The organism is Streptomyces lucensis JCM 4490 (assembly GCF_014650035.1).
Classification (GTDB): domain Bacteria; phylum Actinomycetota; class Actinomycetes; order Streptomycetales; family Streptomycetaceae; genus Streptomyces; species Streptomyces lucensis.
The window spans coordinates 1-57,671 of record NZ_BMUE01000008.1 but is presented as its reverse complement, the minus strand read 5'-3'; the positions used below and the strand labels follow the sequence as shown (position 1 = coordinate 57,671).

The following is a 57,671-nucleotide window of genomic DNA, read 5'->3' as shown; positions in this document are numbered from 1 at the left end:
CTGATGGTCTGCGTCAGGGTGCCGCCGGCGAGGAGGCCCATCGAGCCGCCGGCGGATCAGAGCCAGGCCGAAATCGAGCCGGATCACCGGCCGAGGCCTTGCTGCTGGCTGTGGGCGTGGACGGCGTCCTATACGGTGCAATGCAGGCCCTCGCAGCGTTCCTCGGGCCGCGTGATAGGCGAAACCGGAAAGATCAATCTCGCCGGGGTTTCCTGTATCTCCACGACTCGCACCAGATGCTGAGGCAGACCGCTCCGGCCCAGGACCCAGGAGAGGACGGCACACCCATGCCTGACCTTCCCGCTCCGCACCCGCTGGCGGCCGACGACCACCAAGCCACCCCGCACGACCTGAGGCGGCCAGTACCCGTGCCGCGCGTTCGCCCTGGCACAAGGGAGGACACGCCACCCGTCTTCGTGATCAATCTCGACCGGGACCGCCAACGCCTCGCCGCCATGGCGGCTCACCTGAGCGCTTGGGGAGTGGAGTTCACCCGATGGCCGGCCACGGACGGAAACGCCCTTGCGGACGGGCCGCACCAGCCCGCTACGGCCGAGCACGACGGGGTCGTGCTGAGCGGCTTCGACCACTTCGCACTGCCGGAGGCCGCATGCGGGATCAGCCATATCCGGCTGTGGCGCACGATCGTCGAGCACCGGATTCCGTGGGCACTCGTCTTGGAGGATGACGCGAGACTGACCCGCCGACCACCGTCCGGAATCGGGGAATGGCGACTTCCGCGGGACGCGGACATCGTGCTGCTCAACAAGCGCGCCACCCCGGGCGCCACGCGGCACGAGGCATCTTCCGTGATGTCCTATGCCGACGTTGTCGGAGGAGCGGGCACCGAAGGCTACCTCCTCTCATGGGAAGGAGCGCGGAAACTGCTCGCCGTGACGCGACCACTGCTGAACCCGCTCGACTTCCAGATGTACGCGCACTTCGCGTCCGTACAGCGCGCAGACATCTTCCCCTTTCTCTGGTCGCTGCCTCGTAACGAGGCCGCCGACGAGGTCGCGCTGAACGCCTACCGCCTCGCCCCACCGCTGGTCGACCACGCGAACACCCGGTCGAGCATTGGCAACGGCCGACACCGCAGGGCGCGCTTCCTGTGCCGGGCGCTCTTAGGCTTGAACTTCGACATTGAGGGCTACTACCCGTACCAGCCGACAGCCGCGACCGCCCTACCCGCCCGGGTTGCGGCGGCCCCTCCCTTATCCGCTCCCGTACCGGGCGGCATCGCGGAAGCCGACTTCGTCACCGGCGCCGATCTGTCTCATTGCCCTGTCGGGACCGCGGCCCACGTGGCCAGGACGCTCGCCGAACACGGCGTCACCACGGCCAGGATCAGCCTCTGGGTCTCCGACGAGAGCACCATGAACCTTGCCCGGACACTGCGGCTGGCCACCGCGGCGACCGACGCCGGTCTGGGAGTCCATCTCGCCCTGCACTACTCCGATACCTGGGCCGACCCGGGACGACAGAAGAAGCCAGCAGCGTGGCACGACCTCGGCATCGGCGCCCTTCGGACCAATGTCCGGACCTACACCTCGGCGGTCCTCACGGAACTCGCGGACAACGGCACCCCACCCACGATCGTGCAACTCGGCAACGAGATCACCAACGGCCTGCTCTGGGCCGGGAAGGACCAAGACGAGCGCGCCGGTGGACGGCTGCACCCGCCTGAATCCGGTCCCCACCCGTACTGGGAGAGCGACGACCAATGGGTGATCGTCGCCGAACTACTGAACGCGGGCGCAGCCGGTGTCCGCGCGGTACTGCCTCGAGAGTGCCGCACCATGGTCCACCTCGACCGTGGAGCCGACATCGGCGGAGCACGCTGGTGGCTGGAACACGCGACACGGCACGAGATCGACTTCGACCTTATCGGCCTCTCGTTCCATGCGCTCTGGCACGGCGACGCGACACTCGCCCGACTCGGCCGGATCGCCGACCTGTACACCGCGTTCCCCGGTAAACCAGTCGTCATCACCGAGACATCCCATCCATACCGGAAGTTCCGCCATGAAGGCACCACCCGACATGCAGGCCCGGAATTCCCCTTCACCCCTGACGGGCAGGCCGCGTTCCTCGCCGGAGCACTCCGCACCGTCCGCGACGCGCCCAACGGAGGCGGAGTCATGTGGTGGGGCACCTGCTTCACCGACGACCAAGTCGAGGACGGGGTCGATGCCTTCTACGCCCAGGCCCTTTTCGACGAAGCAGGCACCCCACTGCCCGCCCTCGCTGCCTTCGGCTCAGCCCACCAACGCGGCGCGAGCTGGCGACACAGCGGATAGCGGTAGCAAGCGTTCCGCTTCTCCGTGAACCGGGCCTCCATCTCTAGAGACGCTGAACGAACTATCGCCGAAGCCGAGGGCCAGCTCGCACCACTCAGGGAGGGCCGTCAGGAGCTGCTGGGCGCACGATCTGCGAGTCGAGCGGGGGCTGGAACTGCATGCGCAGGTTGCGGAACTTGAGGACAAGCGCTCTCGCCTCGACGGGGAGGGAGCGGTGCCCGCTACCCGGCCTGCGCAGTACATCGCCGCCCGGGTCGTGAACGACTTCGACTCGGTCCTCCAACACACTTCTGGAAAACTGGGAAGTACGGCAGTCGACAACTCCGGCTACGACCAATACAACGCCGAGATCCGGGCCGTGGGCTGTCCCCGCGCCGGCCGTGGCAATGGCGTGCGATCCGTACTGCATTCTGCCTTCACTACCTCCCTAAGGCCTGTCCGGTGGATCATGTTCGGAGCCAGAGGTGGATGGCTGCGAGGGTGACTGTTCCGTGGAAGACGTAGGCGCGTTTGTCGTAGCGGGTGGCCACGGCACGGAAGGCCTTCAGCCGGTTGATCGTCCGCTCGACCTCGTTGCGGCGTTTGTATAACTCCTTGTCGAATCCTGCGGGCCGACCGCCCCTGCTGCCCCGGCGTCGGCGGTTGGTCCTCTGATCCTTCGGTTCCGGGATGGTGTGCTTGATGTGGCGTCTGCGCAGGTAGCTGCGGATTCTGCGGGACGAGTACGCCTTGTCCGCGCTGGGGTGGCCGGGCCGGGTGCGAGGGCGCCCCTCACCCTGCCGGGCCACCCGGATGCGTTCGAGGACTGGGATCAGTTGCGGTGCGTCTCCCCACTGGCCCGGAGTGACGAGGAGTGCAAGGGGCTTGCGCCCGCCCTCACTGGCGAGATGGATCTTGCTGGTCAGTCCGCCCCGGGACCGTCCGAGTCCCTCGTCGGGGCGGTGCTGCCGGGGCGTTGATCTTTTTTCGGAACGCGTGGTGCCTTCCGGCGGGCGCCGGCGGCGTGCTGGTGAGCGCGGCAGGAGGTCGAGTCGACCCCGACCATGCTCCAGTCGATCCGGCCTTCCGCGTCGGCATCGGCCTGGACGGCCTGGAGTATCCGTTCCCAGGTTCCGTCCGCGGACCAGCGTCTGTGGCGTTCGTAGACCGTCTTCCATTTGCCGAACCGCCTCGGCAGGTCCCGCCACGGAATCCCCGTGCGCTCGCGGAAAAGGATTCCGTTGATCACCTTCCGATGACTGGCCCACCTTCCGCCGCGCAGTCCGGCCAGCGGCAGATGCGGTTCCAGCCGATGCCACTGCTCGTTCGTCAGGTCACCACGGCCCATGCCCAACTACACGGCTCTGAGCGCAACATCACTCATGATCCGCCGGACAGGCCTTAGTCGGCGCTCAGGATCATGTCTGCGCCGGTGCAAGCCTGCCGACCGCGCTCTCGCTTGCCCACAGAGCCGGGAGGAGAGCGAGGCTGTACGACTCGTTTAGTACTGGGCCGACACGCACATCGGTGGCGAGACTGCGGTGGTGACCTTGCGGATCCATTTCACGGCCGAGGATCTGGGCCGTACCCATTTGGCATCAGGTGTTCGACCCCTATTGGAACTCGACATCGGCATTCGGCTCCTCCAGGAGCGAAGCCATCCGGTCAGGTTCGACGCGTGGCGGCGTCAAGTAGCAGCGCGGCTGCAGCCACGTCCCACACCGCTGTTCGACTTCATCCCCGCACTCGGGCCGTCTGCGGACTTCCTGGACCTGAGCCGAGCCGAGCAGCCGGACGACTTCCTGGAAAGACTGTCCTCCACTCCGAAACAACGCGTTACCGCAGACGTGGACCAATGGACAGCCGGTCTTCGGCACGTGCCCCGAGCGGCCCGGCAGCTACGGGAAAATCCCTCGCTTGTGGTCCGCTTGGCCGAGGCGGTGCATCAGGCCCATGAGTCGTGCATCGCTCCATACTGGCCTCGCATCGAGCAACTCGCCAGCGTGGACCGGGCCTGGCGCCTGCGACAACTGGCTGAGCACGGCGTCGAACGCCTGCTGAGCGAACTCAACCCGCGCTACATCACCTGGGCCTCTCCAGTACTGCACCTGACCACGGCCTCCAAACGCGATGGAGACGTTCACCTTGCGGGACGGGGGCTCCTCCTCATCCCCACCGTGTTCGGCGCCCACTACCCCGCTTTTGATTACCCGGACGACGGCCAGCCCTGGATCACCTTCCCGGTCCGGGACAGTGCCCACGCCACTACAGCTCCCGCCGTCGTCACAGCCGGCATCTTGAGTGAGGCCCCGGCCTCCCTACGCGCACTGCTCGGCCGAACCCGCGCTACCGTCTTGTGGGTCATAGCCGAGCATGCCGAATGCACCACCACACAACTCGCAGCCCATGCCGGCATCTCCCTCGCGAGTGCCAGTCAACATGCGCACGTGCTGCGCAATGCCGGGCTCACCGTCCTCACCCGTGACGGGCAAAGCGTCCGCCACACCATCAGTCCCGCAGGTCAAGCCCTCCTCAACTCCACAACCGGATAGGGCCGAGCGAGGCCGCGGCGAGAGGGACACAACCTCGAGTCTTACCACTGCCGTCGTGGCAGACGACTGCTGCAATTCGTGGGTCTGTCAAATGAACGGTGTAATCAGGGTGGTTGGTTAGTGGCGGGCTGCTGAGAGTCGGCCGTCGAAGGTGATGTCGAAGGCGTTCAGTGCGGTCTTCCAGCGCATGGTCCAGCGGGCCTGGCCCTTGCCCGTGGGATCGAGCGACATGATCGCCCTGTGGGACGCACTTCAACGGGGCCTGCTCGTTGGGGAAGTGTCCGCGAACCTTGACCGCTCGCCGGATCCGCGCGTTCACCGACTCGATCGCGTTCGTCGTGCAGACGATGCGGCGGATCTCGGTGTCGAACCGCAGGAACGGAGTGAACTCCTCCCAGGCGTTCTCCCAGAGTTTCACGATCGCCGGATACTTCCTGCCCCAGGCGTCGGCGAACTCGGCGAACCGCTCTAGGGCGGCCTCCTCGGTCGGCGCGGTGTAGACGGGCTTGAGGAGGCGGGCGATCTTGTCCCAGTCCTGGCGGGCGGCATAGCGGAAGGAGTTCCGCAGCAGGTGGACGACGCAGGTCTGCACGATCGTCCTCGGCCAGACCGTCTCTACTGCCTCGGGCAGGCCCTTGAGGCCGTCGCAGACGAGCATGAGCACATCGTTCACGCCCAAGACCGCGGAGTTACGCCTCGGCCGCATCCGTCAACTCGTGCTTCTCCAGGAGTCGGCAAGCATGTAGGTGCCGTAGGAGATCTTCTGGAGGAGGCCCTCGGCTGCCCATTGGCTCATCTGGGTGGCGAAGCTCGCGGTGTTGTGGATGCCCAGTGCCGTGGCGACCTCGCGGGGGCGCCACGATCGCTCTGGGTCGGCGGCCATGAGGTGGAAGGTTCTGTTCCTGTTGCCCGCACCCATCGGCCGGAGCCCGGCCGCCGCCTTGCGGAGGTCAGCGTGCGGATCCGTCGGCAGCGGTGGTGGGGAAACGGGTGCCGCCCGCAGACGGACGTGCAGGTCGGTGATCGAGCGGCTCTGCCGGGGGCGGGACTCGGCCGGGCGGGAGGGATAACGCGAGCGTCCGGCCTTGACGATGCGGGGGCTGGTCCGGGGTCGTCGCGATGGCAACAGCCCGGCCAGGACCGCCCGTCCGATGGCACCGACCAGTACGCCGGAATCTCCCGTCCCGGTGACAGCGTGTGCGAGCACGACCTGCTCGCGGGCGGTTTCCAAGGCGATCGTGAAGCTGGCCCGGTCCGGATCGGTGCCCGGCTGCGACTCCACGGCATCGACCCTGGCCGTCCGCAGAAGCTGGTAGACCGTCAGCTGAGCCCACATCTGCTGTTCCAGGCCGACGCGGTCCTTCGAGCGCAGCACCAGGCCGTCCTGGAGCGTGTGGCGCAGGGCGTAATAGGCGGATTCGATCTCCCACCGTTCCCGGTAGAGCTTCACCAGCACCTCGGCGGGGTCACGGCGGTGGTCGAGGAGAGTGGTGGCGATGCGGTAGTGCTCGCGGGTCTCCTCCCCGCTGTCGACCTTCATGGTGACGGTCGCGTCGATGACCCGGGCCTTCAGCGTGCCGAGCCTGGTCAGGTAGGAGCCGTCCGGCAGAACGGCGAGCACGGCCGGACGGCGCCGGGCGGTGATGCGGATGACGAACTGCGCCCCGGTGCCGGCTACGTCGGCCAGAAACTCGTTGGCGTCGTAGCCCCGGTCGGCCAGCAGGAGCATGCTCCCGTCCAGCAGTGGCAGCAACTGCCGTGCGTATGTGGTCTCGTATTCGCTGGTCGGCCCGAACACGGCGCCCAGCAGTCCGCGGGTTCCCGTCTCGCACAGGGTGGTCAGTCGCAGCAGCGGATAGCCGGCCCATCCCAGGCGGGCCTGGATCCTGCCGAGCCAGGCCCGGTTCCTCTCCGAGTCAGGCACCTTGATCGCGCTGCACGCGTCGAAGGCCACAGTGCGCCAGCGCCGATAGCGCACTCCGGGCGTAGACGGTTGGGCGAGGGGACCAGCGACCACCGAGAACAGCGCCTGGAACGGACCGGGACCCAAGCGCCTGCGCAGACACCTCAGCGCCTTTTCGCTGGGCTCGACGGAGCACAGGCGCCCCAGGCCACAGACCAGCTTGCTCCAGACGCGCCGGTAGCCGAGGGCAGGAAACAGGCAGAGTGCGAAAACGAAGTACACCCCGATCCGGGACGGCAACAGACGCCGACGCTGTTCCACAGCCCGATGTTCTTCCACGACGGCGTCCACAAGCTCGACTGGAAGGTAGCGGGACAGCTCACCGAGATGACCGGGAGCGAGCAGGGCATCGTCAACATCCTCGGGACACAGCAGCGCAGCGGTGGCAGACTTGTCGGCCAACGGGACCTCTCATGCATTCAGATCTTGGTCGATCTCCTGCATACCGGGGTCCCGCCCTCATGGGAGCACGAGTTGACGGATGCGGCGGAGGCGTAACTCCGCGGTCTTGCGCTGACACCGCGGTTCTTGATCTCGGTGAGGATGTGCAGCCAGTGCTTGGCGCCTTCACCGCCGTCGCCGGCCCACAGGCCCAGGACCTCGCGCCGGCCTTCGGTGGTGACGGCCAGGGCCACATAGATGGGCCGGTTGGCGACGGCGCCGTCGCGGATCTTCACGTGGATGGCGTCGATGAAGACCACCGGATAGACGGCGTCGAGGGGGCGGCTTTGCCATTCGGCCATGCCCTCGAGGACCCTGTCGGTGATGGTGGAGATGGTCTGGCGGGAGACCTCGGCGCCATACACCTCGGCCAGGTGGGCCTGGACTTCACCGGTGGTCAGGCCCTTCGCGGCCAGCGAGATGACCATCTCGTCGACGCCGGTCAAGCGCTTCTGCCGTTTCTTGACGATCTTCGGTTCGAAGCAGCCGTCCCGGTCGCGGGGCACGGCAATCTCCACCGGCCCGACGTCGGTCAGGACGGTCTTGGAGCGTTTGCCGTTGCGGGAGTTGCCGCCGTCCTTGCCGGCCGGATCGTGCCTTTCATAGCCGAGGTGGTCGGTGATCTCGCCCTCCAGGGCGGATTCGAGCAGCCGCTTGGTCAGCTGCTGCAGCAGTCCGCCCTCACCGGTCAGCTGCAGGCCCTCGGCCTGGGCCCGGCTCACCAGCTCGTCGATCAGCTGGTCGTCCACGGCCTTCGCCGACACCGCCGCTGCCGACTCGACAGTCTCCTGCTCGGCCACGTTCTCACTGGTCATCGATGCATCTTCCATGATCGGGAGTTACACCGAACGATTTACAGTCCCCAATTCGCATGCAACGGAGGAGGAAACCGGTGAGCAGGGCACGATGCGCTGCAATCGCCGGTTGGTTGTTCACGGACGGCTGTACAGATGGGCTGAGCATGACCGGTGTGGAACAGCGCTCGCTGGCCTGGGTATCTGTACCGTAGCCCGTGTTGGCTGCCCCCCAGCACGTTGTCGGAGGCGGCTGAATCGTGTGCCACTGCCGACGGTTGGCTTCCGACGCTTGTCGCCACACTCCTTGATCACTGTGGAGTGTTGATGGCTAGGTGGGGACGTAAGCGCAGGCTGGAGCTTGAGGCCCAGTACTGGCGCCTTCCAATGACCGGGGTGGGCAGCGTCGAGGCGTGCAGGCGCCTCGGGGGCGCGAGACTCCAACTGGACTATCTGCCGGAGACTACGCGTTCGGGCCGGTGCTCGTCACTGGTGGAGCGCCGCAGAACCGCCTCGTTGGTGATCGCGGCCTAACGATCCGGGAGGTAGCCGGCCTACTCGGACGGGCACCGTCGGCGGCCAGCCGGGAGTTGCGACGCACCAGCCGCCCCCACGACTACGGCAGGTACGACACCGAAGTGGATGCGCAGCACGAGGGCGATCGTCTATCCGTCCGACCCTTTTAGCCAGCGCTGAAAGGCATGGTGACCGAAATCCTCGAAGGGCAGTCTCTTACTCACCGGCCTCTACCGCTGTCCCGCGGGAAGTGATCGCGGCTGGTGTTGTGAGCCTCGAGCAGCCGTCTTTGCGAAGTGCTCCGGGACAGTCACGGGGTTTCCCACCGGGTTGTACATGGCTCGGTGTCCCACATCAGCAGAACCACGAAGCTGCAGCCGAGTACCACCACGTTGTGACGGTTCGATCGACCCCGGCGCCGGCCGGACGTCGCGTAACGAACACAGGGGGAACGCATGGGACCGGTATCGGATAAACCACGCCTTGGTGCACACACCATCACTCTGCTCCAGCGAGCGGAGCACGCCCGCGTCGAGGGCCTCGACAGAATCAGTGAGACGAGGCTCGCCTACCGCAGGCAGCGGCACGGGGTGCAGGTGCACGCCGTGTGGACGCAGGATCTGAGTGAGGAACAGTTGCGGGTGCTCGTCGAGTTCCGGATCGTGCAGTACCTGCGGGTCGGGTTCGTCGAGCCGCAACGCCTTGAGCAGGTGCTCATGCAGGGGCAGGAACTGAGTTCGTCGTCACCCGACGACATCCATGTCGTTGCCGCCACGGACGACGGGCTCCCGCTCTGCTCGGGGCTGCTGCGTGCCCCCGGGACCACCGACGTGTCGCTGCGCATGGTCGACCGGGACCGGCCGCGGTTCCCCGTCGAGGAGGTTCACGGCACTGGCGTTTTCGATCGGCTGCGACTGCTGCCCCAGCTGCCCGTGGTGCGGGTGCGGGAGCTGGGCGGGTTCGTGAAACGGAAGGTGTGCGAGCCACTGTCGCAGGTGTCGCTGAGAGCTCCGGTCGAGGTGGGCATTGGCCTGTTCCGTGTGGCCACGGGGCCGCTCGCACTGCCCATGGATGCCCTCATCGGGGACCTGGAACCGACGGTCGCGAAGCTAAACGTCGACTTCTTCGGCGTACGGCCCGTGATGCTGCGCGGCACGTCACCGCGAGTGCCCGAGGGCTCGTTCCTCGGGCCGCGGTACTCCGGCCGCCAGGTGCACCCCTTCGCCGTCTTCACCAGCGATCTCACCACGGCGCTGCCCCGCCTCCACGAGGTCGACGCCGCCCTGGACGAGCCCGGTCTGGTTAACCTCCTCAAGCTGCGCAGCAGCCTTGTACCGGGTGAGCCAAGCACCCTGTCGTGGGACGGCGCGGACGATCTGTTGGCCGCCCAGAGCGATGCCGGCACGCTCGCCGACACCGAACTCCACGAACGCGCTATGCATTGCTGCGCGTACCGCTCGTGAACTGCCTTGCGCACGCCGAGGTCTTTGTCTCGCCAGCTGTGTGGAGGAGGTCCACACGAGCTCGGGGATGTCGTCATCGAGCGCGACACCCCCGAGGCCGTCCCGCACGTGGTGAGGTCGGGCAGCACGGTGCTAGTCCAAGGACACCGGGGCGGCGGAGGGTAGGCCGAGCGGTCGGTTCATCGCGGGTGAGCATTTCGGTGAGACGCCGTGCCGTTCGGCGGGGTATGCGCCGCCTCTGTGGTGGCCGAGGCCCCGCTGTGTCTGTGGCGACTGAGCGGGGCGGACTACCGCCCGCTACCTAGAGGGGGACACCGACCGAGGTCGGCCGCCGGCTCACGCTACCGGTGAACCAGTGGACCCCGGGACTCTCGTAAGCCGATGCACATGGACATTATTCGACAACGCGTCAGAAAGGGAATTAGCGTGATGGCTGCTGAGCACGACGTCGACTACGACGTGGTCGTGATCGGCTCCGGGATGGGTGGTCTGTCGGCCGCCACCCGGCTGGCTCAGGCCGGGCGTTCGGTCGCCCTGGTCGAGAAGAACACCTGGGTGGGTGGGTACGCGCACGGGTTCGGGCAGGACGGCTTCCACTGGGACCACGGTGGGCACATCTTCCTCGCATACCGGCTCGGCGCGCAGGCCCGCGAGGTCTTCCAGCGCCTCAAGTTGGACGAGCACGTGGAGATGCGGCCCATCAACCAGAGCTTCAGGTGCGTGTTCCCGGCCGACGCGCTGACCATCCCGGGCGATATAACCGCCGCCGCAGACGCGTTCGGGCAGCGTTTCCCGCACGAGCGAGACGGTATCCGGCGGATCTTTTTGACCATGGAGGCGCTGATCGACCAGGTCAACCAGTTCGTGCCCGCTTTCCGCGTGGGCAACGGCAGACGGCACCCCCTCGACCCGGTCTTCGAGCAGTTCCAGCGCCGGAACGTGGGCCGCGCCCTTGCCGTGCTGCCGGGCGTGCGGAGGATTCCTGGTGGGGACCTGCTGCGCTACCAGCGGAAGACGTTCGCCGAGCTGCTCGACGACAACATCTCCGACCCGCATTTGAAAGCGTACTTCTCGATGCTCTCGGCGGGGATCGGGGCCGGTCCCGAGACGCTGTCGGCGGTGATCGCCGGGGTGTTCTTCATCCACGCGCTGCGCACGATGTGGCTGCCGCTGGGCGGGTTCGGGAAGCTCGCGCAGAAGACTGCAGCGCTGTTCGAGGAGCGAGGCGGCACGTTGTACCTGGGTGACGCCGTCACCCGGATAGTAGTCGACCAGGGGCGCGCGGTCGGGGTGGAGACTGCGAGCGGGCGGCTGTTGAGGGCGCGGGCCGTGATCAGCGCAGCCGACGGGCGCACCACGCTCCTGAAGATGATCGACCCGGCGCTGCTGCCGCCGAAGCTGCGTGCCGAGCTGCCGTTGATGCCGCTGACCCCATCGATCTTCCAGGTACACCTAGGTGTCGACATGGACCTGACGCCGTACCGGGACAAAGTGGAGCGTCTCAACTTCGTCTACCCTCACGACGACATCGAGCGGGCCATGCAGCACTTCCCGAACGGCGAATACGAGAAGGCCGCCTACTTCGCGTACATCGCGACGCTCCACCAGAGCGAGATGGCACCCACAGGCCGGCACTCCATGAAGCTGGAGTCGTACACGACGCTGCGTACGAAGGGCATCGACTGGCAGCGCGACGCCGACACGATTGCGCGCAGCTTTGTCCAGCGCACCAATGCGCTGATACCGGGTCTGTCCGAGCACATCGTCACGCAGGCCGTGCGCACCCCGCTAGACCTCGCGGCCGACACCGGCAACAGCGAGGGCGCCTTCGCGGGCTGGGCATTCACCCCCGAACTGCTCAGCAAGGAGCGCCCGCAGCAGCGCACCCCTGTGCCCGGCCTCTACCTGGCGGGGCACTGGACGACGCCCGCAGCGGGCGTGCCGTGGGTGATGCTGTCCGGCTTCAACACCGCGAACACCGTCCTCAACGACTTGTCACGCCGTACCCGTTGACCGCTAAAGCCCTCACGTCCTCCAAGACAGGAGCATGCAGCATGTCTGACAGAAAGGGCGATCGCTTCTCACGGCTCGGCGCGTTCGTCACCCGCCGCGGCTGGTGGGTGGTGGTGCTCTGGCTGATCGCGGCCGGTGGCTTCGGCGCGTTCGCGGGCAAGGCACAGACTAGTCTGCAGGGCGCGGGCTTCGACGTGTCCGGCAGCGAGTCGCAGGTCGTGGAGCGAATCCTCGATGAGGCGTTCCACGACTCGGCGACGACAAACGCCGTCATCGTCTACTCCGCCGACGGAAAGGCTACCTCCGCGTCGTTCGCGAAGAAGGCGTCGGCTGTCGACGACAAGCTGCGCAAGGTGCCCGGTGTGGCGAAGGTGCGCAGCTACTACACCGACGGCGACCAGATGCTGCTGAGCAAGGACGAGCACACCGCCATCACGGTGGTATCGCTGTCCGGCGGGCAGAGCGAGGCCCAGAACAAGGTCCCGGACCTGCGCAAGCAGACCGAGGGAGCGGGCATCGACGTCAAGGTCACCGGGTTCCCGGCTGTCCAGTACGACACGTACAAACTGAGCCAGGACGACCTGGCGAAAACCGAGATGATCACGTTCCCGGTCGTCGCGATCTTCCTGCTGATCTTCTTCCGTACGGTCGTGGCGGCACTGGTGCCTCTCGCCCTCGGCGGGCTCTCCGTGACGATCGCGACTGGTGCGCTCAGGCTGCTGGCCACCCAGACGTCGATCTCCGTGTTCGCCGTGAACATCGGCTCGCTCGTCGGGCTCGGCATCGCCATCGACTTCTGTCTGGTGATGGTGCGCCGGATGCGCGAGGAGCGGGCGGCGGGCGCCAGTTCCGAGCAGGCCGTGTACACGATGATGGCCACCTCGGGGCGTTCGGTGATGTTCAGCGGTCTGACGCTGCTGCTCTCCATGGGCCTGGTCACCGCCATCTTCCACGACATGATGATCGTGCGATCGATCACCTTCGGCGTCGTGCTCGTCGCGGGCCTCGGCCTGATCGGCGCGCTGACGTTGGTGCCGGCGCTGCTGCGCATCCTCGGCGACCGCGTCGAGCGCCTTCGCGTGATGCCGAAGCCGAAGCCGAAGCCGCAGGAGCCGGGCACCGGGGTCTGGTACCGGCTGAGCATGTCGGTCACCCGCCGTCCGGTCGCCTGGCTGGCCGTGTCCGTGATCTTCCTCGGAGTGCTGTCGCTGCCACTCGGCCACGTGAAACTGATCGGCGCCAACACAGCCGCGTTGCCCGCCGAGACCGAGTCCGCCGAGGGCACCAGGACCGTCGAGGCCGCGTTCAGCGAAAATGCCCTCAACCCGATCAGGATCACCGTCCGCACCAAGGACAAGGACGGCGTGTTCACATCGGAGTTCCTTCGGACGCTGCGCAGGACCACCAACACCTTGGCCATGGACCCGCGGACCGAGCAGATCGGCTCGCTCTCGGCGATGCTGCAAAAGCTGAGGGACGACCAGTTCGCGACGGTGAGCGCCGACTACTTCAACAAGCTCCCCAACCTGGAGGCCGGCGAGGTGGGCGCGACACCCGGCGTGGACGTGAAGCCGGTCATGTACGCCCCGGTCAACGGCAAGGTCTTCGACACCGCGCGCATCCCCGCGTACATGGGGGTCGGCGAGTTCTCCTTCCCAGCGGGCTTCGAGCAGTCGAAGCGGTCCACCACGGCCCTGAACGCGCTGCAGGTCGAGTCCGGCGGCCTGAAGGTGACCGCTGACGACGGCGCGTACACCGTGCCCTCGGCCGACCCGACCCACCGGACCGCGCTGCCTGCGGGCAAGAGCGTCGACGTGCGTCCTGGCACCCAGCTCGTCGTGCCTCCGGACGTCGCCGCCAGCTTCTCCACCGGCAGGGCGACGAAGTTTGTCGGCGTCACGGTGTACACGATCCGTAGCAGCGCCACCGACCAGCAGAGCAGCTGGACGGACGGCAAGCCTTCCACTGACCTGTTCGCCGGCGCCAAGCGCCTCGTCCTGTCGGGCGGCGTCGTCACCGGGTTGCCGAAGGGCGACGCGATCATCGAGCTGGACCGGGTCACCGTCGCCCCGCACGCCGTCATTCCCCGGCACACCCACCCGGGCCCGGAGATCATGGCCGGCGTAAAGGGCACCCTCACCATCTACTCCGCGCCGCCCGACGAAATGACCGCGACGACCGCCGACGGCAAGCCGCGCGAGTCCCACTACAACATGCCGCTGACCGTCAAGTCCGGTGACCACGCCCTCGTCCAGATGGAACGCATCCACCGGGCGCAGAACCTCACCGACTCGCCCGCCACCGTCTTCTCGGCCCGCATCTGGAAGTCCGGCGGCCTCGGCACCGTGCCGGCCGCGCCGGAGAAGATCGCCGGGCAGTTCGTCAACCTCGACGGCCGTGCTGACACCGCGACGATCACCGTGGTGCCCAAGGCCGGGATGTACGGCCAGGAGCACCTGAACTACGTCACCGACCTGCGCGACCGGCTGTTGCCGCAGATCGACGGGCTCGACGCGTACGAGGTGAAGGTGGGCGGCGACGCGGCCTCGTTCATCGACTTCAAGGGCAGCCTGTACGGGCGCTTCCCGGTGGTGGCCCTGGTTATCGCCATGGTGAATCTCCTGCTGCTCCTGCTGTTCTTCCGCTCCGTGCTGCTGCCGGTCAAGGCCGCGATCAGCAGTGCGCTGCCGCTCGTTGCGACGTACGGCGTCCTGGTCTGGCTCTTCCAGGACGGGCACGGTGAGGGGCTGCTCCGCTTCGAGTCGCAGGGCATGCTGAACGTGGTCACGCCGATGATCGTCTTCGCGGTGCTGTTCGCGCTCTCCACCGACTACGAAGTGTTCTTGCTGTCGAGGGTGGGCGAGAACCTGGAGCGGACCGGCAGTACCGAACGCTCGGTGGCGCTCGGGCTGCAGCAGACTGCCGGCCTGATCACGGCGGCTGCGCTGATCCTCATCGCCACCTTCGGCTCGCTAGCCGCCTCCTCCGTGGAGACCCTCAAGGAGATCGGCATCGGGCTCGCGGTGGGTGTGCTGCTCGACGCGACCGTGGTCCGACTAGTCATCGTTCCGGCCACGATGCAGCTTGCCAAGGGCGCCAACTGGTGGCTGCCCGCCTGGCTGCGGCCGATCCTCCCGGAGACCAAACACAAGGGGCCTGCACGGTCCATGACCGTGCCGGAGCCCGCCAAGGACACCCCGAGCGAGAGTGCGGAGGCCAAGGAATGACCAAAAGCCCCACACAGGACCAAGAGTTAACTGCAGAGGAACTCGCCAATCTCACCGCCGTCAGCGACGTACTGCCCCACTGGAACGCGCACAACATCAAGGGCGTGCTCGGCTTCTACCAGCCGGACATCACCTGGCACAACGTCGCAATGGAAGCCACCTACCACAACCGACGCGAAGTGGGTGCATTCCTTAATAACTTGTTTGCCGCCTTCCCTGATCTGACCTTCGAGGTCGGTGAGCGCATCGCGCGCGGCGACCGGGTCGCGGAGAAGTGGACCATGGCCGGCACCCACCTGGGCACCTATCTCGGGGTGCCCGCTACCGGGCGCAGGGTGGAGATTCACGGCATGAGCATGGTCCGGATGCGCGAGGGCCGCTTCCTGACCGACGACTTCTACTACGACGCGTCCGGGGTGATGCGCCAGCTCGGCCTGCTGCCGTCGCTTCAGGCGACGACCGGCCGGGCGGGTCGCGCCATCCTCACCCTCGCCGTCATCACAAGGAAGGTGGCGGTCCGCGCCGCATCCGTCTTCCCCAAGCGCAAGGGAGGCACGCCATGATTCAACCCTCCGTGTCGATCAGCCGGTCCGAGGGCGAGGAAGGGCCCGACCGCGATCTGACCCACGACGCCTACTACGCCGAACTCATCTCTCGCAACCGGGGGTTGATATCGCCACAGGAACAAGAGCTGTTGCGTAACGCCCGCATTCTCGTCGCGGGCTGCGGCTCGGTGGGCGGCGCGGCGATCGAGCCGCTGGTCCGCCTCGGCGTCCAACACCTGGTGCTCGCCGAACCGGGCTCGTACGACCTGGCGAACCTAAATCGGCAACGCGCCTGGTTCAGCGACGTCGGCCGGAGCAAGGCCACGGTGCAGGCGGAGCGGGCGCGTGACATCAACCCGTTCTGCCGGGTGCGAGTCGAGCAGAGCGGCATCACCGGCGCTAACATCGACACACTGACCGCGGGCGCGGACCTGATCATCGACGCGGTCGACGTGACGACCCCGGACCCGATCCGCGAGAAGATCGCGCTACACACGCACGCCGCCCGCCACCGCACGCCTGTCATCAGCGGCTACGACGTCGCTGGCACTCAGGCGCTGCTCGTCTACAATTACCGCGACCCGCGCGTGAAGCCGCTACGCGGCAGGATCGACCCGTCGCAGGCGCACAGCACGGGGCCATTGGGGTTCCTCGCGAACGTCGTGCCGCGCTCCGCAATCCCGCTGGAGATCGTCCAGGAGCTGCTGCGGATGGTCCGACGCCAGGACGACGGATTCCCCCAACTCGTCTACACCGCCGATCTGTTCGGTGTTCTCGCGGCTCGCGCCACGGTCGAGTTGCTCGCTGGCCGCCCGGTGCGCCGCAACACCGTCCTCGACGTGCACCAACTGCTGCGGCCGACGCGCAGCCGGCTACGGTACAGCGTGGCGCGCGCGGTGAGCCTGCTGGGGCTGCACCGAGACATCCAGCTGGCCAAGCGGCACCAGCACGACCGCCCGGCGGACGGGTGGACCACCGTATGACGCGCCTCCCCGACGCAGGCCTCGCCTCCGACCACTGGCATGCGTACTACACGCCCGACGAGGTCCAGGAAGTCAGGGCGGCGAGCACCACCACCATGGTCGTCTCCGGGCACCACCCACTGCACGTCCGCATGTACCGGCAACCGGACACCGCGCCGACCGTGGTGATGGCGCATGGCATGCTGGTCTATGGCCTCGCCCTTATCCGCCTCCAACTGCCGTTCTACCGCGCTGGGTTCAACGTCGTACAGTTCGACATCCCCGGCATGGGCCAGAGCGGCGGCCCCCGGGCAGGCTGCACCACTCAGGACATCTTCGCCGCCTGGGACACCATGCTGTCCTTCGCCGCCGCCGAGTTCGGTGCACCGCTGCACGCGATGGGCGTCGCCGAAGACGGGGTGACCTGCTACTACGTTGCCGCTAACCGCCCGCAAATCGCAACGATCAGCGTGCACACCCTGTTCGAGTACGGGGACCTCGGCGGGGTGCACTGGCTCGGCAAACCGTGGAAGATTCGGATGAAGGCGCTAGGCCTGCGCCTGGGCCGCGCGTTCGCGCCGAGCATGACGATGCCGGCCACCAAGGGCATCCCCTACGAGTGGGTGTTCTCGGGGCCAGACGACGACAAGTTCATCGAGCGTCTGCAGGCCGACCCTCTCGGCTTGCACGGCGTACAGATGCGCTTCAACCACTCGCTGATCAAACGGCAGCGCGCCCCCGTCCCATTCGAGGAGTGCCGCACGCCGGTCCAGATCATCGGTTCCGAAGCCAACAGAATCTGGCCGATCGAAATGCTGCGCCGCAACCACGCGCGCCTCGGCGGCCCCAAACAGCTTGTTGAACTGCCCGGAATGCCGCAGTGGGAGTCCAATCGCGCCTTCCACGAGACGTACGCGGCCCATGTCATCGACTGGTTTCACAGGCACCCGGCACCGCTCGCCATGGAGGGGACGACATGACGTACTTCACATCCAAGGAACAGGCCGTCGACGTGTTCAAGCGGCTGTTCACTATCCTCCTCGAGGACGAGGAGTTCACCTCGCGCATGCGCGCGGCGGACCTGACCCTGCGCCTCATCCAGACCAAGCCCGATCTGGAGCTGTACATCGACCCGGAGGGCATCAAGGTCGACGCGGACACCGGCAGCGCCATCATCAACATCAAGATGTCCTGCGACACGGCGCACGCTCTGTGGTCGGGGAAGCTGCTAATGCCCGTCGCGCTGGCCACCGGCCGGGTCCGCGTGCGCGGCAGCGTGGCCAAGGTTCTGGAGTTCGTGCCACTGCTCCAGCCCGCCTTCGACCGCTACCCGAAGATCGCCGAACAGGCCGGGGTCGCGGCTGCCTGAGGCCCACCCGCACACGTCGCCTTGACCATTCCTGCCGTACGAGAAGGAAACGCCATGACCACCACGCCCGCCGTCCTCGACCCCGTCGCCCCCGGCACGCTCACCCCGGAACTGGAGAAGCTGCGCCTAGAGGTGCGTGCCTTCGCCCAGGACTACGTCCGCCCGCGGGTGGCGCGCAACGACCACGCCGAGGCCGATGACTTCGATTGGGAGTTAGTGCGTCAGGGACATGATTTGGGCCTGCTCCGGCTCGTCGTGCCGAAGCAGTACGGGGGCCTCGGTTACGGGGTGCTCGGCGTCGCCGTCGCCCTGGAGGAGCTGGCCGCCGTCTGCGCCGGCACCGCGCTGATCTTCGGCGCAACGCTGCTTGGACAGGCACCGGTGCTGCTCTCCGGCGACCCGAAGCTCCAGCAGCAGTACCTGCCACTGTTCAACGCGGCCGACCCGGTGCTCGCCTGCAACGCGGTGACCGAGGACCTGGCCGGCTGCGATTTGCTGATACCAGAAAACGCCCCGTACGCGGCGGACGTGCTCAGCGCCCGTCGGGTCGGCGACAACTACGTACTCAACGGCCGCAAGCGATTCATCACCAACGGAAAGGTCGCCCACTTCGCCAGCGTCTACGGCAACGTCGAGGGCTTCCCTGGCGCCACCGGCCTGACCTGCTTCATGGTGTCACTGGACGCCGAAGGCGTCACCCGCGGCGCCGTCGCCGACAAGATGGGCTACCGGGCCTGCCTGGGCTCGGAGTTGGCCTTCACCGATCTCGTCGTCTCAGCGGACCAGGTGGTCGGCGGCGAGGGCAACGGCCTGATCGTTAACCTCCAGCAGATGAACATGGCCCGGGCCACCGTCGCCGCGATCTCTACGGGCATCGCCCGCGGCGCCTTCGACCTCGCGAAGGGCTTCGCTGCCGAGCGCATCCAGGGCGGAGCGCCGCTGCACCGCCACCAGTTCACCGCTCGCAAGCTCGCCGAAATGACGACGAAGATTGACGCGTCCCGGCTGATGTACCTGCGCGCCGCGCACCTCGCCGACAACGAGATCCCGGCACCCAGTTACGAGCCGGCGGCAGCCAAGCTGTTCGCCGACCGGATTGCCATCGAGGTGGCCCAGGAGGCCATGTCGATCATGGGGGCGCGTGGCTATCTGCGGGAGCATGGCATCGAGAAGTTCGTCCGGGAGTCGTTCGGCGCCCGCATCTACGAGGGCACGCCGGAGGTGCTCGCGATCGCCATCACGGAGGCGTTGTACGCGCAGGAGGACGACGACTGACACTGAGGATCAGCCATGGCATCGCCTGGGGCCCGACTCTTCGACTGACTGACGTTCCGCTGTCCTTAGCGTGAATCGTGGCCTGCCAGGCGATGCCTCTTGATGAGTGGCCGGCTGGGTGACTGTGACCTCAGAGGAGTCGGGCGCGCCGCGGCGCGCCCGGCCCCGCCTGCCGCCCGGCACCGCCCCAGACCCTACGCGCCCGGACCGATACCCGCTCCCGGACCCGTATCCGGGTCACCTTTAGGTCTTCAACTGTTCCCTCGGTCGGATGCGCAGGTTCGGACAGCAGGCGCAGCCTCTCTCACCTCCACCAGCCCAAAGTGGTCAGGGGCCCCGGCCGACGGCGCCGCTGACAAGCCGGCGTGGGTGGGGGAAGGAAGCACTGCATCTGGTGCTGCCGAAGAAGCTGCGGTCAGCGAAGCAGCTCGACTGGTCGCGGGCGCTGATCAACTCCTCTCATGCGCGGGTGGCCCGGCGGGGCCCAAATGCGGGCCCACCTCGGTCGACTGTGCACGGCCGGGCAGCAAGCACCACGTCGTTGTCGACGGGAGGGCCGCCCCGCTCACGGTGTCGCTGACCGGCGGAAGCCGTCACCCAGCTCCTGCCCTTGTTGAACAAAGTCCCCGAGGCGGCCGGCGTCGTCGGGCGGCTATGCATACGGCCGGACACGCTTTCTCACCGATCTTGGGTTACGACCACGACGAGTACCGGCGTCTGCTGTGGAAGCGCGGCATGGCCCGCGATCGCCGAGCGCGGGCAGCCCCACGGTTCCGTCCTGGGCATCTTCCGCTGGGGGCGTAGAGCGGACGATCTCCTGGCTGCATGGCTTTCGTAACCTGCGGACCCGCTGGGAAAGACCCGACGACATGCACGAAGCCTTCCTCGGCCTCGCCACCTGCCCCATCACCTATCGCCACGTTCAACGCCTTTGTTAGGACTTCTAAGCACGATGACCAGCTCCCTGTCCAGGTCTGTGCGCACCGATCTTCCAGGCGGATCCGCTTCAGGTCAGCCGGTCGTTACTTGGTGGTGTCGCTTTGGAGGAGGGCTGTTCCGAGGGGGGTGAGGGTGTGGAGGACGGCGGTGCCGGTGCGGGTGGTGGTGATGAGGCCGGCGTTGCGCAGGACGGTGGTGTGTTGGCTGGCCGAGGGCAGGGAGATGCCGATGCGGTCGGCTGTCTCGGTGGTGGTGGCGGGGTGGCGAAGGCTGGACAGGACGGCGGCGCGGGTGCGTCCGAGCAGGGGGCCGAGGGTGTCGGCGGGGTGGGTGGGGTGCTCTTCGGTGTGTAGGGGGTAGGTCAGGGTCCAGGGCTGGCCGGGGCGGCGCAGGTACATCGGGTCCAGGGCGAAGTAGGACGGGACGAGAGTCAGGCCGTGGCCGCCCAGGCGTACGTCGGTGAGGGCGCACGACGAGGGGACGTGCCAGGTCGGTGACTTCCAGTGCCAGCCGGGGACGAGTGTGGCGAGCAGGGCATCGACGCCGCCGCGCAGCAGTGCTTCGGCGCGCAGGGAGCGGTCGGCGATAGCGGTGGACTGCATCTGTGGCCACAGGGGGGCGAGGGTGGAGTCGAAGTAGCGCAGCGTGTCATGTGCCAGGATCCGCCGGCCGTGGTCCGTGCCTTGGGACAGCTCCTGCAACGGGGCCCTGTCGCGGACGCGGTTGTCGAGGAAGGCGATCTCAGCCGCCAGCTCCTGGACCGGTGTGGTCGCAGCGAGTTCGACGCCGGCGCGCAGCTCGGGGGCTGAGGGGTGGATGAAGAAGTCGAGCAGGCCACCCTGGCGAGGATCCAGGTCCAGCAGAACCCCGGCCCGAGGTGCCACGCTCCGGACGATCGTCTTCCGCCATTGTGCGAGACCGGGACGCGGCCGGGCTGTGCCGGTCGCTCCCGTGCGTAAGTAGCGCACGCTGAGAGCGGCTTCCAGCAGAGCGTTGGGGACCGAGGCGACGGTGACCTGCCGCAGGTCGGCCTCAGTGAAATGGATACGCAGCATGAGTTCGATGCTGCCCATCCCCAACCCTTTTGGCTACAGCTGAAGGCCTGGTGGCTGTTGCCCGGTCGACGGCAGCATCTTCAGCGCGGCACGAACCGAGGGAGCTCGGCGGACCCGGCTCGCCACCTGACAGGCAACGCGTCCGGCAGTTTCCCGCACCGAACGCCGCAGGAGCGCACTACAAGCCCACATCACCTGGAAGGGGCCAACGTGAAACGCAATGCTCGAGGGACTTCGCGTGGAGCGGCACTGGCTGCGGCCAGTGGGCTACTGGCAATGGCGGGACTGTTCGCATCTGCGGGCTCCGCGCAGGCAGCCACCACGTGGAACGCTACGGATACTCGGGCCGACGTTGTCGGGGCCTGGGCGCACGGTGCGTTCTCGTACTCCGATAGTGCAGACGGCCAAATCGCCCATGCAACGGTGACCATCACCGACTCGAAAGCGGACGGCGCCAGCGCTCGCGTCTACTTCCGCTGGCGCTATGCCTGGGGCGAGACCAGCGGGACCTTCACCCCACTCACCGCCTCCGGATATTAGAACGAGAAGACGTACACGTACGACAAGGACCGCTCCTCCCTGGACACGTGGCAACCCTTCGAAGTGAAGGAACGCCGAGTCGACAACGGTCAGGAAGTCGACTGCGGCGACTGGGACGTTCCGCACCCCTACAACTGACGAACGCCGACTCAAGCCCGTGGCAGCAGCAGAGCATCACTGTGCGCCGTTTCACTCAGAGTCCCCGTTTCGTTTGAACCTTGATGGACCCGCTGTGACTGGAATGTCGCAAGTGGTGATCACATCACGGCTCGGATGTGCAGCACAGGCAGCTCTGAGACGAACTAGCCTTCCATATTGGTCAGTTGGAGGCCGCTTCCAACGGCAGACCGTCGGCCGACCGAAACCGGTGGTCCGGCCGAAGCGCTGCTCGGTACGGTAACTCGGTGTGTCTCTACGCCATGACCTGCTACAAGCTGCCGTGTGTGTCGCGTGCCGTGTCAGTTTCAAGCAGCATGCCGATTCGCAGCGGCAGCATGTGTGCCCCAACTGCGCTCGCCCCCTCATATGCGCCGGCCGTGACTTCGCCGCGCCACCCAGGAGTGATGTCCGCAGATGGTCTGTGGTGGCTGCGGTGTTGGGGGAGGGGCTGCGCTACGAAGGGCGATCGGTGTGCGGGTGTGGCAAGGAGCCCAAGTACCGTCCGCGGACACGAGCCGAACTGCGCGTGCGCCGGATCATTGCTGCAAGGGACGGGCTGCCGCTGTCACAAGTGCTGGCCCGGCCGGATCCTCTCACTGCGGCGGGTGGCTCAGCGTTCTCGGAGTAGCCACCGGTCGACGTGGGTGGCGTCCCGCAACGCACGAGGCTCCCGTGCGTTTGAGAGAGGTGTTCGGCGTCTCAACTCATCGGCGCAGGAGCACCGTTGGTTGCCTAATCCGTACGTGGCCCTGGGTGCGGCGTCCCGCGCGCCGGCGGACTGACCGGGGTGTACCAAGCACCGCCTGGTGGCGGAAGCCGACGACGACCAAGCGGGGCCAGCGGCCGGGCTGTGTGATCGGTGGCGTCGTGGAAGTGTGAGGCACGGCACACAGCCGTGCAGCTTCCGATCAAATCAGTCGGAGGCGTACGTTCCGTTTACCTCGCGTCGGCGCCCCCGAAGCGCCGGGTCCGCCGGTCCTAGCTAGGCGGCGGGTCCCGCGGGGGCCAAACGCGGGTGGCCCGGGGCCACCTCGTCTGCCGCTCCGTTGCAGGAACCCACCCCGTCACCCGTCCGGCAGTACCCCTGAAAGAGCGCACTCATTTCGCACCTCGGCACGTCAGGCGGCGTCGGCTGATGAGGGCGGCTGTGACCCCGACCAAGACCGGGAAGTGTCCGGGCTTGCGCCCGTAGCGGCGGCGCAGGCGTCGACAGCGGCCAGGCAGGACCTGGCCCTCGGTGCGGCCCAGTGGTGACGGGTGGCGCGCGTGCGGGGCGCTGATGGCGTTCATAACCTGGTGGTGCTCGGGGCGACTGCGAGAGGTGTGCCATGCCCCGAACCATTTGGTCCGGCGCCATCAGCTTCGGCCTGGTCACGGTGCCGATCAACGTGGTCAGTGCCACCGAGGACCACTCCATCCACTTCCACCAGTACCACCTGCCCGACCAGGGCAGGGTCCGCTACCGCAGGGTGTGCGAACTGGAGGACCGCGAGGTCTCCCAGGACGAGATCGGCAAGGGGTACGAGCTCACCAAGACCCAGGTCATCCCGATCACCGACGAAGACCTGAGCAACCTGCCCCTGCCCACCGCGAAGGCGATCGAGATCGACGCCTTCGTGCCGCTGGAGTCCGTCGACCCGATCCGGATCGCCGAGGGCTACTACCTCCAGCCCGCCGGCAAGGTCGCCGCCAAACCGTACAAACTGCTGGTCAAAGCCCTGTCTCGGTCGTCAAAGGTGGCGGTCGCGAAGTACGCCTGGTCCGGCCGAGAGCGCCTTGGCCTACTGCGGGTCCGCGAGGACGTCCTGGTCCTGCACGCCATGCGCTGGCCGGACGAGATCCGCGACCCCGCCGAGCTGCTGCCGCCACCGACCGAGGTGTCGGAGGGAGAGGTCGAAGGCGCGCTGGCTCTGATGGACACGATGACCATCGACACCCTGGAGGGCCCCGAGTTCACCGATCGCTACACCGAGGCGATCGCGCAGATCATCGAGGCGAAACGCGAGGAGAAGCCCTTGCCGCAGGCTCCGGAGCCTGAGCAGCCGGCGCAGGTGCTGGACCTGATGGCCGCACTGCAGGAGTCGGTGCAGAAGGCGAAAGCCTCTCGCACCGAGGGCACGTCTGACGCCGAGGTGCACGAGCTGCCGGCACCGAAGAAGAAGGCGGCCGCGAAGAAGCAGCCGGCCAAGAAGACCGCGGCGAAGAAGACGACCGCGAAGAAGACGACGGGCCGCAGGCCCCGTACCGCGTAGGCAGACCGCCCTCGTATGAGACGCCCTCTCAGGTGAGTCTGCGTTCTCCGCTCCGCTGGCGGGGCTACCCGCAAGAAGGGCCGATTAACGTCCAGCAGGCCGCCTCTGTCCGCCGCGGAGGTGACCGCTCTTCACTACCGCATCCATACGGGTTCGGCCCCATGCCGGGGTCTCGCTCATGTCCGGGCCTCCACATTTGTGACCGGTACGCAGTACGGGGGGTTCCACGGTGTCGGTGAAGGCTGTGCGATGTCGTCGTAGACACCGGAATCGGTCCTGCGCGGCGGGTGGCTGAATCCCATTCCTGCAGGTGAGGCGCTATACGCCCTCCGCATGTGAGCAGCTTCACAGATTGTTGACTGCGTACTGTCATCGAGCGTTTACTTTTCGGGACCTTTACAAGATCCACATGCGGGGGAATTCGGTGAAGCCTGCGAGAGCCGGCGCGTTACTGGCCTGGAGAGCAAGAAAAGCCGGCACCTGCCTCCTGGGCACTGCCGCGGCCTCGTTGGTGCTGTCGATAGTACCGGCGGCGCCTGCTGCGGCAGCACCAGCGTCATCAGCAGCGCATACGGCAACAGTGGACAAGACCTCGGCCTCTGCCAGGGCTCAGGCATCGGGAGAGCCGGTGGAGGTGACGGCGGACCGCACCGAGTACACCACGACCGAGGCGAACCCGGACGGATCGTTCACGCTGACGCAGTCCACCACGCCCCAGCGGGTGAAGAAGGAGGACGGCGGGTGGGGGACCGTCGATCCGGTGCTGGAGCGCCGCGCGGACGGACGGATCGCCCCCAAAGGCGCGGTCGTCGACCTGTCCTTCTCCGACGGAGGGCCGGGAGCCAGCATGATCCGACTGGGCAGGGACGGACGATTAATCACCCTGGGCTGGTCGGGTGATCTCCCGAAGCCGACGCTGGACGGCGCCACGGCGACTTACGCCAACGTGCTCGAGGGGGTCGACCTGCAGCTGACGGCCACGGCCGAGAGCTACCGCGAGGTCCTCGTCGTCAAAACACCTGAGGCTGCGCAGAACCCGGCGCTGGAACAGGTCAGGCTCGCTGCGTCAGGCGACGGGCTGACCGTGGTGCCGGGCGCCGGCGGCGGCCTGCGGGCCATCGACGACAACGGCAACGCCGTCTTCCGCGGCCCGGCCGGCCAGATGTGGGACTCCGCCGGCGACAGCACCTCGGGACCGCAGACACAGTCGCTACATGCCGCAGGCCCGGGGAACGCACACGATCAGAAGGATCCGTCGCAGCCCGGCGACGGCGACACCACGGCAGTGCTCCCGGTGAAAGTCGATGACGAATCGGTCGCCGTGAAACCGGACTTGGGCCTGCTGCGCGGCAAGCAAACGGTCTACCCCGTCTACATCGATCCCGCGTTCGGCTTGGGCGTGTCGGAGCGCACGAAACTGTCCTCCGACGGCGACAAGTTCTGGATGTTCGACGGCGACAAAGGCGTCGGCAAGTGCGGAAACGCCGACGGCTACTACTGCGGCGGCGGCTACGTCGACCGCATGTACTTCGAGTTCGCACCCACGAAGCTGTCGGGCAAGTACATCCTGGATGCCACCTTCCGGGCGAAGGAGACCTGGTCGTTCAACTGCGACCCGCACTGGGTGGACCTGGTGCGCACCGACAACATCTCCGAGGGCACCCGGTGGCCCGGCCCCAAGCAACTCGACCTGATGGGCGACCGCGACGTAGCGGCGGGACGCGGTGACCTGTGCAGTCCTGACCAGCCCGACAAGTGGATCGAATTCAACGACAGCACGAAGGAATCGGACGAGAACCTCACCAGCACGGTCCGGTCCTTCGCGGACGGCAAGATCAGCCGGCTCACCCTGATGCTGCGCGCCAAGGACGAGGGCGACCCGCGGGCCTGGAAGCGGTTCGACGACAGCGCCGAACTCCAGGTGGTCTTCGCCTACCGGCCGGGTGTGCCCACGGACGTCGGGGTCGTCCCGAACGATCAGGCGTCTGCCTCCTGCCATAAGTCGAGCGATCCGCTCGTGGTGACAGACGACAAGCCGATGGTCCGGGCGAGAGTCCAGACGAAGGTCGAGGCCCATAAGGGCGATGAGGAAGGCGCGTTGCAGGCCGAGTTCGTGGTCGAGCGTGGCGACGACGCGGCGTGGCACCAGGTCTGGAGCGGGCACCGGCCGGACACCGGCTGGGACCCGGACGACACGCTGGAAGACATGCGCACGAGTGAGCGTGCAGACCAGGGCCTGTACCGGTACAGGGCACGGACACAGTCACACTGGTCGTACGGCGGCAGAAGCGGTGATCTTTGGTCACCCTACGGCTCTTGGTGCTACTTCAAGATCGATTCGAAGGCTCCCAAGGCTCCTCGTATCACGGCGCTCGCCCCCTACACACAGTGCGGCCAGATCTGTGAGGGCCACGGCGGACCAGGCGTGCCTGGCTCCTTCACTTTCCAACCCAACACAGCGGACATCACCAACGGACGTACGGACGTCACCGCCTATGAATGGAAGCTGCTGTCCACGCCGGCCCGCAAGGTCACCGGTGGGCTCAAGGCCGACGTCAAGGACGTGAAGCCTCCGCTGTCCGGCACGCAGGTGCTGTCGGTGCGGGCCAAGGACGTCTACAACCGGTGGGGCACGCCCGCAGAGTTCAGTTTCAAGGTGGCTCCGGCGCCCGGCGCGGTGGGGCGCTGGCACTTCGACGACGCCGCTCCCGGCTCGGGAGCGACGGTGGCCAAGGACACCGCCACGGAAGGCACCCGGCACGACGCCGCATTGCAGACGGCGGGTGCGGGCTGGTCCGGCCTGGGCCGCCGCGGCAACGCCGACAACTCGTTGTGGCTCAACGACGGATCAGACGACGCCCAACGCTCCGGCTACGCCGCCACCGCCACGCCGGCGGTGAACACCAAGGACTCCTTCACCGTCTCCTCCTGGGTCTACCTGACCGACGCCTCGCAGACGCATGTAGTGCTGTCCGCGCCAGGCACGAAGGCCTCGGCGTTCACGCTGTACTACTCCGCCAGCTACAAGAAGTGGGTATTCAACCGCGTCGCTACAGACGTCAAAGATGACCCGGTCTATCTGCGGTCGATCGCCGACGCGGGGCCTGTACCGCTGAACACGTGGACGCACCTCGCCGCTGTCTTCGACACCAGGGGTGACAGCGACAAGACCAACGACACCATCCAACTGTTCGTCAACGGCCGCCCGCAGGGCAAACCGGTCGTCCTGAACGCGGTGTCGTCCGCATACCAGCCCTGGACAGCCACAGCAGGTCTTCAGTTCGGCCGTTCGCTGGCCGACGGCACGTGGGGCGAGAACTTCCGCGGCCGTATCGACGAGGTCTCGGTGTGGCAGTACGCGCTCTCCCCGGAGCAGATCGCTCAGGAGGCCGAACTGACACAGGACGGTGTGGCCGCCGACGAACTCGTCGCGTACTGGGACGCCGCTTCCTCGACCGGCACCCAGGTCAAGGAACTCAGCCCCTACCCGGCACCGCCGCTGGCCTTGTCGTCCACCGGTGCGGTCCTCGACGAGGACAACAACGTCCTCCTCCTGGACGGGACGTCCGGCTACGCCTCCGGGACCGGCCCGGTCACCGACGAGACGAGCTCGTTCACCGTCTCCGCCCATGTGAGGCTGGACGCCGGCAAGCTGGCCGACAAGCCCGTCGGATACCAGGCCCAGGTGGCCGGACAGGCCGCCGGCGGCGAGTCTTCGTGGGCGCTGTGGGTGGTCAAGCCCGCAGCCAACACCTACCAATGGAAGTTCACCCGGACCGCTGTCGGCGTGGACGGCAAGGTCAGCCAGAGCGCGGAAGTGGCAGCCGGCGATCTCGCCGAACTGAACACCGGGGTGGACATCACCGGCGTCTACGACGCGCAAGAGACATGGGAATGGACCGACCCGGCCGATCCCTCCAAGACGGAGGATCGCATGGGCCGACTGCACCTGTTCGTGGGCGGGATTGAACAGCCAGGCGAGGACTCCTCCGGGTTCTCCGCGGTCCAGCAGGGCAGCGGCACACTGTCCGCAGGCAGGGGAGCGGGGGGCGGCTCCACGGGGCACTACCTGCCCGGCTCGCTGGAATCCCTGAGGATCTGGGCCGGGGCGATGAGCTTCGAACAGATCCAGTCCCAGGTCCTGGACACTCCCGACAGCGTCTGACGCACGGCCGCTGCATCACGGGGCTCGTCCGCTGGCTGCGGGCCAGCCTCGTGCCAGCACCGTGTGTGTAGGGGGCCGTCTGCCGTCCCCTCCTTCCGTGCCCATCCCTCTTCCTTCTCAACGGCATGCGCCCGGCCCGGACTCGGTCGAGCGCCGCATAGAAAGACTGCAGCATGCATCCCAACGGCATAGCCCGGCCTTTATCGGGCCGTGGCGCCGCGGTCAGAACACGCTGGGCGAGAAGCATGGCCGCAACGGCGAGCCTGGCTCTCCTGCCAGGCCTTCTGGCTCCCATCGCCTTCGCCGCGGACACCGACCCCCTGGGCCGCCCCCACCTACAGCCTCCGCACGCCACCAAGGTCGCTCCCTTCACCGCCAAGGTGAACAAAAAGGCCGCAGCCGAAGTCAAGAAGGCCTCCGCAGCCGACCGCACGGCGGCCGCCCGGGCCCGTCACGACCAGCAGCGCAAGGTGACCTGGCCGACAGCCGGAAAAGCGTCGCTGTCCATCCCCGAGCAGGGCACCGCCAAGGCAGCACCCGGCTCGCTACCGGTGACCATCACAGCTCCCGACACCGGCAAGACAGCCGAATCCATCCGCGTCGAGGTCCTGGACCAAAAGGCAGCCGTAAAGGCCGGCGTCCAGGGAGTACTCCTCAAACTTACAAGCCTCGAAACCGGGGGCAGGGCCCGACTCGGCATCAACTACTCCGCCTTCGCCTCCGCCTACGGCGGAGACTGGGCCGGACGTCTCCACATCGCGCGCCTGCCGGACTGCGCCTTGAACAACCCCTCCGCCGCTAAGTGCCGCAAACGCATCACCCTGGACTCGGCGAACAACCGAGAGAAGGACACCCTCTCGGCACCGGTGAACTTCAACTCCCACAGTAAGCCGATGCTGCTCGCGGTCGCAGCAGGCACGCAGTCGGGAGCCGGCAGCTACAAAGCGACGCCCCTGTCCGCGTCCTCGACGTGGGAAGCCGGCGGCTCCTCCGGATCGTTCACCTGGTCCTACCCCCTGCGGGTCCCTCCGGCCGCGGCCGGACCCCAGCCGGACCTGTCGATCTCGTATAACTCCGGAGCAGTGGACGGCCAGACGGCCAACTCCAACAACCAGGGCAGCCAGATCGGCACCGGCTTCGACCTGACCTCCTCCTACATCGAACGCAAATACGGCTCCTGCGACGACGACGGCCAAGACGGCAAATACGACCTGTGCTGGAAATACGACAACGCCTCACTCGTCCTCGACGGCAAGGCCACCGAACTCGTCAAGGACGACGAGACGGGCAAGTGGCGCCTGAAGGACGACGACGCCTCCACCATCACCCACTCCACCGGCGCCGACAACGGTGACCAAGGCACCACCGGCCTCGACGGTGAAGGCGAATACTGGACCGTCACCACCGGTCAGGGCACCAAATACGTCTTCGGCCTCAACAAGCTCGACGGCGCAGGCGACAAGGACCGAACCAACTCCGTCTGGACCGTCCCCGTCTTCGGTGACGACCCCGTCGAACCAGGCTTCACCGCAGGCAACACCTTCGCCGAACGAGCCAAGAACCAGGCATGGCGCTGGAACCTCGACTACGTCCAGGACACCCACGGCAACGCCATGTCCTACTGGTACGCCGCCGAGCACAACAACTACGACAAACTCGGCGACGACAACACCGGAACCGACTACATCCGCGGCGGCTACCTCAAGGAAATCCGCTACGGCCAGCGCACCGACAACCTCTTCTCCGGTAAGCCGGCCGCCTCGGACAAGGTGGTCTTCAGCTATGGCGAGCGGTGCCTGGCGTCCGGCACCGGCTGTGACTCGCTGACCAAGGACACGCGGGACAACTGGCCGGACGTGCCGTTCGACGCGATCTGCAAAGACGACGACAAGTGCACCGGCAACGTCGGCCCGTCCTTCTTCACCCGCAAGCGGCTGACGACGATCACCACCTACGCCTGGAACGCGTCGGCCTCGACGCCCGATTTCGACCCGGTGGACGTCTGGTCCCTTAAACAGCTCTACCTCGATCCCGGCGACACCGGCGACTCGACCGACCAGTCGCTCTGGCTCGACGAGATCAAACACACCGGCAAACGGGGCACAGACCTGTCCCTGGACCCGGTCAAGTTCGACCACGTGATGCTGCCCAACCGCGTCGACGGCAAGGCTGACGACATCCTGCCGCTGGACAAGCCACGCCTGAAAGCCGTCACCTCCGAGACCGGCGCGCAGACGATCGTCACCTACCTGGACGCCGACTGCACCGCAGCCGGCACCAAACCCAAGGTGGACGAGAACACCAGGCGCTGCTACCCGGTGAACTGGTCACCCAACGGCGAGAAGGACCCAAGGCTCGACTGGTTCCAGAAATACCCGGTCAGCTCGGTGTCCACCACCGACCCTGAGGGTGGTTCCGAAGCCGTACAGCACAGCTACCAGTACACCGGCGGCGGCGCCTGGCACTACGACGACGACCCGATGACGCCCGCAAAGGAGCGCACCTGGTCCATCTGGCGCGGCTACCAGCAGGTCACCCGCCTCACCGGCGTCTCCAACGGCACACGCAGCAAGGAGACCACTCTCTACCTGCGCGGCATGAACGGCGACCGTGTACTCGCCTCCGACGGCAAGACGCCCGAGAAGGACAAGCGCAAGACCGTCACCGTCTCCGGCATCAAGGCCGGCGAGATCACAGACTCCGAGCAGTACGCAGGCTTCACCCGTGAGTCGGTGACCTACAACGGCGACACAGAGGTCGGCGGAACGATCAACGACCCGTGGTCGAAGCGGACGGCGACCCAGCACAAGTCATACGCGGACACCGAGGCGTACTACGTGCGCACCGCCGCCACCCGCACCCGCACCCACATCACCAGCAAGCTCACCCCCTACGACCGGGTGCACACGGTGAAGACGACCTACGACGACTACGGCATGGCCGCAACCGTCGAGGACGCCGGCGACGACGCGGTACAGGACGACGACAAGTGCACCCGCACCTGGTACGCCCGCAACGACGACACGGGCATCAACTCGCTCGTCTCGCGGACCCGAACCGTGGCCGCCTCCTGCGCCACCACGGACTCGACGCTCAACCTGCCCGCCGATTCCAAGCACGCCGGCGACATCATCGCCGACACCGCCACGGTCTACGACGACACGACGGCCACCACCTGGTCGGCAACTCAGAAGCCGTCCAAGGGCGATCCGACCTGGACGGGACGCGCCAAGGGCTATGGCAGCGACAACGCCCCTGTCTGGCAGAAGGTGTCCAGGACAACGTACGACGCCCTCGGACGCCCGAAGGTCGTCAGGGATACCAATGACCTCCCGGTGTCCTCGACCACCTACCAGCCATCGGACTCCGGTCCGCTGACATCGACGAGCGTCGAGAACGCCAAGACCCACAAGACCACCGCAGCTTTGGACTTCGCGACCGGTGCCACTCTGAAGACCACCGACCCCAATGGGAAAGTCACCGAGAGCGAATACGACAGCCTCGGCCGCATCACCAAGGTCTGGCTGCCCAACCGGCTCAAAGCGCTGAACAAGACGCCGAACCACGTCTACGCCTACCACGTCACCAGCGCAGACATGTCGTGGGTTTCAACCGCAACCCTCAAGAACGACGGCTCCGGTTACAACACCACCTACGAGTTCTACGACTCGCTGCTGCGCTCGCGTCAGGTGCAGAGCCCCACACCGCAGGGCGGCCGCCTCATCGCGCTGACGCTCTACGACACCCGAGGACTCGCAGTCAGCCAGCAGTCCGACATCTGGGACAGCACCTCACCACCCAGTTCGAAAGCCGCGGAAATCTCCGGCGGCCAGGCCCCTACCCAGACGGACACCACCTACGACGGCGCAGGCCGGCCGACGAAGGCGGTCACGAAGATCCACGGCGTCACCCGATGGACGACCGACACCGCCTACTCCGGGGACACCGTCGCCACTAGCGCCCCGATCGGCGGTCAGGCGACCGCCGTGGTCACCAATGCGCTGGGCCAGACGACTCAGCGCCGCGAGTACGCCGGCCCGACACCGACCGGCACCGACTTCACAACCACCGACTACACCTACACCCCCGCCGGACAGCAGGAAACGGTCACCGGCCCCGACCACACCAAGTGGTCATACACCTACGACCTCTTCGGCAGGCAGGTGACGGCGACTGACCCCGACAAGGGCAAGACGGCAACGGCATACAACGACCTCGACCAGGTCGTCAGCACCACACCGAACGACGAAGCGCCGAAGAAGCTGCTGTATGAGTACGACCAGCTCGGCCGTAAGACGGGCATGTGGCAGGCCGACAAGAGTGACGCCAACAAGCTCGCCGCCTGGAGCTTCGACGAGCTCGCCAAAGGACAACAGGACACCGCCACCCGTTACGACGGCGGCGTAACCGGAAAGGCCTACACCGAGAAGGTCACCGGGTACGACTCCATGTACCGCGTGACCGGAAGCCAGCTGATCCTGCCCGACACCGAGCCCCTTGTCACGGGCCACTACGTGCCCCAGACTCTGTCGTTCACCACGGGCTACAACCTGGACGGCTCGATCAGCCAGTACTCCGCTCCGGCCGTCGGCGGCCTGCCCGCGGAAGGTGTCTCCTACACCTATAACGCCTTCGGTCAGCAACTGACCGCGAAGGGAACCACAGGCTACCTGCAGGGCGCCGCTTTCTCCCCTCAGGGCGATCTGCGCCAGCTCACCCTCGGCACGGACGGCGCTTCCTCGGCGAAGAAGGCGTATCTCACCTACGACTATGAAGAGGGGACCCGCCGCCTCACCCGCTCCTACGTCACCGACGACGTGCACGGCTACATGCCCCAGGAACTGAAGTTCACCCAGGACGACGCTGGCAACGTCACTTCCATCTTCGACGCCGCCACGCAGGGCGGCACCACCAAGCCCGACTACCAGTGCTTCGCCTACGACGGCAACCGACGCATGACCGAAGCCTGGACCCCGAAGACCGCGGACTGCGCCACATCCGGCCGCACGAGCGCCAACCTCGACGGCGCAGCCCCGTATTGGACGTCGTATACCTACACCGACGCCGGCCAGCGCCGGACCGAAACCCATCACCTGGCGTCGGGCGACAAGTCGACGGCGTACACCTACAACGACACCACCACCGACAGCAAACCGCACACCCTCGACAAGACGACAGGCGCCCGCGCGGCGACCTACTCCCACGACTCGAGCGGCAACACCACCTCACGCCCCGGCCCGCCGGACCCCAAGACGCAGTCAGCAACTCAGCAGCGGCTTGCCTGGAACACCGAAGGTGACCTGACCAAGCTCACCGAGGGCACTAAGGAGACCAGCTACCTCTACGACGCCAGCGGCGAACTGCTGATCCGCCGCGCCAAGGGCGACGGCGAAACAGTCCTCTACCTCGGCGCAGGCACAGAACTGCACCTCACGACCAAGGGCACCACGAAGACCGTCTCCGGAACCCGCTACTACACGGCGAACGGCCAGACTATCGCCGTCCGCACGGGTACCTCCGAAGCCTCGGGCACGGAGCTCAGCTTCCTGTTCGCCGACCACCACGGCACCTCCAGCATCGCCCTCGACTTAGGCACTTACGCCGTCACCAAGCGCTACAGCACCCCCTTCGGCGCTCAACGCGGGATCAACCCCACGTCCTGGCCCGACGACAAGGCCTTCCTCGGTAAACCCGCTGATGACTCAACTGGCCTGACTCACGTCGGCGCGCGCGAATACGACCCTACGATCGGACAATTCGTCAGCGTCGACCCACTTCTGAACGTGCAGGAACATCAGTCCCTGAACGGCTACGCATACGGCAACAACAATCCCGCCACCCTCTCGGACCCGGGCGGCACCGACCCGTGCGGCGGACTCAAGTGCGGCCATGGAGGCGACAAGTGCAGTGACCCTGACATCTACTGTGGGGCCTCCAAGTCGGACGGCACTGCCGACACCTCGGGCGATTGGTTTGGCGGAGGAGGAGCCGCCAACAACGGCAGAGCCGGTAGGACAAGTAGCGGGGGAGGTACCCTCGGTACCACTGACTCGGGGACTGGCGTAGTAGCCGGCCCATCCGACAGTGTTCAAAACACTGGCGGTGGGATGACGGGAGCTGGGCACGGTGGGAACGGGGACTTCGGTAACTTCTTCTTCGGGCTAGGTCGTCCTTTTGCTCAGGGTCTCGACCTCGCTAGCGTGTTCTTCACACCCGCGTGCGTGGTTGAACATGCATGCCTTACCAAGAAGTATGATGAATGGGGTGCCAAGCGCGGCTGGAGTGCTGATTCAACCCTGGCTCGAATAGGTTCTTCCCTTCCCTTCTTCGGTAGAGGGCGCAGTGCAGGTGAGCGTCCGGTCCTCGCAGCTGAGCGCCCGCCTGTATCGATACCTCGCGGTCCTGGCTTCAGGACGCCGGCGGAGGCGAGAATAAGTCCTAACGACGCTCGAAGAATTCAGAATGCCGCGGATAAGTCTGGTTATCCTGTCGTAGTGGTCGGAAGTCGGGCAGGCGGAATTGCTCACGCTTCATCAGACTGGGACTATATTCTGTATGGTCCAGCGAAGGCGCGGAACCGGATCAAGAACTCTCTCCCTCGGGGGACGGGTGACGGCGAAGGAAGCGGGCGAGGCCGGGATTTCTGGCAAGGCAACAATTCGGCTGCCTGGAGGACCTACACTGAACTGGACACCAAGCTGCCTTATGTAGTCTTCAGTCCAAGGTAGGAGTGGATAAGGGGGGGGCGGCTCCGGTGCTCTCTGAGTATCGGAGCCGCCCGTATCTCCGAATACCTATAAATCAGCCTCGCGTGCACAGTTCGGCTGTCGTTGGCCCGCTATGCTGTACGGCAGGAATGAGTGCCGCCTCCGTCGTTGTTTCCTTTGAGGAGCGATGGCATAATGCTGACATGAGCAGCGGAGAAGTGAACGATGTGCAGCAATGGGGGCGATCCCTGTTCGAGCGGCAGCAGCAGCCGGTGGAATGGGCGGGACGTATTCTCGAGGTTGCTGCGCTCGCTCTGGGTAGCACCCCAGAAATTCAAGTCGCTCTGCAGGTGGCGGCCGATCAGAAACAGTGGGATCGCGGCCGAGAGGTATTCGAGCTCGTCCGCCGGAGGAGCCTCAACTGCAAAAGCAATCCGACGGAACAGCTTCTTTTTCGACTCGCTGAACTGGTTGGAAAGCTCGCACACAACTCCGCAGGGTCGCCTCCATACTTCGATTATCACGCGGGTTGGCAAATTGGACCCATCGCGTATAACCTCGCATGCGAGATGCAGGACTCAACGCTTCGGAACAGGCTCGCAGCCGTGCTGGGGGACTGGCCGTCCGCAGAACCCGGAAGTGCTTCTTAAGACCGTGTCCTACGTGGTGAGGCGGATGAGTCGTTTGTAGCAGCAGAGGGCGGCGGCGAGGCCGAGAAAGGCCAGGTAGTTGCGGGGATCGCGCTCGTACCGGGGGCTGAGTCGGCGGTAGCCGGACAGCCACGACATGGTGCGCTCGATGACCCAGCGGCGGCGGCCCAATCGTCCACTGGGCTCGATGCCTTTGCGTGCGATCCGTACTCCGATGCGTTTGCCACGTAACCATTTCCGCAGGTCGGCGCGGTCGGGATCGCTCACTCGTGCGGGCGTTCCCGGGATTGCGCCATCCGCAGGACACCGTGAGCAGCCGTCCCGGTGCGGCGGCGCGCCGCCTGGCACCTTCACCGCCATGTGCCCCAACTCCACCTCCACCGCATGCCGCTGGGACGGCAGCCCCCGCGACACCCGGCCCCGACGCCCGCTGCGCGTGGCCGCCACCAGCCCCAGCCGCCTGCTGCGCACCGGCCAGAGCAGCCGCTGCCGCGCGTGCGGCAACCCCATCGACTTCTACCAGCGCACAGACCAGCGCCCCATCGCCCTGCACCCCGCCGAACTGGCCGCTGCCCTCGTCCCTGTTTCCTGCCGCTGGCACCTGAGCTGCGGCATCGCCCACCCGCACGGTGACGGCAGCGCCTGGTGCCCCATCCCGCACGCCGTGCTCTGCCCGGCCCGCATCCCGACGCTCCGCCTGACCTCCCACGTCGAGGAGATGCGCCGCCGACTCGGCGTCCGATCCCGCCGCCTGATCGACTCAGGGGTTTTCGCCCCGGCCGCGCCGCCCCCGCCCGAGCCGGACGCCAGCAGCGCCCGGCCTGCCCGCCCCGTCGTACAGCTGCTGCTGGGCCGCTATCTCGCCGACCGGCCGATCGAGGACATTCGGTGTGTGGCCCAGACCCGGCACCGCCGCCGCTGTCCGCTGCCCGTACTGGCTCCCGGCACCCCCAAAGGGATCTGGAAGCTCCTGCCCGCCGGCCCCCAGCGCGGCCAACTCACCCTGCCCACCGGACCGATGGCCGTCTACGACCTCAGCCGCCTGCCGTACGGCGAGCAGCTGCGCTGGCGCACCCAGCACTGCCCCGCCCATACCGCAGCGCCGAACGCCGCCGACCTCGCCCTGGCCGGATGGCAGGTCTTCGACCCCCTCCTGCACGCAGCACACATCCGCACCCGCCTCCCGCATGCCCCCGGCGACCAGGCGTGACGATGGCGCACCACGCCCTGGAAATCACCCTGACCCGGCCCCTCACCACGGCCGAACTTCAACACGCCGCCCGCACGATGCGGCTCGCCCCCGACCGCGACGCCACCCGGCTCATGACCGTCGTACGCGCCACGACCCCTCGAAAGGCCATCACCCGACTGCGCCGCCAGATCGGCACACGGCTGCCCGTCGACGTCATCACCACGCACTACCCCGACCGAAGCGGCAAGATCCTCCTCAATGTGGCCTTCGCGTCCGCCGCACACACCGCAGCGGCCGACCGAGCAGCACAAACACCCCAGCGCTTCCTGGAGCTGGCCGTTCACCAGGACCTTGCCCAGCACGCCGCCGCCGAGGCCGACCGCCTCGAACGAGCCCTGCAGCACCTGCTTGCCCACACCACCCCAGTCCATCTCATCGCGGCCGTCGGGCACTGCCTGACCCGCACCTCCGGAGCCGCGCCGTGCTGAACCCGACCGACGAACAGGCCGCCGCAGCCGACGCCTTCCATGCTGGCGAACACCTGTCCCTGCTAGCCGGCGCGGGCACCGGCAAGACCACCACCCTGACCCAGCTCGCCCACGCCACCCAGCGCCGCGGCCGCTACCTCGCCTACAACCGGGCCATCGCCCAGGACGCCACCAGGCGCTTCCCCAGAAGCGTCCTGTGCAAGACCGCCCACGCCCTGGCCTACGCCGCCGTCGGCCACCGCTACACCAGCCGCCTGGGCGCCCCCCGCCGCCCCGCCTGGCAGACCGGCCAAGCGCTCGGCATCACCAAAGCCATCCGCGTCGGCGAACGCGATCTGTCCCAAAAGACCCTCTCCTATGTCACCCTGCGCACCGTGGCCCGCTTCTGCCACACCGCCGACGCGACGATCACCCGCCACCACGTCCCCCACCTGCGCGGCCTGGAAGAGCCCAGCCTGCACGCGCAACTCGCCGCCCACCTCGTCCCGTTCGCCCGCAAGGCATGGCTGGATCTGCAGCACCCCGACGACGGCGCCGTCCGCTTCGACCACGACCACTACCTCAAGATCTGGGCCCTCACCCAGCCGAAGATCGACGCCGACTTCCTGCTCCTCGACGAGGCCCAGGACACCAACCCCGTCGTCGAGAAGATCTTTCTCGCCCAACGCGACCACGCCCAGCTGGTCATGGTCGGCGACTCCGCCCAGGCCATCTACCACTGGCGCGGCGCCAAAGACGTCATGGCCGGCTTCGACGGCACCCGGCTCGCCCTGTCCCGCTCCTTCCGTTTCGGCCCCCGCCTCGCCGAGGAAGCCAACCGCTGGCTGCACCTGGCCGACGCCCCCATCCGTCTCGCCGGCGCCGACACCGTGCCCACCGAACTCGGCCCCGTAACCCGGCCCGACGCGGTCCTGTGCCGCACCAACGTCGGCGCCATGGCCCAGGTCATGGAGTTGCTGTCCGACGGACACCGGGTCGCGCTGGCCGGGGGAGGAGACAGCCTGCGCGCTCTGGCCCTGGCAGCCCGCGACCTCAAAGAAGGACAGCGCACCACCCACCCAGAACTGGTGCTGTTCACCACCTGGGGCGATCTGCAGGACTACGCCGCCTACGACCCCGCCGGCCGCGATCTGCAACCGCTGGTCGACTTGGTCGACACCCACGGCGCGGACGCCATCCTGGCCGCCGTGGCCCATCTCGCGCCCGAAGACCAGGCCGAGGTAACCGTCTCCACCGCGCACAAGGCCAAAGGCCGGGAATGGGCACAGGTGAAGATCGCCGACGACTTCACCCCACCCTCCGACGGGCCGCCGGACGGCACGGGGCAGGCAACCGTCCGCCGGATCGACGACAAGGAGGCGCGCTTGGCCTACGTAGCCATCACCCGTACCCGGCGCTGCCTCGACATCGGCGGCCTATCCTGGATCAACGAGCATCCGGAGGAGCACCGGCCGGTCCTCAGCCACCGCGGTGATGCCCAGGGCGGTTCCGAGCGTTCGGAGCCTACGCCGGGAAGATGCACGGGGAGCAGCGGTACGGAACGCAAGGGACGGGCGGCTGCCTCTGTCGGTGACGGCGCATGCGAGAAAGTCCTCAATGGGCCCTGTGCATCATGAAAAATGCGCGTCAGATGGCCTGGTTTGCGTAGGCGTCGGGAGGCTCGGGTAGGTCCGGGGCGGTAGTCCACCGACAAGGTCATCCGTCCGCGATGCCCCCTGTGAGCTGACCGCGCGCGGTGAACGGGTCGCTGAGAGGTGAGGATGGCTACCCCGGCCCGTTGTCAGTGCCCGCCCGTAGCCTCGTAGAGGCAATCGTGCTGAAGGGGGCCCCATGACAGTCCGACCCTGTTCCAGGTGTGGCAAGAATGAGAGTGCCAATCGCAAAGGCAAGCCAGGACGCTGTGTTGAGTGTATCGATGCGATCTACCGTGCACTCAAGGTAGATCCAGAGGGGACGTTTGTATCTCCTGGGGCCCCGAGGAACTACCGGTGCCAGACCTGTGGCAGGCCCGGGGTGATTCCGTACAAGGAGATCCAATCGCGAAGTGTTGAACTCTGCGACTGGTGCGTCGGTCGCCGCATGTATGAGGACGGTCTGGCGCGGGACCCAGAGCACTGGCTGATGGACCAGAGCGACGTGGACCGAATGGTCCGCGAAGCAGGTTTTGAGATGGTGGATGGGTCTGGGAGGACGCTTCCCGAGAGTCAAATGGTCAGCCGTATCGGGGAAGTTTGGGAGTCGATCGATGTCGTGTGCGTACTCTGTGCTGCGCCGAACACCTTCAACGCCGTCCATATACTTTCGAGTTCGAGTAAGCCATGGACGCATTGCTATGCATGCTTCACGTCAAAGTTCGCTGGTTGGCAAAACGAGTTCTATGGCAAGTTCGCACTGTGCTGAGCCCGACTGTGGTGCAAGCAGGAAGGTCTCCATCTGCGCGCTCGCTGCTGGCGCCCCTCCTTGCTTGCGGTGCGCAGAGGGGATCGACCCGGATCTCCCTCACTGGGTATATCTGATCCACTTTCTATCCCTTGGGCTGATCAAGGTCGGAATCACGCATAGTGAGCCGAGGGTGTATGACCGCGTCGCTGCCCACATCTCTCGGGGCGGTGTCCTGATTGATCGGTGCCTCGTTCCGAATCGGGAGGCCGCTCGCACTGTCGAAGATTGTGTATTGGAGTCGATGCGCCAGCACCTACGCTCTGGAGATCCGAGAGACTTCCCTCAAGGAGGGTGGACTGAGACCTGGATCGACAGTGCTCCCTCCTTGGACCTCGGCGCGATGATTGATGAAATCGCTATCCAGAAGGCCCCTGGATTCGATCGAGGGTCAAGGGTGGAAGACTCCCCTTCATCGCCGGCAGTGGACGGCAGCATGCACGGTAGGTTCGTGTTCTCTGAGGAGGTTTTGGAGAGTGGAGAGGTCACTCATACCGTGACCTTTGTTCATCCACTGCTTGAGCGATGAATTTCTGTCTTACAGCGCCTAACGCAATGCGCCGATTTGTCGGTGGGTAATCAGGCAGCAGGCGAGTTTGAGGAACGCTTCGTGCATGTCGGTCCTGCGTTCCCAGCGGATGCCTAGACGGCGGAAGCCGTGGAGCCAGGCGAAGGTCCGCTCGATCACCCAGCGGTAGGTGCCCAGGCCGGTGCCGTGCCGGGTCCCGCGGCGGGCGATGGCCGGCACGATGCCGCGAGCGCGGACCTGGTCGCGGTAGATGTCGTGGTCGTAGCCGCGGTCGGCGAAGAGGGAGTCGGGCTTGCGGCGGGGCCGTCCGACACGGCCGCGGACCGGTGGGATTGCATCGAGCAGGGGCAGGAGCTGGGTGACGTCGTTGCGGTTGCCGCCGGTCAGCAGGACCGCGAGCGGCGTGCCGTGCCCGTCGGTGATCACATGGTGTTTCGAGCCGGCCCGCCCCCGGTCGACCGGTGAGGGGCCCGTGTGCTGCTCCCCCTCGGCGGCAGTTGAGTTTGGTGTGAAGAAAAACAACCATCCCGTCGAGGACCCTGACGGCCTTGTCTACACTGCCCGCCTGCCGCTGTCGAGTGCCACCTGAACTGGCTCGCCGATCTGATACGCGGCCACTGCAAGAAGATCAGGTCACGGTGGCGGGCCCCTCGGGGAAGATCGCCGCCATCGTGCTCGCGGTACTGCGCTGTGACCAGCGGCCGGGCGACCTGGCCGGCGGCAACGGGATACACCGCACCACCGTGACCCGGTGGGTGCGGGAAGTCATCGGCCTGCTGGCGGCCCGCGCCCCGCGCCTGGACCGCGCCCTCAAAAAGATCGCCTACAAGGGTGGCGGGGTGGTGCTGTTGGACGGCACGCTGATTCGCACCCGGCGGCGCACAGGTAAAGAGAACCGGAAGAACTACTCCGGCAAGAGCAAATGCCATGGCCTGCTCGTCATCGCGCTCACCGACGACCGCGGCCGACTGCTCTGGGTCTCGGCGGCCCGGCCCGGACGCACCTCGGAGATCACCGCCTGCCGCCACGACCAGCTCACCGCCAAGCTGCGGGCGGCCGGCCTCGGCGCCATCGCCGACCTGGGCTTCGTCGGGCTCGACGACAGCAGTCCCGACGCCGACCTGGCGGTGATCACCGGCTACAAGGCCGCCCGGAACCGGCCCCTGACCCGCGGCCAGAAGCTGTCGAACACCGCACTGGCAGCGGTCCGGGCACCGGTGGAGCACGGCTTCGCCCACCTCAAGAACTGGCGCGTGCTCGGCAAGGTCCGCACCGACCCGACGTGGGCGACCGCCCTGGTCAGGTCCCTGCTCGTCCTCAAAGTTTCCCGGTGACCCGACGATCTTCACCGAAGTCATCCACCCACGACCACCACGAGCATCCCGAACCCCGCAAACACCAGGCCCGTGACCAGCAACTTCACGATGCACAGTGCTCAATGGCAGCCCGCTGTCCACAGGAGGCCCCCGGCAGGCTTCTTGAGCTATGGACATCAGCTCGCCGGGCATCGCACGGCACAACAAGAAGACGCCGCGCCGCGAACGCCACGACGCCCTCCTCCAGCCCGAGGAGCGCACCGAGTTCGCGGCCCGGTTCGCGGCCGGCCACCAGGCGCAGATGGCGCTCCTCCTGGCCCACTACGCTGGCAACGCCTCCCTGGTCGCCGCGCTCTTGGGCACTGGAGTGCGTACGGTGCGCCGCCACTGCCGTGGGTGGCCGCCACCGCCCGGGCTCCGGCTGCGCCGGGCCCTGCGCCGCCGTGTCGTGGACCTCGTGTGCCCGCGGTGCCTGTCCGATCGTGCGGTGGAACAGGCGCGCCAGGCGAATCGGGAAGCCCGGCGCGCGACCCGACGGCTTCCGCGTGATCCCGGCGGCGTGGATCGCTGACACACCGGGTGCCCGAGAACCTTCAGCTCCCTCAGAACTCTGAAAGCTTTTCTGCATTAGTGATAGTGAAAAGCTGATGTAGATGCGGAAGTTGCATGGATTCAGGTAGGATGGTGGCATGGGATTGCGCTTGGAGGAGTCGCTGCGGCTGACGGTGGCCGCGTTGATGCAGGTAACGGGTGAATCGCAGCGGTCGGTCGCGGGGGTGCTGGGACTGACGCAGACACAGGTGTCGCGCCGGCAGTCAGGCGCCATCTCCTGGAGCCTGCGCGACGTCGACGTCCTGGCCGAGCACTACGGCATCGGCGCGCTGGACCTCCTGGCGGGTCCGACCAGAGCATGCGAGGCGCTGCCCGCAGACAGGCGCCGTACCGTGCGGACCGAAGCAAGGGGGACGGGCCGGTGAGCGACTTCGACGCGATCGACTCGCTGCTTGACGCCGTCGGCCCCCAGGCCGAACTCCCGCCCTGCCACGTGCGCCGCGAGCTGCGGGAGCGGGCTCGGCTGTCCAAGGCACAGGTGGCACGCGCGCTCGGCGTGAGCCCCTCAACCCTCAGCGGGTGGGAAAGCGGCCGGGACCCGACCGGCGAGATCCGCACCAAATACGCCTACCTGCTGGACGGACTGAACGCCAAGCTCGCCACCGAGACCGAGACCGAGACCGAGACCGAGACCGAGACCGAGACCGAGACCGAGACCGAGACCGAGACCGAGACCGAGACGGCGCCGGCTGCGGAGCAGCCCGTCACGTCAGGCACGGCCGCGACTGTCACCCCTTTGTCTTCGCCCGACCTCGGCCAGGACGAGGACGGGGACGATGTGGAGCTGCTCGTCGCCCCCGAGCCCTGTGTGCTGTGCGGCCATCCCGCCGGACAACGCGTGGCGGGGTTCGCTCAGCACTTGACCCCGGCCGACTGCCGGCCCACCGCCACCGGGGCCCCAGCTGCCCCACCAGCCGGACAGCCCACCGCGCACACCTCGAAAGCGCCGCTGCGCACGACACGTCCGGCACGTGCGACGGAGCGTTCCAAGGGCCCGGCCCGCCACACGTTCCAGGAGACGTCCGGCCCGGTCGACCTGATCCGCGAGGCCGTGCAGGGTGCGCTTGCCGAGCACCGGGGCGACGTCGACGCAGCCACGGCGGCGCTGGTGAAGCGGGCCATCCCGGACGCGATGCGACTGCTGGACGAGACCCGTAAGGGCGCCCGCTACGACGTGATCGCGCACCCCTGGATCCCCGACATCCTCAAGAAGCAGACCGCGCGCGGCGCGGACCAGATCTGGGAAGCCCGCCCCAAGTGGACCCGCCACGAACTCCCGCCCGGCCGGCATCAGGTGACCGCGCTCGACATCAACGGCGCCTACCTCTCCGCCCTCAAGACGCACCTCCCCCTGGGCCAGCTCGAGCACTCCACCGGCCTCGCCCACGACCGCCGCCGCTCCGGAGTCCACCTGATCACCCCGCCCGAGTGGGAGCACGAGGCGGTGCTGCCCAACCCGATCGGCCAGCGGGACGAGCCCGGCCCCCTGTGGGTCACCGAGCCGACGCTCCGCCTCCTGCTGCGCCTGTCCGGCCCCAAGCACCAGCTGTGCGAGCCTCCTCAGATCCACGAGTCGTACACCTCCGGGGCCACGGAGAACCTGCTGGAGAAGTTCCGTATCGCCCTGAAGGAAGCCCGCGACACGGCGATCGAGCAGGGCGACAGGGTGACGCTGGAGTACGTGAAGGCGATGTACTCGAAGTTCGTCTCCACCATGGGGGAGTCGAACTACAACCGGGAGCTCTACCGCCCGGACTGGATGCACCTCATCCGCAGCCAGGCCTTCGCCAACCTCTGGCTCAAGGCACTCAAGGCCCATGACGCGGGCCTGGCCGTCGTCCGGGCGATGGGCACCGACGAACTCCACGTCATCGGTGACTGGCGCCGTGTCTTCGCCGAAGGCCGAGCTGTTACCGAGGTCAAGGTCAAGGACACGTACACCGCCGGAACCGACGACGCTGAGCACGAAGGCGAGGGGGAGTAGTGCCGGAGAAGAACATCGACTTCGGGAGGTTCGGCGCCCGGGGCATCAAGGGCAGCGACGCCGTCGCGCGCAAACTCGATGAACTCGCGGGCGGCATCGCCACTCCCGTGACCGCCAAGCGCGGCTGGATGGCGCGCCTGCACTACCTGACGAAGTCGACCCAGACCCTGAAGGCCGCGCAGGACGCCGGACTCACCGTAACCCACCGGACGCTGAAGGCCTGGCTGGAGGGCAAACGCCGCCCCTCCAAGACCAGCCTGGAACGCATCGACCAGGCGTACCGGACGGTGCGCCGACACAACGTCGCCCGCCATCTCCTCAGACGCCTCAACCGCGACGGACGCGGCACCCGGGTGGAGATCCACCCGCTCAACCAGTCCCAGGTGCCGCAGCAGCTGCAGCGCGTGGTGGAGTACCGGACGATGAACGTGCGCCGCTGGGACCGCATCGTCGGCTCCTGGGCGGCCGGCGACCATCAGGGCCTCGACGCCGCGTGGCAGGACACGATCGTCGACCTTGGCTCGCAGTGGGGCCAGTACGAGTACGTCACCAACGTCGGCTTCGCCGCATAGAACCGGCGCCGAAACGTGGTCTTCGGCGCCTGCTGGGATGGCGTACGGTGGGGGACACCGACGCGGGGTGGAGCAGCTCGGTAGCTCGCTGGGCTCATAACCCAGAGGTCGCAGGTTCAAATCCTGTCCCCGCTACTGCCGAAGAAGCCCGGATCTACACGATCCGGGCTCTTTCGCGTTCCCTGGACGATCCTCACCGCGCCATCTGTTTTCTCCCGCCTGGCGCCGCCGCGTCGGCACAGGTCACCAGGGATACGCGGGCGTGTCGGGGCCATGACATCCCCTCAGTGGCCGCTCAGCCCTGCACACAGTGAAGAAGGTGGTGGGGTGTGGTCGGCGTGGCTGCTTCGGGGACCGGGGGTGGCAGGTGCGCGGACTGAGCGTCGGCACGACCCCGCGCCGTCCGCAACTCGATGGGCTGCACGAGAGGCCCGGCACTGAATTGTCGTACAGTTCGGACCTCTGCGAACGACGTTGGTACGCGATCCGCTCCGGTCGCCGCCAGGCGAACTGGTCGGCCTCCTTGGCCGTGCCCGGCCGACTGCCGTCCGGCAGACGGACGGACTACAAGTCCACTGGAAAGTAGTCGCCTTTGTGGAGATTGCAGATCCAGTGGGCGAGCTGGACGTTGAGCAGCGTGTGCTCGCCCCCTGCGGTGAGCGGGATGCGGTGATCAAGGGTTGCGCACCACATGTCGGGCCAGGCCCGTTCACGCTCGACGGCCGTCTTGCATATCTGGCAGATCCAGCCGTCGCGTTCGTACACCGCGAGAGGATCCAGACGCTCGACGGTGGCCTCCAGGCCCAGCTCACGCATCCGGGCGGCGTAGCTGCCGGCCGCACGCGACACGCGCTGCAGGCGCTCGGACCGGGCTGCGTAGGCGGGTGTCCACAACCGAGGCACGGACTCCTTGCCGCATACGAAGGCTGTCCAGGTGTACTCCTGGTCCGTCTCGTCCACATCACGGATGATTTCCGTGTACCACCGCCACGTCCCGCCCTCTGCCTCGAAGGGCCCGAAAGTGTCATCCAGTGGCTTCAGGCCCAGGAAGGCTCCCAGGATCAAAGACGTCGGAGTCCACGTATGGTCAGTCAGGTAGTAGAACGCCGCGCCGGTCTGCGTGTGGACGGACAGCGCCACCTGCTCCAGTTGCCAGCTGCTGCCGCTGTGCGGTCTCACCTGCCAGGGGATGGCGTAATCCGGCAGATCGACGGCGCGGTGGACGGCGATGACGGAACCGTGCCGTTCCACCACGTCGCCCGGCTTGGGCGAGTAGCCCTGGATCTCATACGGAAAGAGCGAGCCAGCAGGCAGAGTGCGAAACGCCCGCGCAGGCCGGGCGCCTTGAGGATCGGGCGAGAACACGGGCGGCCGGGTGATTTCCCCGCGCTCGATGCGGCGGTTGAAGCGCCGATTGAGAGTCAGATTGCAGCGGGGGCGAGCACACGTGCCGGTCGCGGTGCTTCCAGTGCGCCCTGGCCGGGACCGGCTCCCCGCAGACTTGACACGGTTCTCCGCCCTTGGCGCGCTCGCCGGCCTTCAGTTGCTCATCGCGCCAGTCCCAGTAGCGTTGTCGTTCCCCACCCGGCCCCCTCTCCCTCGGCCACCATAGGTCACGCCCGTCCAGCCGTACGGTGTGGTCCTGATGACTTGCCCTGTGAGATGACCACCGTGTGGCATGCGCCCGGCCTGTACGCACAGTGATCGCCCGACCGTGAGCCTCACAGCAGGGAGACGCTAACTGGCGCAAAAGGGGGAGCTGTTGCTTTGTGTCCCTCTAGGATGACTGCCTGCGATGAGTGCTCAGGTGCCTCATCCGCACGCGTAACGCCCGCACGCCACGCCCCTGCCCGTCGCCCGGCGGAGCGGGGAGATACGGAGCAGCTCGACCGTGCACCTCATCCGCTTCTCCGCGTGCGGGTTCCGCTCGCTGACCCATGTGCAGGACATCCCGGTCAGCAGCCCGACGATCCTGGCCGGCCGCAACGACGGCGGCAAGAGCGCGGTCCTGGCCGCGCTGGCCTTCCTGCTGGGCGAGCACCGTCTGACGGACGAGGACCGCACCTACCAGCAGGACGAGGGCGTCAAGGGACAGCGCTGCGCGGAGACATGGGTGGAGGGCGTCTTCCGCTTGGACACCGTCGAGCAGGCCGCCGCCCCCTTACCGGCGGAGCTCCGCATCCGGCGCCGCTCACGGGCCGGTGAGGCGGCGTGCTGGGAGTTCTTCGGATCGCAGCCCGCCGACAGCCGTCTGCAGGGCCTGGGTCGGCTGATGAAGAAGGACCTGACCGAACTGGTCGCCGAGTTCGGACTTGCCCCGTCGGGCACGCTGAAGGAAGACCTGCTGGCCGCGCTCACCGCACACGCCGCGACCGTCCCGCAGACCGAGCAGTGGCAGCCGCTGCCGAAAGACCTCGAGGCACGGCTGCCGCGGCTGCTGGCGTTCGGCGGCAAGGACGAGAGCCCGGACGACGCGGTGCGCACCGCGCTGAGCAGCTGCTACGAGACCCACCTGGAGGACGAGACCCTCCAGGGACAGGTCCGGGAGATCGAGAAGGAGATCACGCAGCGGCTGGAGAAGGAAGCGGACTCCCTGTGCCGGCACATCCGCCAGCACTGCCGTGAGTTCGTCGGCGTGGAGGTCAAGCCCGAGGTCTCCTTCAAGGGCGGCTTCAAGAGAGCGCCGCTGGAGGTCTCCAAGGCCGACGGCGAGCCTGTGGATCTGACCCGCTCGGGCCAGGGCAGCACCCGGCGCATCGCCCTCGCCGTGTGGGAGTGGACCAGCAGCCTCCTCGAAAGCAGTGAACTCGCCGCGACGGGGGAGCAGGACGAGCCGCAGCCCACCCAGACCATCGTCGTCTACGACGAGCCCGACACCCACCTCGACTACCGCCACCAGCGCACCGTCATGGACATCATCCGCAAGCAGTGCGCCCTGCCCCACGTCAGCGTCATCGTTGCTACCCACTCGATGAACCTCATCGACGGCGTCGACATCGCCGACGTCGTCCACCTCAAGCTCAGCGACAGCGGCCGCACCCTCGTCGAGCGCCTCGACGGCGACACCCACGACGGCATCGACTTCCACCTCGGACAGATCGCCGCCGCGGTGGGACTGCGCAACTCCGTCCTGCTGCACGAACGCTGCTTCCTGGCAGTCGAAGGCCCCACCGAGCAGCAGTGCGTGCCCCTGCTCTTCCGCCTCTCGCAGGGACTGCCCCTGCAGGCGGCCGGCATCGCCCTGTGGGCCTGCGACAACAACGAAGGAGCACTCCACCTCGCGGGCTACCTCGTCAAGCACCATCGCACCGTCATGCTGATGGTCGACGCCGACAGCCGCGCAAATAAGCACTTCAAAACCGAGAAACTCATCAAAGCCGGTCTCGACCTCACCAAGCAGGTCTCGTACGTCGGCGAGAGCCAGGGCTACAACGAACTGGAAGAGCTCTTCAGCGACCTCCAGTGGGCAGCCGCCGCCAACGCCCACTGGCCCCGCCCCGAGGGCCAGCCCTGGAGCGCCGACGACTTCAGCGAGCACCGGGGCGGCAAGTTCAGCGAGCGCATCCTCTACATGATCAAACAGCAGGCCGCAGAGAGCAGCCCCAACGGCAAGGCCGACATGCTCTACGCACTGGTGTCCATGCTCACCACCCCCGAAGAGGTCCCCCAGCAGCTACGGGACATCTTCACCGAGGTGCAGGCCCTCGCCTGCTGACCTGCTGCTGCGTTCGCCGCTGCAGCATGCGCTCCTTGCGCTGCTCAGTGGTCGGCGCCGTCCAGGCGTGCCATCCGGCCTCCGCAGTCCATTGCCGCGCGTGCGCGCGGGCTTCGATTCCGCACCACCGGCAGCCCCCGGGCGCCACAGTGTGCTCGGTCCTGGCAGAACGCGATAACGACATCACATCCTCCTTCCCCCACTGCTTATCTTGCCTCCTGCCACTGACAATCACCCTGCGAGCCGCGTCCGGCTCCGCCACCCGGCGGCGCATACGAAGAAACCTTTCCCTCACGTGCCCCAAGCCTCCGAAACAAGACCGTTTATCGGGAAAACCGCCCGTAGCTCCCACCACTCTGGTTACGGTCTGTGCCCATGAGGTTCCTGCATACCTCGGACTGGCATCTCGGCTGCCGGTTCCACGGGGAAGATCTGATCGACCACCAGCGCAAGGTCCTGGACCACATCTGCGCCACCGCCCGCACCCAGAAGGTGGACGCCCTGCTGATCGCGGGCGACATCTACGACCGTGCCATTCCGAGCCTGGACGCGGTACGTCTGTTCGACCGGGCTCTGCACCAGCTTGCCGACCTTGGTATCCCCACCGTCATGATCAGCGGGAACCACGACTCGGCCCACCGTCTCGGTACTGGCTCCGGCCTGTACGCCAAATCCGGCGTTCACCTGCGCACCGACCCCGCCGACGCTGCCCGCCCCGTCCTCCTCGACGACGAGCACGGTCCCGTCGCCGTCTACGGAGTGCCCTACCTCGAGCCCGCCCTGGTACGCACCCAGTTGGACGCAGAGACAGCCTCCCACCAGGCCGTTCTCACCTCGGCACTGGACCGCATCCGGACTGACCTCGCCACCCGTCCGGGCGCCCGCTCCGTCGTCCTCGCCCACGCCTTCATTACCGGTGCCACCACCAGCAAAAGCGAACGCGACATCAGCGTCGGCGGAGTCGCCCACGCCGGCGCCGACCTCTTCGACGGCATCGACTACACCGCCCTGGGCCATCTGCATCGCCCGCAGAGCGTCAACGACCGCATCCACTACAGCGGCTCCCCACTGGCCTACTCCTTCTCCGAGGCCAACCACACCAAATCGATCACCCTGGCCGACCTGCCGGCCGCCGGAGCCCCCACGATCACCCGCCACAACATCCTGGCCGACCTCCATCTGCCGCTGGCCCGGTTGACCGGCCGCATCGAGGATCTGCTGACCGACCCCGCGCACGAAGCTCTCAGCGAAGCCTGGCTGCAGGTCACCCTCACCGACACCGCCCTGCCGTACGAGGCGATGGCACGACTCAGACAGCGCTTCTCCAAGACGCTGGACATGCGGCACGTACCCGCTGGCATCCCGGCACAGGCCACCGACAGCCCCACCTACCGCGAACGGGTACGCGGCCGCGGCGACCTCGACATCGCCCACGACTTCATCACCGCCGTGCGCGGCACCCCACCCACCACCGCAGAGGCAGGCCTCCTGCAAGAGGCCGTCGACGACATGCGCGTGCGCGCCCAGGAGAAGGAAACCGTCTGACATGCGTCTGCACTCCCTGCGCCTGCAGGCCTTCGGCCCCTTCGCCCGCCGGCACACCGTCGACTTCGACGCCCTGTCCGCCGACGGCCTGTTCCTCCTGCACGGCGACACCGGCGCCGGCAAGAGCACCCTGTTCGCCGCCATCTGCTTCGCCCTGTATGGCCTGCCGCCTCACGAACGCAACATGCGGCTGCGCAGCGATCACGCTCCCGCGGACCTGCTGACCGAAGTGACCCTGGAATTAACCCTGGCCGGCAAGCGCCTGCAGATCCGCAGGATCCCCGCCCAGAAGCGACCCCACCTGCGCAACAGCGCAGAACTCGTCGACCAGAAGGCCGAAACCCACCTGCACCAGTGGGTCCTCGACGAACACGGACACGGCCGGTGGGAAGGCGTCATCAAGTCCCACAGGGAAGCCGCAGAAGAGATCAAGTCCCTCCTGCGCCTGACCCGGCAGCAGTTCTGCCAGGTCGTCCTGCTCCCGCAGAACGAGTTCACCAAGTTCCTGCGTGCCGACGCATCTGAACGCCGCATCCTGCTTGGCACCCTCTTCGGCACCCGTCGCTTCGGCCTCATCGAAGAATTCCTCGCCAACCGCAAAACCCTCACCGCGAAGACGCGCGACGAGGCCCGCGCAGACGTCCTGCGCCTGGCCGAACGCATCAAGCAGGCAGCCGGCGACGACCTCGAACCCGCCCAGATCGCCCCCCGGGCCGACGACCCCGCCACCCTCACCGCACCCGCCCGCGCGTGGGCCAGCGCCCTGCACCACCAAGCCCTCACCCGCCAGTACGCTGCCGACGCCGCCACCGAGACCGCCGAGCAGCAGCTGGCGCAAGCCCGCCTGACAGAACAGGCCGTCCGCGACCTCCACCGTCTCCAGCAGGCCCACCGCACCACCGCACACGAGCTCGACCTGCTCTACGAGGAGGCCACCCGCCACGACCTCCTTGCCGAACGCCGCGACCGCGCTGTGAAAGCCCAGCAACTGCAATCCGTCCTGGAGACCGCGCACACCGCCGACCGCGAGCACACCCGTGCCCTGGACGAGGACAGCCGCGCCCGCGCCCTGCTGCCGCCCGAACACACATCCCTCGACGCCGCTGGCCTCACTCACGCCGCGCAGCAGCTGCACGCCGACACCGGCGCTGTCCAGGCGCTGCTGCCCGACGAGGCCACCCTCCAGCGCCACACGGCAGAACTGGCCGCACTCGACCGCGAGCGCCAGCAGCTCACCGAAACCCTCACCGACGCCCAGCAATGGCTCAACGCCCTTCCACAACGCCGCGCCGACCTTGCCGCACGTCTGGAAGCCGCCCGCAGCGCGCAGGAAACCAGCCGCGAACTCACCCCCACCCTCAACCTCGTTGAAAAGCAGCTGGAAGCCGCCAGGCGCCGTGACGCCCTCGACCAGCAGATCAGCGTCGCCCACAAAGTCCTCAGCCAGGCCGAGAAGGACTCCGAGCAAGCCGCGAAAACGTACATCGACATCCGACGCCGCCGCACGGACGGCATCGTCGCCGAACTCGCCGACCGGCTCGTCGACGGCGAAGACTGCCCCGTATGCGGTTCCCCCACCCACCCCGCACCCGCCACTGCCCAGCCAGGCCAGCCCACCGCCGCCGACGAACAGGCCGCCGAAGCAGCCCACACCCGCGCCCAGCAGAGTGAGAACAAGGCCAAAGAGGCCCTGGCCCACCTGAACGAACAGGCCGCCACGGCACGCGGTGAAGCCGGCGGCGACACCCCTCTCGCCGACCTCACCGCCCACCGCACCGCCCTCGAACAACACCTCGCCGACGCCCTCTCCCAGGCATCCGACGCCGGACCGGCCAGCGAACAACTCGCCCTTCTGGAAAAGGAACAGGCCGAAACCGAGCACACCCGCAACACCGCCACCGCACGCCTGGGCGCCGCCGACGCAACCTACGACAGCCTGCACACGCAGCGCGAAGAGCTCACCCACCGCCTCGCCACCGCCCTCAACGGGCACGCCACACTCGCCGACCGCATCACCGCCCTCACCCAGCACGCCAGCCGCCTCGAGGCCGCCGCCGCGTGCGCCGCCACCGTGACAACAACCGCCACAGACCGCCACAGCGCCGCCGCTCTCGCCGAGCAGGCAGCCCACGCGGCAGGCTTCACCTCCCCGGCCGAAGCCTCGGCCGCCCGCCTGCCCGACGACGAACTCACCGCGATCGACAAAGAGATCACCCACTGGCGTGAACAGCGCCTCGTACTGACCGCCCGGCTCGCCGAACCCGAACTGCAGGCAGCCATCACCCAGCCACCCGCCGACCTCGAGCACGCCGTCACCGAACTGAACACCGCCACCACAACCCACACCCGCACGGCAGCCCTCGCCACCCAGGCCGCCGACCGGACAACCACCCTGGCCGCCCTCACCGCTCAGCTGGACACCCAGATCCAGCGCCTGGAACCCCTCGAGGACGCCTACCGCACCGTCGATCACCTCCACGGCCTCATCAGCGGCAGCTCCCCCAGCAACCAGCTCCGCATGCAACTGGAGTCCTACGTCCTGGCAGCCCGTCTCGAAGACGTCGTCGACGCCGCCAACACCCGCCTGTCACGCATGTCCCACCACCGCTTCACCCTCGTCCACTCCGACGACAGAGCTGCCCGAGGCGCCAAATCGGGCCTGGACCTCAAGGTCCTCGACGCCTGGAGCGGACACAAACGCCACACGGACACCCTCTCCGGCGGCGAATCCTTCTACGTCTCCCTGGCCCTCGCCCTGGGCCTGGCCGACATCGTCACCGCCGAAGCCGGCGGCCAGGCACTGGACACCCTCTTCATCGACGAAGGCTTCGGCACCCTAGACGAAGACACCCTCCACCAAGTCCTCGACGTCCTGGACTCCCTACGCGCCCACGACCGCACCGTCGGACTCATCAGCCACGTCCCCGAACTCCGCCGCCGCATCACCCAACGCCTGTACATCTCCAAGAACATCGACGGCTCCACCCTCACCCACCTGACCGAAGCGGCCGAATGACCCCACGACGGACGCCGGACCCGCCCTCGCCGACGAAACGCAAGCCCCAGGCCGCGCACACTCACTGATCTTCAACCTGCCGTCGGCCCAAGGCGTAGCCACAACCGCCGGGGCTGCCTGTACCCCTCTCGGCCCCGCCGAGAAAGGCAGCCCCACAGCGCTCCCGCGTCGAAAGCCGCCCATCCTGAAGGCACCCGACCTGCCTCCCAGAAGGAGCGCATCGAACACGTACTGCTTCATGCCATTTCTGCATGTGATCGAAGTGACGGAAACAGAGCACTGCGGTGCATGAGCACCTGCATCGGCCACCGCAGCCGTACCAGAACACGCCAGTCCAGTCCGCATGACAGGAGTTTCCGCAGATCCGAGAACCACTGTCCCGCATGTTCGAACACCGCCGGACCCGTGACCGCGTCACGGCGCGTTTTCGAGGCACTGCCAAGGCCTCCGCTGATCAAACCGGCGGATTTGTCAGTGCCCGCTGCTACACCAATTCCCAGAGATCAGACCGCAGTTGGCGGCCTGACGACACGGAGGAGGAAGCAGTGGCGAAGCCGCCCGAGGGCTACTACAAGGTGCGAAGTCATTACCGACGCAAACCCCGCCCCAGCGCGAAGAAACTGAGCGGCTGGTCGATCGCAGGGCTGATCGCGGTGGTGTGGCTATGGAGCCAGCTCATCGGCTTCGGAGAGGCCTCCCCGACAACACCGCAAACCCCTACACCATCAGTGTCAGCGAGCGTGGGCCACTGATGCCCCGCCGCTCGCCCCGGCTACGCCCACCCCGCGGCGGCAGGGAACAGGCCGCCGCCGCGGCCGTCGCCTGCGCCGCACTCTGGCTGCTGGCCAAGATCGCCACAGCCACATGGCAGGCAGCCGTCCGCATCTGGCCATGGCTCGCCGTCCTCGCGGCTCTCGCCCTCGGCTACGCAGCCTGGCGGTTCATCCGTGAGCTGCAGGCCCGGAAGGTGCGGGCCCAGACGCTGGCCCGGCTCCGGATCACGCTCGCGCAACTCGACGCCATGGACGACCGGGCCTTCGAGTTCGCCCTACGTGACCTGCTCCTCCGGGACGGCTGGAACGCACGGCAGGTCGGCCGACAAGGAGACCAGGCCGCAGACGTCATCGGCGAAGACCGCCAACGCGGCAGAATCGTCCTGCAGGCCAAGCACACGACCGTCGCCGGCAAGGTCGGCTCCTCAGTGATGTACCAGGTCAAAGGCACCGCAGGCCCCGCGCACGGAGCTGATATCGCAGTCGTGGTCACCAACGGCTCCTTCACCCGGGACGCCAAAACATGGGGCGAACGCCACCAAGTGCACTGGATCGACCGGGACCGCCTGCGCCGGTGGGCCGAACACGGCACGCCCCTGCAAGACCTTCTGCGCCTGCCCACGCCACGCAAGACAGCCTTCCGCCGGGCTGCCTGAAACCAAGCGGAGAAAGCCCGAGCCCCGAGCCGTCGTCCCCTATCCACATCCGACAACACTGATCATGGGGCGCGCATGGGCTGGCAGCGCGCCCCCGCCAGAGCAGAGACACTGCGCCGCACCCCTGCTGTACGCGAGAATGAACGCGAGTCAGCCCCTCCTGCATGCCGAGGAAACGCGCGATGACCGCCAGTCCCACCGCAACAGAACACCCCGGGCGTCTGGTCCTGCGCACAGACCAGCAGGAGGGCCTCGCCAACACGGTTCGCCACCTGCGCCGCCCGCGCACCCGCGGGCACGCCGTCTCGGCCTGCGGCACCGGCAAGACCCTCTTCGCACTGCGCGTAGCCGAGGAACTCGGCGTGCGGCACCTGGCAGTGGCGGTGCCCAGCCTGGACCTGGTCGCACAGTGGGCAGCGGCCGCCCGCGCAGACGGCCGCCGCGAGCCGATGATCACCGTCTCCTCGCTACGCGCCGCCTCCCACCCGTTGCTCGCCGAGGCCGAGGTCGACTCGGCCAACGCGGGGGAGTACCTGGCCTACTGGCTCGGCCGCCACCCCAAAGCGACGGTCTTCTTCACCTACGACTCGCTGTCCAAGATCGAAGAGGCCCAGCACTCCGCGATCTTCCCCGCCCCCCTCTTCGGCCTGCTGGTCGTGGACGAAGCCCACGCCACGGCCGGCACCTGGGAGAAGAACTGGACTGCGCTGCACGACAACGAGCGCATCCCTGCCGAGCGCCGCCTCTACCTCACCGCCACCCCCTATGTGTGGGACGCCCCCCGCCTGACCGAGCCGCCCACCACCAGAGCGCAACCCAAGCGCACCACCGCCACCGCACCCGCCTGGGACGACCCAGCCCTGCTGGCGACCATGGACCAGCCGCAGATCTTCGGCCCCCGCCTACACACCTACTCCCACGCCGACGCCATCGATGACGGTGTCCTCGCCGACTACCAGCTCGTCGTCCCCACCGTCACCGACACTGAACTGCACAACGCGCTCACCGATCCTGAAGCCGGGCCCACCGCGCGCCGCACCACCGCCCTTCACTTGGCCATCCTCAAAGCCATGCGCGAGCAGGACCTGCGGCACGTGTTCGTCTACTTCCAGCAGATCGCCGACGCCGCCGACTTCGCCCGCCAGTTCGCCCACACCCTGCGCACCCTCCCCGACGAACTGCGCCCCGACTGGGCGGACGACGTCGTCGTGCAGTCCATCGACGGCACCCACAGCCCCCACCGGCGCGCCGACACCATCGCCCGCTTCAGCAACGCCGAGCGAGGCGTGCTGGCCAACGCCAAGGTCCTAGGCGAAGGCGTCGACCTGCCGGCCGTCGACGCCGTCGTCTTCGCCGACCGCACCGCCAGCGTCCGCCGCATCGTCCAAGCGCTCGGCCGCGCCCTGCGCAAACCACCCACCCTCAAGACGAAGACAGCCAGCCTCGTCATCCCCGCCTACATCCCGCCCGGCACCGACCCCACCGACCTCCTCGGCACCCCCTACGAAGCCCTCTGGCTGGTCACCGCCGCCCTGCGCCACCACGACCAGACCATCGCCGCCCGCACCCCCCGGGCCAAGAACCAGCATCCCGCCCGCGACTCCCACACCTACATCACCCGCCGCTTCCGCTTCGACCACACCCTCGACCCCACCGCGATCGCCCGCGCCCTCGACCTGCTGGTGTGGCCCTCCAGCGGCGCCGTCCTGTCTGCTCCCCGCCGCGCTGGCCTAGCCGCCGCCATCCGCTACCAAAGCGAACACAGCCACCTGCGCGTGAGCGCCGACTACGAGGACGCTTACGGCTACCGGCTGGGGCAATTCATCACCGGCCAACGCACCGCCTACCAGGCAGGCGCCCTCGATCCGGCATGGATCGCCGAGCTCGAGGATCTCGGCATGATCTGGGACGACCACGAGGCCACCTGGCAAGGCCACCTGGCCACCGTCGAGGCCTTCCACGCCGAACACGGCCACCTTGCCATCCCCACCCAACTACCCGGCGGCCAGTTCCTTGCCGACCAGCGCGCCCTAGCCCGAAAGGACCGCCTCACCCTCGACCGCGACAACCAGCTCACAGCCCTCGACCCAGACTGGAAACTCCCCTACGGCCCCGACTGGCATCGCAAGTACCATCTGCTGCGCCGCCACCTGGAAGCCGGCAACCACCCCAGCACGCTGCGCCGCGACACGGTCATCCACGGAGTGAAGGCGGGCAGCTGGCTACACCGCCAGCTCACCAGCTGGCCCGACCTCGACCCCGGCCAGCGCGACCTGCTCGCCCGCATGGGAATCACCCCCGACCGCGCCCTCCTGGAACAGAAACACGCCGCGGGCAGGCCGAGCACATCGCGGCGGCGCACGTTCGCGCAAACCACCGAGATCCTCGGGCTCTTCGTGGCACGGTGGGGACGCACCCCCGGCGCCCGGGAGTGGATCGAGGTGGACGGCGACCGTGTCATGATCGGTCCCTGGCTCGCCAAGGTCCGCACCAAGCTGAACAATGATCAACTCCCCTCAGAGCAAGAAGAGTTGGTGTCCGCTACCCTTGCCGAGCACGGCATCGATCTGGTCCGTGCTCCTGGGACCATCGGACCATCAAGCGGCTGAGGTTTGGCCGCTGAGCTCAGTGCGACAGCAGACGCGTTCGCCCGCTCCCGGGTCCCATTCTCCAGTGAGCGGGGGAGTGGCAGAACTCGAATACTCCAAAGTTTTGGAGACAAGGAAGCAGCGGTCCACAGGATTGGCACGGCTCGACGTTCTAGTCGTAACTGACGAGCCGTCACCAAGCACCCAGTCGGGTAGGCCAACGCTCGCCGCCCCCTGCTGCTAGCCGAATTAACCTGCACCCCAGTCATGTTGGACTTGAAAAGAGAAGGCGAGTCGGGGAGGAGGCACGATCGCGGAGCGATCGGGACACCGCACCGACGACCCAACTCGATCCGCGGAGCGGATCCGGTCCCGGAGGG

The 57,671-nt window shown here is 67.3% G+C and carries 31 protein-coding genes, 1 tRNA gene and 5 pseudogenes (1 of these 37 running past the window's edge); 27 read left to right on the top strand and 10 right to left on the bottom strand.

The window, feature by feature from the left end:
- A protein-coding gene (locus IE177_RS19295) for an MFS transporter (protein ID WP_190016600.1) crosses the window boundary here: on the bottom strand, positions 1–41 show its beginning. Its footprint begins 964 nt before the window's first position; only the first 41 of its 1,005 coding nucleotides appear in the window; its start codon is at positions 39–41; the stop codon falls past the left edge of the window.
- 375 nt (positions 42–416) lie between these two features.
- Between IE177_RS19295 and IE177_RS19290 the strand changes: the two genes are divergently transcribed.
- Positions 417–2,300, top strand: coding sequence for a glycosyl hydrolase 53 family protein (locus IE177_RS19290; RefSeq protein ID WP_190016599.1), 1,884 nt, complete (start codon positions 417–419; stop codon positions 2,298–2,300).
- A 446-nt stretch (positions 2,301–2,746) separates the two neighbouring features.
- On the opposite strand, the gene IE177_RS19285 is transcribed toward IE177_RS19290, so the two are convergent.
- Positions 2,747–3,627, bottom strand: a protein-coding gene (locus IE177_RS19285; RefSeq protein ID WP_229816141.1) for an IS5 family transposase whose coding sequence is annotated in 2 segments (ribosomal slippage) — positions 2,747–3,267 and positions 3,267–3,627 — 882 coding nt in all. Because the reading frame shifts where the segments join, the coding sequence is not laid out codon by codon here.
- Positions 3,628–3,823: 196 nt separating this feature from the next.
- Here IE177_RS19285 and IE177_RS19280 point away from each other — a divergent pair.
- Positions 3,824–4,831, top strand: a complete 1,008-nt coding sequence (locus IE177_RS19280) for an ArsR/SmtB family transcription factor (RefSeq protein WP_190016597.1) — start codon at positions 3,824–3,826, stop codon at positions 4,829–4,831.
- Between the two features lie 117 nt (positions 4,832–4,948).
- Here IE177_RS19280 and IE177_RS19275 read toward each other — a convergent pair.
- From IE177_RS19275 to IE177_RS19265, 3 genes and pseudogenes are all read right to left on the bottom strand, one after another.
- Positions 4,949–5,507: pseudogene (locus tag IE177_RS19275) on the bottom strand (IS256 family transposase); the annotation flags it as partial.
- 33 nt (positions 5,508–5,540) lie between these two features.
- The gene (locus IE177_RS19270) at positions 5,541–7,196 is read right to left on the bottom strand and encodes an IS4 family transposase (protein ID WP_190016596.1); all 1,656 of its coding nucleotides are present in this window, start codon (positions 7,194–7,196) and stop codon (positions 5,541–5,543) included.
- Positions 7,197–7,309: 113 nt separating this feature from the next.
- A pseudogene (locus tag IE177_RS19265) lies at positions 7,310–8,050 on the bottom strand (IS256 family transposase); the annotation flags it as partial.
- Positions 8,051–9,000: 950 nt separating this feature from the next.
- Here IE177_RS19265 and IE177_RS19260 point away from each other — a divergent pair.
- The 8 genes from IE177_RS19260 (at position 9,001) to IE177_RS19225 (ending at position 19,399) form a co-directional block, all read left to right on the top strand.
- The gene (locus IE177_RS19260) at positions 9,001–10,008 is read left to right on the top strand and encodes a hypothetical protein (protein ID WP_190016595.1); all 1,008 of its coding nucleotides are present in this window, start codon (positions 9,001–9,003) and stop codon (positions 10,006–10,008) included.
- Between the two features lie 381 nt (positions 10,009–10,389).
- The gene (locus IE177_RS19255) at positions 10,390–12,021 is read left to right on the top strand and encodes a phytoene desaturase family protein (protein WP_190016594.1); all 1,632 of its coding nucleotides are present in this window, start codon (positions 10,390–10,392) and stop codon (positions 12,019–12,021) included.
- 41 nt (positions 12,022–12,062) lie between these two features.
- Entirely contained in the window at positions 12,063–15,248 is a 3,186-nt protein-coding gene (locus IE177_RS19250) for an MMPL family transporter (RefSeq protein WP_190016593.1), read from the top strand.
- Positions 15,245–15,811, top strand: coding sequence for an ester cyclase (locus IE177_RS19245; RefSeq protein ID WP_190016592.1), 567 nt, complete (start codon positions 15,245–15,247; stop codon positions 15,809–15,811). The genes IE177_RS19250 and IE177_RS19245 overlap by 4 nt, the downstream gene beginning before the upstream one ends.
- The gene (locus IE177_RS19240; protein ID WP_190016591.1) at positions 15,808–16,776 is read left to right on the top strand and encodes a ThiF family adenylyltransferase; all 969 of its coding nucleotides are present in this window, start codon (positions 15,808–15,810) and stop codon (positions 16,774–16,776) included. The genes IE177_RS19245 and IE177_RS19240 overlap by 4 nt, the downstream gene beginning before the upstream one ends.
- The gene (locus tag IE177_RS19235) at positions 16,773–17,735 is read left to right on the top strand and encodes an alpha/beta hydrolase (protein ID WP_190016590.1); all 963 of its coding nucleotides are present in this window, start codon (positions 16,773–16,775) and stop codon (positions 17,733–17,735) included. Before IE177_RS19240 ends, IE177_RS19235 begins: the two co-directional genes overlap by 4 nt.
- Complete coding sequence (locus tag IE177_RS19230; RefSeq protein ID WP_190016589.1) at positions 17,732–18,124, top strand: hypothetical protein; 393 nt, start codon at positions 17,732–17,734, stop codon at positions 18,122–18,124. Before IE177_RS19235 ends, IE177_RS19230 begins: the two co-directional genes overlap by 4 nt.
- Positions 18,125–18,178: 54 nt before the next feature.
- Positions 18,179–19,399 carry an acyl-CoA dehydrogenase family protein gene (locus IE177_RS19225; protein WP_190016588.1) on the top strand — a complete coding sequence of 407 codons (1,221 nt, stop codon included), beginning with the start codon at positions 18,179–18,181 and terminating at the stop codon, positions 19,397–19,399.
- Positions 19,400–20,421: 1,022 nt separating this feature from the next.
- On the opposite strand, the gene IE177_RS19220 is transcribed toward IE177_RS19225, so the two are convergent.
- Positions 20,422–21,393, bottom strand: coding sequence for an ArsR/SmtB family transcription factor (locus IE177_RS19220; RefSeq protein WP_190016587.1), 972 nt, complete (start codon positions 21,391–21,393; stop codon positions 20,422–20,424).
- A 2,027-nt stretch (positions 21,394–23,420) separates the two neighbouring features.
- Here IE177_RS19220 and ku point away from each other — a divergent pair.
- The 3 genes from ku (at position 23,421) to IE177_RS19205 (ending at position 35,237) form a co-directional block, all read left to right on the top strand.
- Positions 23,421–24,344 (top strand): non-homologous end joining protein Ku, encoded by a 924-nt coding sequence (gene ku / locus IE177_RS19215; RefSeq protein ID WP_190016586.1) that lies wholly within the window; start codon positions 23,421–23,423, stop codon positions 24,342–24,344.
- Between the two features lie 1,444 nt (positions 24,345–25,788).
- On the top strand, positions 25,789–28,509 hold the full coding sequence (locus tag IE177_RS19210; protein WP_373305129.1) for a laminin G domain-containing protein: 2,721 nt from the start codon (positions 25,789–25,791) through the stop codon (positions 28,507–28,509).
- Between the two features lie 320 nt (positions 28,510–28,829).
- On the top strand, positions 28,830–35,237 hold the full coding sequence (locus tag IE177_RS19205; protein WP_444545624.1) for an RHS repeat-associated core domain-containing protein: 6,408 nt from the start codon (positions 28,830–28,832) through the stop codon (positions 35,235–35,237).
- Between the two features lie 110 nt (positions 35,238–35,347).
- Here IE177_RS19205 and IE177_RS19200 read toward each other — a convergent pair whose 3' ends face one another.
- The gene (locus IE177_RS19200; RefSeq protein WP_190016584.1) at positions 35,348–35,704 is read right to left on the bottom strand and encodes a hypothetical protein; all 357 of its coding nucleotides are present in this window, start codon (positions 35,702–35,704) and stop codon (positions 35,348–35,350) included.
- Positions 35,705–35,875: 171 nt separating this feature from the next.
- Positions 35,876–36,121: pseudogene (locus tag IE177_RS19195) on the bottom strand (transposase); the annotation flags it as partial.
- 103 nt (positions 36,122–36,224) lie between these two features.
- On the opposite strand from IE177_RS19195, the gene IE177_RS19190 reads away from it, so the two are divergent.
- From IE177_RS19190 to IE177_RS19180, 3 genes are read left to right on the top strand one after another with little or no spacing between them, the layout of a single operon-like run.
- Positions 36,225–37,076 carry a DUF6083 domain-containing protein gene (locus IE177_RS19190; protein ID WP_190016583.1) on the top strand — a complete coding sequence of 284 codons (852 nt, stop codon included), beginning with the start codon at positions 36,225–36,227 and terminating at the stop codon, positions 37,074–37,076.
- Complete coding sequence (locus IE177_RS19185; protein ID WP_190016582.1) at positions 37,073–37,546, top strand: hypothetical protein; 474 nt, start codon at positions 37,073–37,075, stop codon at positions 37,544–37,546. Before IE177_RS19190 ends, IE177_RS19185 begins: the two co-directional genes overlap by 4 nt.
- On the top strand, positions 37,543–39,162 hold the full coding sequence (locus tag IE177_RS19180) for a UvrD-helicase domain-containing protein (protein WP_190016846.1): 1,620 nt from the start codon (positions 37,543–37,545) through the stop codon (positions 39,160–39,162). The genes IE177_RS19185 and IE177_RS19180 overlap by 4 nt, the downstream gene beginning before the upstream one ends.
- Positions 39,163–40,532: 1,370 nt before the next feature.
- Here the strand turns inward: IE177_RS19180 and IE177_RS19175 are convergent.
- Positions 40,533–41,000: pseudogene (locus tag IE177_RS19175) on the bottom strand (IS5 family transposase); the annotation flags it as partial.
- 22 nt (positions 41,001–41,022) lie between these two features.
- Here IE177_RS19175 and IE177_RS19170 point away from each other — a divergent pair.
- The 6 genes and pseudogenes from IE177_RS19170 to IE177_RS19145 all read left to right on the top strand — a co-directional run bounded on the left by IE177_RS19170 (position 41,023) and on the right by IE177_RS19145 (position 45,133).
- A pseudogene (locus IE177_RS19170) lies at positions 41,023–41,848 on the top strand (transposase family protein).
- A gap of 151 nt (positions 41,849–41,999) precedes the next feature.
- Positions 42,000–42,401 carry a hypothetical protein gene (locus IE177_RS19165; RefSeq protein WP_190016580.1) on the top strand — a complete coding sequence of 134 codons (402 nt, stop codon included), beginning with the start codon at positions 42,000–42,002 and terminating at the stop codon, positions 42,399–42,401.
- Between the two features lie 118 nt (positions 42,402–42,519).
- A complete protein-coding gene (locus IE177_RS19160; protein WP_070201824.1) occupies positions 42,520–42,807 on the top strand; it encodes a helix-turn-helix domain-containing protein in 288 nt (95 codons plus the stop codon).
- Positions 42,804–44,426: a helix-turn-helix domain-containing protein gene (locus IE177_RS19155; protein WP_190016579.1), complete on the top strand. Its 1,623-nt coding sequence runs from the start codon at positions 42,804–42,806 to the stop codon at positions 44,424–44,426. The genes IE177_RS19160 and IE177_RS19155 overlap by 4 nt, the downstream gene beginning before the upstream one ends.
- On the top strand, positions 44,426–44,998 hold the full coding sequence (locus tag IE177_RS19150) for a transcriptional regulator (RefSeq protein ID WP_070201826.1): 573 nt from the start codon (positions 44,426–44,428) through the stop codon (positions 44,996–44,998). The genes IE177_RS19155 and IE177_RS19150 overlap by 1 nt, the downstream gene beginning before the upstream one ends.
- A gap of 61 nt (positions 44,999–45,059) precedes the next feature.
- Positions 45,060–45,133 (top strand) — tRNA-Met (locus IE177_RS19145).
- Between the two features lie 429 nt (positions 45,134–45,562).
- Here IE177_RS19145 and IE177_RS19140 read toward each other — a convergent pair.
- The gene (locus IE177_RS19140) at positions 45,563–46,363 is read right to left on the bottom strand and encodes an HNH endonuclease (RefSeq protein WP_190016578.1); all 801 of its coding nucleotides are present in this window, start codon (positions 46,361–46,363) and stop codon (positions 45,563–45,565) included.
- A gap of 526 nt (positions 46,364–46,889) precedes the next feature.
- Between IE177_RS19140 and IE177_RS19135 the strand changes: the two genes are divergently transcribed.
- The 5 genes from IE177_RS19135 (at position 46,890) to IE177_RS19115 (ending at position 57,312) form a co-directional block, all read left to right on the top strand.
- Complete coding sequence (locus IE177_RS19135) at positions 46,890–48,713, top strand: ATP-dependent nuclease (RefSeq protein ID WP_055625384.1); 1,824 nt, start codon at positions 46,890–46,892, stop codon at positions 48,711–48,713.
- Positions 48,714–49,088: 375 nt separating this feature from the next.
- A complete protein-coding gene (locus tag IE177_RS19130) occupies positions 49,089–50,258 on the top strand; it encodes an exonuclease SbcCD subunit D (protein ID WP_190016577.1) in 1,170 nt (389 codons plus the stop codon).
- 1 nt (position 50,259) lies between these two features.
- Positions 50,260–53,274, top strand: coding sequence for an AAA family ATPase (locus tag IE177_RS35460; RefSeq protein WP_190016576.1), 3,015 nt, complete (start codon positions 50,260–50,262; stop codon positions 53,272–53,274).
- Positions 53,275–54,025: 751 nt separating this feature from the next.
- A complete protein-coding gene (locus tag IE177_RS19120) occupies positions 54,026–54,703 on the top strand; it encodes a restriction endonuclease (RefSeq protein ID WP_190016575.1) in 678 nt (225 codons plus the stop codon).
- Between the two features lie 182 nt (positions 54,704–54,885).
- On the top strand, positions 54,886–57,312 hold the full coding sequence (locus tag IE177_RS19115) for a DEAD/DEAH box helicase (RefSeq protein WP_190016574.1): 2,427 nt from the start codon (positions 54,886–54,888) through the stop codon (positions 57,310–57,312).
- Positions 57,313–57,671: the final 359 nt, after the last annotated feature.

What these genes read in the sequence shown, in the direction of transcription:
- IE177_RS19260 (WP_190016595.1), top strand. Translation starts at nt 9,001, where the DNA reads ATGGGACCGGTATCGGATAAACCACGCCTTGGTGCACACACCATCACT.
- IE177_RS19255 (WP_190016594.1), top strand. Translation starts at nt 10,390, where the DNA reads ATGCACATGGACATTATTCGACAACGCGTCAGAAAGGGAATTAGCGTG.
- IE177_RS19250 (WP_190016593.1), top strand. Translation starts at nt 12,063, where the DNA reads ATGTCTGACAGAAAGGGCGATCGCTTCTCACGGCTCGGCGCGTTCGTC.
- IE177_RS19245 (WP_190016592.1), top strand. Translation starts at nt 15,245, where the DNA reads ATGACCAAAAGCCCCACACAGGACCAAGAGTTAACTGCAGAGGAACTC.
- IE177_RS19240 (WP_190016591.1), top strand. Translation starts at nt 15,808, where the DNA reads ATGATTCAACCCTCCGTGTCGATCAGCCGGTCCGAGGGCGAGGAAGGG.
- IE177_RS19235 (WP_190016590.1), top strand. Translation starts at nt 16,773, where the DNA reads ATGACGCGCCTCCCCGACGCAGGCCTCGCCTCCGACCACTGGCATGCG.
- IE177_RS19230 (WP_190016589.1), top strand. Translation starts at nt 17,732, where the DNA reads ATGACGTACTTCACATCCAAGGAACAGGCCGTCGACGTGTTCAAGCGG.
- IE177_RS19225 (WP_190016588.1), top strand. Translation starts at nt 18,179, where the DNA reads ATGACCACCACGCCCGCCGTCCTCGACCCCGTCGCCCCCGGCACGCTC.
- IE177_RS19220 (WP_190016587.1), bottom strand. Translation starts at nt 21,393, where the DNA reads ATGCTGCGTATCCATTTCACTGAGGCCGACCTGCGGCAGGTCACCGTC.
- ku (WP_190016586.1), top strand. Translation starts at nt 23,421, where the DNA reads ATGCCCCGAACCATTTGGTCCGGCGCCATCAGCTTCGGCCTGGTCACG.
- IE177_RS19210 (WP_373305129.1), top strand. Translation starts at nt 25,789, where the DNA reads ATGTTCGACGGCGACAAAGGCGTCGGCAAGTGCGGAAACGCCGACGGC.
- IE177_RS19190 (WP_190016583.1), top strand. Translation starts at nt 36,225, where the DNA reads ATGTGCCCCAACTCCACCTCCACCGCATGCCGCTGGGACGGCAGCCCC.
- IE177_RS19165 (WP_190016580.1), top strand. Translation starts at nt 42,000, where the DNA reads ATGGACATCAGCTCGCCGGGCATCGCACGGCACAACAAGAAGACGCCG.
- IE177_RS19160 (WP_070201824.1), top strand. Translation starts at nt 42,520, where the DNA reads ATGGGATTGCGCTTGGAGGAGTCGCTGCGGCTGACGGTGGCCGCGTTG.
- IE177_RS19130 (WP_190016577.1), top strand. Translation starts at nt 49,089, where the DNA reads ATGAGGTTCCTGCATACCTCGGACTGGCATCTCGGCTGCCGGTTCCAC.
- IE177_RS35460 (WP_190016576.1), top strand. Translation starts at nt 50,260, where the DNA reads ATGCGTCTGCACTCCCTGCGCCTGCAGGCCTTCGGCCCCTTCGCCCGC.
- IE177_RS19120 (WP_190016575.1), top strand. Translation starts at nt 54,026, where the DNA reads ATGCCCCGCCGCTCGCCCCGGCTACGCCCACCCCGCGGCGGCAGGGAA.
- IE177_RS19115 (WP_190016574.1), top strand. Translation starts at nt 54,886, where the DNA reads ATGACCGCCAGTCCCACCGCAACAGAACACCCCGGGCGTCTGGTCCTG.